We start from the raw sequence: 54869 nt of genomic DNA, 5'->3' as shown, positions 1-54869 counted from the left end.
AGTCGTTGCTGACCAGCATGTGCGCCCCGCAGATGGTTTCGTACAGCTGGTCGCCGGACAGGGCGGGAATCTGCTGGCCGGGGTCGAAGATGTAGCGCACGCCGCGTTCGCGGAACATGCGCGGCAGGCCCACCATGTCGTCCACGTTGCCGGGCGAGACGATGGCGATGTCCGCCGCCGCGTCCAGCGCGGGGAAGGGGTATTCGCACGGAAAGCGCATGGCCGCCGGGTTGAAGCCGGTGATCTGGTTGTCGCTCTGGTCGGTGGTGATGTAGGCCCCGGCGGTGAACTGGTCGTCCAGTTTGCGGACGCCGTCCTGCGGCAGGCCCAGCCTGTCCAGTTCCTCGGCGTAGCGGTCGAAGTCCTTGCCCACGCAGCACAGGACGTGCGGCTTCTCGCCAAGCAGGGCCAGGCTGTAGGCGATGTTGCCCGCCGTGCCGCCGCGCTTTTCCTCCAGCCGGTCGATGAGAAAGCACACGTTCAGGATGTGTATCTTTTCCGGCAGGATGTGGTCCGCGAACTTGCCGGGAAAGTTCATGATGCGGTCGTAGGCGAGGGAACCGGAAACGTAGATGGACATGCTAGGGCTCCTTGCGGGTTTCTTCGTCGATCCAGCCGAGAAAGGCGGCGCTGCCGCCGGTGATGGGCAGGGCCACCACGCAGGGCACCTCGTAGGGGTGCAGTTCCAGCACCGCCTGGGTCAGGGCGGGCACGAGGGCGTCGGCGGTCTTGGCGATGAACGCGGTTTCGGTGTCGGTCTGGATGTCGCCCGCCCAGCGGTAGATGGACCGGATGGACCCCAGCACGTTGACGCACGCGGCAAGGCCCCGTTCCACCAGGATGCGGCCGATGCGCTCGGCCTCTTCCGGGTTGGGAGCCGTCATGTACATGATGACCGCCATGGGAACCTCCTGCGGTGGTGGTGCGGTGTCCGCCGCCCATGTGCATAGCGGAGAAGCCACCGCACGGCAACGCGATGGTCATGGTCCCGCCGCCGGAATGTCGCGGAACGGCCGGGTGGCGCGCCCGGACAGGCGCGCGTCGGCGTTCTCCCCCGCATGGTTGCGGGGCGTGGCCCGGCATGGCATATACTGGCGGACGCGCGGTTGCCGGGCCGTTGTCTGGCCCTGGCCCATCTCCCTTTTCTCCCTTTTCCCTGTCCGGCAGCCGCGCGCACATCCCTTCACGGAGCCTTTCATGCAGACCGCCGACCGCGCGGCCAGGGTGCTCGAACTCCTGCGCCTGCGCTACCCCACCCGCGACACGCATCTGGTGGCCCGCAACGCCTGGGAACTGCTGGTGGCCACGGTGCTGGCCGCCCAGTGCACCGACGTGCGCGTGAACCAGGTGACCCCCGGCCTGTTCCGCCGCTGGCCCGGCCCGGCCGAGCTTGCCCGCGCCACGCAGGAAGAACTGGAAGAGGTCATCCGTTCCACCGGCTTCTACCACAACAAGGCCACCAACCTGCTGGGCGCGGCCCGCCGCGTGACCGAGGCGCACGGCGGCGAGGTGCCCCGCACCATGGCCGAACTGGTGCAACTGCCGGGCGTGGCCCGCAAGACCGCCAACGTGGTGCTGTGGGGGGCCTACGGCATCAACGAGGGCATCGCCGTGGACACCCACGTCAAGCGCATCTCCTTTCGCATGGGCTTTACCGAATCCACCGACCCGGTGCGGATCGAGCGCGACCTGATGGCCCTTTTCCCGCGCGATGCCTGGGGCGACGTGAACCACATGCTGGTGTGGTTCGGCCGCCACGTGTGCGACGCGCGCGCCCCGCGCTGCGGCGAATGCGAGATGATCGAGGTCTGCCCGCGCCACGGGGTGGGGGAAAAGCCCGGCGCTGCCGCCAGAGCCCCCGCCAAGGCCCCGTCCAAATCCCGCCGCGGCGGCAAGCCATGATCACCTCCACCTTCCGCCACCTGCCCGGCGTGGGCGCGGCCTTCGAGGAACGCCTGTGGCGCGGGGGCTGCCTGACCTGGGAGGACGCGGCCGCGCGCGGCGACATTCCCTGCCGCCGCCACGAGGCGGGCACCTTCGCCACCGGCATCGCCGATTCGCACGCGCGGCTCGCGGCGGGCGACGCCGCGTGGTTCGGCCGCCGCCTGGGCGCGGCGGACCAGTGGCGGCTGTTCGCCACGTTCCGCCACCAGGCGGCCTACGTGGACATCGAAACCACGGGCCTCGGCTGGCCGGAATCGCACATCACCACCATAGCCCTGTGGGACGGGCGGCAACTGCGCACCTACCGGCATGGCGACAACCTGGAAGCCTTCGCCGACGACATCCGCGACTACCGGCTGCTGGTGACCTTCAACGGGCGCGGCTTCGACGCGCCGTTCATCGAGCAGACCTTCCGCCAGAAGCTGGACATGGCCCACCTGGACCTGCGCTGGGTGCTCAAGCCGCTGGGCTACACCGGCGGGCTGAAACGGGTGGAGCGGGCCTTCGGACTGGATCGCGGCGGGCTGGCCGGGGTGGACGGCTACACCGCCGTGCTGCTGTGGCGCCACTGGCGGAACAGCGGCGACGAACGCGCCCTGGAAACCCTGCTGGCCTACAACGCCGAAGACGTGCTGACCCTGGAACCGCTGGCGGTGCATGCCTACAACGCCCACCTGGCCGGGCTGCCCGCCCTGCCGGAACACCCGCTGCCGCAGTGCGGCCGGGCCGACAACCCCTTCCGCGCCAGCGCCGAGGTGCTGCGCAAGGTGGGCGTGCGGGCGGCGTAGGCGTCTGCGTCCCCCGCCCCGCGCCCCGCGACGGCGGGTTTCATCCCGGCGCGTTCCGTTCCCTCCGCATTCTCCCCGCCCGTCCCCCCGCCGCGTGCCCGGCGGGAAGGGCCGTATTGTTGCGCCCGATGCGGAAAAACAATTGCCCGTGGCGCGCCGTGTGGCATACTGAAGCGCACGTCACGACCTTTCAGGGGGGCCGCATGAGCCAGACCAACATCCTGCTGGAATCGGGCACCAACGAGCTCGAAATCATCGAATTCTACATCGAGGAAACCCTGCCGGGGGGCAAGGTGTACCGGGGCTATTACGGCATGAACGTGGCCAAGGTGCTGGAGATCATCCGGCGGCCCACGGTCACCGGCGTGCCCAGCAAGCATCACCCGGCGGCGCTGGGCACCTTCAACCTGCGCGGCCGCGTGCTGCCCCTGGTGGACCTGGGCGGATGGCTGGGCAAGCAGGTGGTGGCCAGCGATACGCTGAAGGTCATCGTCTCCGAGTTCAGCGGCAGCACGGCGGAAGCCGTGGTGGCCGCGGCCTCGGTGCCCGAGCCGTGGCACGTGCTCATCGCCGACGACTCCTCGGCCATCCGCAACATGATCGGCAGCACCCTGGAGAAGGCGGGCTTTCACGTCACCCGCACCAGCAGCGGGCGCGAGGCGTGGGACGTGCTGTCCGGCTGGCGCAAGCGGTCCGAGGAGGAGCGCAGGCACATTTACGACTACGTGGACCTGGTGGTGTCGGACATTGAGATGCCCGAGATGGACGGCCACAACCTGACCCGGCGCATCAAGGAAGACCAGGTGTTGCAGAAGCTGCCGGTGGTGCTGTTCTCTTCGCTGATCACCGACGCCCTGCGCCACAAGGGCGCCGCCGTGGGCGCCGACGATCAGATATCCAAGCCCGACCTGCCCGGCCTTACCGGACGGGTGCGCGGCCTGATCGAACGGTTCCGCCAGCGGACGTCGGCCGCGTGAGCCCGCGCGCCGCCCACGGCGGCGTGGTCCGGGGGCGGCATCCCGCACCGGCGGCTAACGGAGTTCCCATCTTTTCACGACCATGGTAGTGTCGCCACCGTTCAATGGAGTGGCGCGCCCCCATGGCCGGGACTTGTCCGCCAAGCTGCGCCAGACAGGGCCAGACAGAGAAAACACCGGGGGACATCGGGGGCGCAGGGACGGGGTACAGGCAGAACGCCGGACCGCAGGCAGGCCGTTGGCGGCGGCGGACCGGCAAAGGGGGGAGACATCATGGAACGCAGGCGCCATGCGCGCGTCTTTCTGAAGGCTTACGGGTTGAACCAGTCCTGTCGCGTGCACATGGGCGGCATGGACCGCATCGCCCAACTCATCGACATCAGCCCCGGCGGCTCGCGCCTGCTGCTGGACGACGGCGGGCCCGTGCCCCCGCAGGGCATGCGCGGCGTGCTGCTGCGGGGCGAGAACTTCCGGCTGGCCTACCTGGTGGACGTGGCCTACACGGTGGCCTGGGTCAACGGCAGCGAATTCGGGGCCAGTTTCGACGTGGACCTGGACGCCTCGGTGTCGGGCCTGCAGGCGGATCTGGCCGATCTTGCGGGATAGCGGCCGATAGTGGCCGGGCTGGCCGGGCTGGCCGGGTCGGCCGGGTCTGCTGGAACAGGGCGCAACGTGAAAAGGGCGGGGAGCATGCTCCCCGCCCTTGCGTTTGTCCGTAGAATTCCGGGGCGGCCCGGCGTGCGCTACACCTTGGCGGCGGTGCGCAGGTCGGCCACGGCGTCGCACTGCTCCCAGGTGAACTCGGGCAGTTCGCGGCCGAAGTGGCCGTAGCAGGTGGTCTTGCTGTAGATGGGGCGGTTCAGGTCAAGGCGCTTGATGATGTGGTACGGGCGAAGGTCGAACACTTCGCGCACGGCGCGGGTCAGCACTGCGTCCGACAGTTCGCTGCTGCCCAGCGACGAGACCAGCACGGAAACCGGCTCGGCCACGCCGATGCAGTAGGCGATCTGCACTTCGCACTTGGGGGCCAGGCCCGCCTTGACCACGTTCTTGGCGATGTAGCGGCCCATGTACGCGCCCGAGCGGTCCACCTTGGAGGCGTCCTTGCCCGAGAACGCGCCGCCGCCGTGGTGGCCCGCGCCGCCGTAGGTGTCCTGGATGATCTTGCGGCCGGTCAGGCCGCAGTCGCCCATGGGGCCGCCGACGACGAAGCGCCCGGTGGTGTTGATGAAGATTTCGCAGGCGTCGGCCATGAGGCCCTCGGGAAGGGTCTTTTTGATCACTTCCTCGATGATGCCTTCGCGGATGGTGGCGTTGGACACGTTGTCGGCATGCTGCGACGAGACCACCACGTTGTTGATGTGCACGGGCTTGCCGTCCACGTATTCAAACGAAACCTGGGTCTTGCCGTCGGGCCGCAGGAAGTCGAGGACGCCGTCCTTGCGCACCTTGGTCAGGCGCTGCGAAAGCTGGTGCGCCCAGTAGATGGGGGCGGGCATCAGGGAGGGGGTTTCATCGCAGGCGAAGCCGAACATCATGCCCTGGTCGCCCGCGCCCTGGTCTTCGGGGTTGCCCCGGTCCACGCCCTGGGCGATGTCGCCCGACTGCTTGTCGATGGAGGAAATGACCGCGCAGGTCTTCCAGTCGAAGCCCATGTCCGAGTTGCAGTAGCCGATGTTGCGGATGGTCGAGCGCACCACCTCGGGCAGGTCGGCGAAGCCCTTGGTGCGGATTTCGCCCGCGATGAAGGCCATGCCGGTGGTCACCAGCGTTTCGCAGGCCACGCGGGACATGGGGTCCTGCGCCAGCAGCACGTCGAGCACGGCGTCGGAAATCTGGTCGGCGACCTTGTCGGGGTGGCCTTCGGTGACGGATTCGGACGTGAAGAAGTAGCGGCCTTTTCCGGGAATCATGCGGTCCTCCTGATGATGCGCGCGTGGCCCCGGCGTGTGGCCTGCGCCCCGGCATGCGGTGCGGGCGCGGCGGGCTCGGGCGCGTTTCGATGCGTGGGTTGCGGTTTCGGGTGCGGCGGCTCGGGAGCCAGGGCCAAGGGGCCAGGGGCTGTTTCCAAATTAGGATTTTCGTTCGTTGGCAAGGAAAACGAGCTTGCCATGAGGGAGTATACTCTTATCGTATTCGACCGATATGGCAGGCGAAGTTTGACCGCGTTGCGCACGATGCCCGTAAGGCTCGCAAACTCGCCTAACGGGCACGCTACGCGCCCTTCGGGTCGGATGCCAACGGGTGAAAAGACAATTTCGAGACAGCCCCTAGTCCCCGGCCAGCAGCATGTTGTCGATAAGCCGGGCCTTGCCCAGGCGGAAGGCCACCGCGCACAGGGCCGCGTCGGTGATGCGCGCCAGCGGCTCCAGGGTTTCCGGGTGCACGATGGACACGTAGTCCTCCTGCGCCAGGGGCAGGCTTTCCCGCCAGTAGCGGCGCATGGCCTCGGCCACGGCGGCGGCGTCGCGTTCGCCCCCCTGCACCAGCGCCCGCCCAAGGGCCAGGCCGTGGTGGATGTTGGGGGCCTGGGCGCGCTCCTCGGCCGAAAGGTAGACGTTGCGCGAACTCATGGCCAGGCCGTCGGCCTCGCGCACGATGGGGCGGCCCACCACCTCCACGGGCACGTTCAGGTCGCGCGCCATGCGGCGGATGATGGCCAGCTGCTGCCAGTCCTTCTGGCCGAACACGGCGGTGCGCGGCATGGCCAGCTGGAACAGCTTCATGACCACGGTGCACACCCCCCGGAAATGGGTGGGGCGCGAAACGCCGCACAGCGTGCCCGCCAGCGTGGGCACTTCTACCCAGGTGGCGTAGTCCGCCGGAAACATGTCCGCGGGCTGGGGGGTGAACAGCACGTCGGCGCCGTTGGCCTCGGCCACGGCGGCATCGCGTTCGAGGTCGCGCGGGTAGGCGGCCAGGTCTTCGCCGGGGCCGAACTGCGTGGGGTTCACGAACAGGCTGACCACCACCTTGTCCCCCGCCGAGCGGGCGTAGGACATCAGGCTTTCGTGCCCGGAATGGTAGTAGCCCATGGTGGGCACCAGCACGGTGTGCTGGCCGTCGGCCCGCCAGCGGAGGCAGGTCTGCTGCAACGTGCGGGGATCGGTGAGTATCTGCATATCAAGTTATCCGAATATTGTTGTGTAGGCGGGTATACACGCAGCCCGCCCTGATGTCCAGCGAAAACGGCGACCGATATGGATGGCACGAAGCGGGCATGGCGCAGCGACGGCGGCGCGGGCCGGAGCGGTGCCCGCCCGGCAGGTTTGTCCGTGTGGCGCCGGGAACAGCAAAACCCGTACCGGGATGTACCGACGGCCCGGCGCCTTGCGCATTCCGCGTTCCGGCCGCGCTTGACGGAGGCGGTGGCTGCGGGCAAGAGCAGGGTCGGGACGGCCCGCACGCCATGGCGTGGCCTTCACCATCATCGCATGCCGGGAGCCGTATGGACGCGCCGAATGCCGACGACACGCCCGAAACGCCGCCGGGGGAAGCGGACCGCCCCGCCGTGGCGCACGCCCCGCTCCCCCCGTTCCATCAGGGGCAGCTGGACGTGTTCTGCGCCGTGTACGCGGTGGTGAACGCCCTGCGCTCCGTCCACCCGGTGGGCATCGGGCAGGCGCGGCGGCTGTTCAACGAGGTGTTGCTGGACCTTGCCCGCGACGCGGACGGGTTGCGCGCCGTGCTGTACAACGCCACCGACCACGACGCGCTGGTGCGGGCCGTACTGGACCGCGCCGGACGCGACGTGGCCGACCTGCGGGTCGTGCGCCCCTTTGCCGGATCCCCGGCCCTGCGCGTGACCGGCCGGGTGGGACCCGACGCCTCGGGGGGGCACTGCCCGCCCGCGCGGAAAACCCACGGCCCGGACGCCGCCGCGCAGCCCACGCCCCGCGTGGTGTGGGAAACCCTGGCCGGATGGCTTGCGGGCGGCCCGGCGCGCGCGGCCGCGCTGCGCTTTCACCGCTACCTGCCGTTCCGGGGCGACCCGGTGGTCTCGCACTGGACGGCGGCCGGGCGGCTGCTGGGGGATACGCTGTTCCTGCACGACTCCAGCCGCGAGCCCAACGCCATCCACTCCATGGAGCGGGGCGGCTTCGTCACCGCCCCGGAGCACCTCTGCGACGACCGGCTGCTGCTGGTGGAACCCCGCTGCCTGTACCTGATGGAGGTTGAACGGTAGGGCCCCCTGCCGTTCCGTCGCCCGGCCATCCCGTCTTCCGTCCGGGTGACGGAAGACGCTAGCCCTTCCCCTATCCCTTCCGCTGTCCGTCCCCGTCCGCGTCCAGTTGGCGCAGTTCTTCGTCGGACATGGCAAAGCCGTGTTCCGGCCCGGGAAAGGCGCCGTTCTCCACCTCTTCCTTGTAGGCGGTCACGGCGGCCGTCACCTGTCCGGCCAGGTTGGCGTACCGTTTCACGAAGCGGGGCGCTATGCGGTCTTGCAGGCCCAGCATGTCGTGCAGCACCAGCACTTGCCCGTCGCAGTCCGGCCCGGCGCCGATGCCGATGGTGGGAATGGTCAGCGCGGCGGTGATGCGCGCGGCCACGGGCGAGGGCACGCATTCCAGCACCATCGAGAAACAGCCCGCCTGTTCCAGGGCCAGCGCGTCGTCCAGCAGGCGGCGGGCGGCGTCGGCGGTCTTGCCCTGCACCCGGAAGCCGCCCAGTTGCGCCACCCGCTGCGGGGTCAGGCCGATGTGCCCCATCACCGGAATGCCCGCGTCCACCAGGGCGCGGATCTGCGGCAGGTACGGCCCGGCGCCTTCCAGCTTCACGGCGCGCACGCCCCCTTCGCGGAACAGCCGCCCGGCGCTGCGCAGGGCGTCGGCCGGGCTCGTCTCGTAGGACAGGAAGGGCATGTCCGCCACCACCAGCGCGCGCGAAACGCTGCCGGTCACCGCGCGGCAGTGGTGCACCATTTCGTCCACGGTCACGGACAGGGTGTCGTCCCGGCCCAGCATGACCATGCCCAGCGAATCGCCCACCAGGATGATGTCGATGTCGCAGGCGTCCACCAGGGCGGCGGTGGGGGCGTCGTAGGCGGTGAGCATGGCGATGCGCCGCGCGCCCTTGGCGGCGCGCACGTCCAGCGTGCCGACCGGGCGGCGCGGCCGGGCCGGGGCGTCGGTGGTGGCGGGGCGTTCCGGTGACGGATGGACGCTCATGTGGGGCTCCTTGCTGTGCGGTGGGGACGGTGGCGCCGGGGGGTGCCCGGGGCGGTTCATCCGGTGAACGGGCGGCGCGGGTTGCGCCGGGCAGCCATCCTACATCCGCCACCGGGGCATGGCAAACCCGGAAACGGACCGGACGGGCGGGCAGGGGCGGCGGCCGCATCCTTCGGGATTCGCGCGGAAAATCTTCGCCGGTCCGGCCTGGCTGGCCGAGCGTAAAGAAAAGTGAAGGCCGCCCCCTATAGTTTCACATGGGCAGGCCGAAAAGAGGGGCATGAACGGCGGATGATCGCATGGATGCGATCGGCGTGGTGCCCCGCCCGGAACGGCGCAATATTCATGGAGGAATATTATGTCTCTCGTTATCAATCACAACTTGATGGCAATGAATGCCGCCCGCAACCTCAGCCAGTCGTACGGCAGCCTGTCCACGTCCGTACGCCGGCTGTCTTCGGGCCTTCGTGTCGGCACCGCCGCCGACGACGCAGCCGGCCTGGCCATTCGCGAACTGATGCGTTCGGACATCGCCGCCCTGAACCAGGGCGTGCGTAACGCCAACGACGCCATCTCGCTGATCCAGACCGCTGACGGCGCCCTCGGCGTCATCGATGAAAAGCTGATCCGCATGAAGGAACTGGCCGAACAGGCCGCCACCGGTACCTACACCTCGGACCAGCGTCTCATCATCGATTCGGAATACCAGGCCATGGCCTCGGAAATCACCCGAATCGCCAACTCGACGGACTTCAACGGCATTCACCTGCTCAACGGCAACCTGTCCGGCGCGACGCACGACGGCAGCACCCTGACGTCCACCGGGAAGCTGAAGGTCCACTTCGGCACCGCCAACGACTGCTCGGAAGACTACTACTACATCCGCATCGGCACCGCCACGGCGTCGGCCCTGGGTGTGGGCGCCTCCGCCGCCGACGGCGCGGGCAAGTCGATCTCCACGCAGTCGGCCGCGCAGGCCGCCCTGGAAGGCATCCAGAACGCCATCATCTCGAAGGACCAGATTCGCGCGAACCTTGGTGCGCTCCAGAACCGTCTGGAAAACACCATCAGCAACCTGCAGATCCAGGCCGAAAACCTGCAGGCCGCCGAATCGCGGATTTCGGACGTGGACGTTTCGAGCGAAATGACGGAATTCACCCGTCAGCAGATCCTTACCCAGGCTGCCGTCGCCATGCTCTCGCAGGCCAACTCCCTGCCGCGTATGGCCATGCAGCTGCTGGGCGGCTAAGGTAACACACCGTAAGGTGGAGGGGTTTTGCAGACACGCTCGACCGGGCCGCGCAAGCGGCCCGGTTTTTCGCGTTCGTCACCGTCCCGCTGTTTACAGCGGGGGCCGGACTGCGGCATCGTGGGCAGGTCCGCATGCTGCACATCCATCAGGAGCGGCCCATGATTCCGCGTTCCCCGCGTCCCCCGCATTCCCCGTCGTCGCAACGGCCACGCCTTTCGCTCCACGCGCGGCAGGGCAGGTCATCACGCCTGCCGGAGGCGCTCGCCGCCGTGTTCGTGGTGATGTTCGTCCTGCTGGGCATAGCCCCGTACGACCGCGCGGTGTGGTTTCTGGAATGCACGCCCGTGGTCGCCATCTTCCTGCTGCTGGCGGGCACGGCGCGCAAGTTCCGGTTCAGCGACGCCGCCTACCTGCTGATGGCGGTATGGCTGTTCTGGCATACCGTGGGCGGGCACTACACCTTCTCGCGGGTGCCCTTCGGCGCCATTACCGACACCTTCGGCTTTTCGCGCAACCATTTCGACAGGGTGGGGCATTTCAGCGTGGGATTCTACGCTTATGCGCTGGCGGAACTGCTCACGCGCCGCCGCCTGGCCGGGCCGGTGGTTTCCGCGCTGTTCGGGCTGTTCGCCATCATGGCCGTGGCCTGCGGGTGGGAAATCCTGGAATGGCTGGTGGCCGTGGCCGAAGGCGGCGATGCCGGGCATGCCTTCCTGGGCAGCCAGGGCGACGAGTGGGACGCCCAGAAGGACATGCTGGCGGACACCCTGGGGGCGGTCTGCGCGCTGGCGCTGTTCCGGCTGTACGGCAGGCGCTGGGGCAGCATGGACTCGGTGTAGGCCGGGGCAGGGCGCGCGCCGGGACCGTTTGGACAGCGCCGGGGAAATGCCGTATGCCGGACGGGCGCGCCGCGCGGCGCATCCGGTGGCCTGCCGCCGGGCGCTGGCGGCCGACGTCGTTTTTTCCGGAGCCTTGCCATGACCGCCTGCAATCCCCAGTTGAACCTTCAGGGGCGCGGCCGCCTGAAGCGCATCGTCGATTTCCTGAACGAGGCGGGCATGCTGCGCCTCACGCCGCGCACCGGCTACCAGTTTCTCGGCACTGGCAGCGAGAACGTGGCCGAGCACTCCTTCCGCACCGCCATTATCGGCTACGTGCTGGCCCGCATGGCCGGGGCCGATCCTTCCCGCACCGCCATGCTGTGCCTGTTCCACGATTTCCACGAGGCGCGCATCGGCGACTTCAACTACGTGAACCGCATCTACAACACCTCGAAGCCGCGCGATGCCGTGGTGCACGCCGCCGAGGGCACCGGCCTCGAAGTGGACATGCTGGAGTTCTGGGACGACCTGGAAGCCTCGCGGACGCCCGAGGCGCAACTGGCCCACGACGCGGACCAGCTGGACCTGATCCTGAACCTGAAGCGCGAGCTGGACCTGGGCAACAAGTACGCGGGCAAGTGGATGGAAAGCGCGCTGGAACGGCTGCACACCGAGGAAGGCCGCGAGCTTGCCCAAGCCATCGCCGAGACCGACCACACCGACTGGTGGTTTCTGGGGCCCGACCGGGGGTGGTGGGAGAGGAAGAGCGGGAAGGAATAGAAAGCTCCGCTGGTTGCGATGCAGCGTCTACGTATACACGCAAGCCTTGTTGAATGCATGTGGTATTGGTGTGCCTTTGTGGTGAGAATGTCGTGTGCCTTGTTGCATACGGCTTCTACGAAGACAGTCCTGTCCTTTTGACCACGCTCGATTTCGTTATGTCTCCGACGGGCAAGGGGCCATGAAACGATGGCCCCTTGCATCCCCGCGTTCCAGGGGCTCCGCCCCTTGGAACCCCGGGTTATCTTGCACCGCATTCCGTCGTCGCCAGTTTCCCTCCGGCGCAGAGCGCCTTCGGGTGATCTGGCGACGGGAATGCGATATGCGCGAATCTCTCGTCGTCTCTATCTTACTAGGGTGCTCTTAGCCCCGCCCCCGTTGCGACGCATGTGCCGCCGTCAAAGCCCGGCGTCACACGCTTCTACGCACATCACGTTTTCCGTGGACGGCATTTGGCTTCTTGCGACCGATTGGCGCCAAGTCCTTCAGGCAAAGTGTAACACACGCGCGGATTGCGCCCGCAGCCGGAGATCCCCGCCGGAGGCTTTGCGACGGCGGAAGCTCCGGCGTTGCGGGTGCACCGCAGACCTAGCAACGGTAAAGGCACCGGAGCTACGCCATGGCGTCGGGAGCCTTGTGCGCATACGCATTCAGCCGGGCAGATCGCCCGAGGCGCGCCAGCGCCGCAGGGAAGCTGCCCGGCGTAAAGAATGCGGCGCAGGAAGACTCGGGGGGGACCAGGGGGGCAGCGCCCCCCGGAGCGCGGGGATGCAAGGGGCCGCCGCTTAGCGGCCCCTTGCCCGCCGGAGGCATAACGAAATCGGGCGTGGTCAAAAGGGCGGGACTGTCTACGTAGAGGCCGGGTACAACCGCACGCTACCCATCCCCATCCACATCCCTTCACTCAGGATTCCTGAGCACCTCCAGCACCTCCACCCGCGACGCCTGCCACGCCGGGTACGCCCCGGCCACCAGCCCCAGCAGCACCGAGGCCACGCAGGCTCCCACGATCAGCAGCGGGTCGTACAGGTACGGAAAGTCTCCCACGGCATACACCACGGTAACGGTTCCCACGGCGGCCAGCACCCCGGCCGCGCCGCCCACCCCGGCCATCACCCCGGCTTCGGCCAGGAACTGGCGGATGATCACCGTGCGGCTGGCGCCCACGGCCCGGCGAATGCCGATCTCCAGCCTGCGGGCGCGGACCAGCAGGACCATGATGGACAGGATGCCCAGCGCGCCCACCGCGAACGAGATGGACGACGACAGCACCCCCAGCGTCCACACCAGGTCCAGCGCCTGATTGCGCAGGCGGGCCGAATCCTGCGCCGATATCACCGAAAAGTCGTCCTTGCGGCCCGGCCCCATGTGGTGGCGGCGGCGCAGGATGTCGGTGACGGCGGCCTTGGCGGCTTCCTCGTCCTTCTGGTCGTGCAGGTTCATGAACACGCCGCTGATCCAGTCCTGGTTGGAGAGGCGGCGCATGTACGTGGACAGCGGGGTGAAGACCATCTCGTCCAGGTTGGCCCCGGTCACGTCCTGCCCCTTTTCCGGCAGCACGCCCACCACCAGCACGTTGGCGCGAAAGAAGAACACCTGCTTGCCCACGGCCTCGGCCGAGTCGCCGAACAGGCGCTGCGCGATGGCGAAGCCCAGCACGCAGACCTTGGCCTGCGTCGCCTCCTCTTCCTCGTTGTAGTAGCGGCCGTGCTCGGTTTCCAGCATCCGCACCTGCGCGTAGGCCGGGGGCGAGGCCATGAGCTGGCTGCCCGTCTTCACCCGGCCATAGCGCACCGGCATGGACCCCCCGGCGTAAGGCACGCCGAGGCGTACCTGGGGCACGGTGCCCAGGATTTCGCGGGCGTCCTCCAGGCTGAAGGTGGTGGTCATGCCGGTGACGCGGGTGGCCCCTTCGCGCCGGAAGCTGGCCTGTCCGGACAGGGCCTGCAACAGGTTGGGGCCAAGGCGTTGCGTCTCGATATCGGCCTTCTTGACCATGGCTTTCGAGATGTGCAGCACGGCGGTGAGCGCCAGCGCGCCAAGAAAGACCCCCAGCATGGCCAGCACCGTGCGCATGCGGTGCGCGGCCAGCGAACGCAGGGCGATGCGCAGGCGCTGCATCACTCACCCCCGCGCAGGGCCTGGATGGGGTCCAGCGCGGCGGCCTGCCGCGCCGGGCGCAGCCCGAACACCAGCCCCACCGCCGTGGCGGCGGCCAGGGCCAGCAGGAACACCTTCACCGACAGGACCATCTCGATGAGCCCGAGACGCTCCAGCGCCTGGCCCATCAGCGCGCCCAGCACCACGCCGCCCACGGCCCCGCACAGGGTCAACGCCAGGGATTCCATGAGAAATTGCAGCAGGATGGCCCGGCCCGACGCGCCCAGGGCCTTCTTGAGCCCGATCTCCACCCGCCGCTCGGTGACCGAAAGCAGGAACAGGTTGGCCAGCACGAAGCCGCCCACCACCATGGCGGCGGCCGCCGTCACCCCCAGGAAGAGCACCAGCCCGCCCTTGATTACGGCCAGGAATTTCAGCACTTCGCGCGCGGTGAGCACGGTGAAGTCGTCGGGGTCTTCCGGGGCCAGGCGGTGCAGGTGGCGCAGCAGGCTGCGCAGGTCTTCCACGTGGGCGTCCATGCCCGCCGTGTCCTCGAACTTCACGCGCAGGGCGCGGAAGTAGCGGCGGTCCATGTTGAAGCGCTGGGTCAGCGTGGTGAGGGGGATGACCACGCGGTCGTCCACGTTGCCGCCGCCGCCGGACATGCCCCGGTACTGCATCAGCCCCACCACGGTGAACGGCACGCCGGACATCAGGAAGGTGCGGCCCACGGGGCTTTCGTCGCCGAACAGCTCGCGGGCGGGCTTGTCGCCCATCAGGGCCACGCGCGCGCCGCGCTGCACGTCCTCGGCCGTCAGGTCGCGGCCTTCCACCAGCGGCCAGTTCCAGGCCTTGGCGTAGTTCTCGGTGGTGCCCGCCACCAGCGAGACGTCGTAGTTGTTGGCCTCGTGCTTCAGGCGCACGTTGCCCCTGGAGCGCATGGGCAGCACGATGTACGCGCCCGGCAGCGACTGGCGGATGCGCGCCGCGTCCTCCCAGGTCAGGGTGAGGGTGCGCGCGCCCACGGCGCGGTTGACGATGTTGCCGCCGAACACCAGCACCGCGTCCGGCCCGAACATGTCGGCGATTTCGTCGGCCTTCCTGGACGCGCCGTCCACGGCGGCCACGATGACCGTCAGCGAGGCGATGCCCAGCGACACGGCGGCGATGACGAAGAAGCTGCGCAGCCGGTAGGCCAACAGCGCGGAAAGGCCCAGCGCGGCGGCGCGCCAAGCTTCGCGCAGCAGCCCGGATAGGCCGGACAGGCCGGACAGGCCGGAGAAACCGGACAGGCCCCGCCCGCCGAAGCGGCCAGGTGCCGGGCCGGATGCAGGGCCAGTCGCCGGGGCCGCCGGGGTGGTCATGCGGGCGCTCCGGCGGCGGCGCCGCTGCCGTGCAGGCCGTCGCTTTCGATGATCCCGTCGCGGATGACGATGCGCCGCCGCGCGCGGGCGGCGGTTTCCGTGTCGTGGGTCACCACCACCACGGTCTTGCCGGTGCGGTTGATGTCCGCCAACAGGTCCAGGATGTCGGCGCTGGTGGTGGAGTCAAGCTGGCCGGTGGGTTCGTCGGCCAGGATCAGCGCGGGGTCGTTCAGCAGGGCGCGGGCCAGGGCCACGCGCTGCTGCTGCCCGCCGGACAGGCGCGCGGGTACGAAGTCCATGCGGTCGCCCAGGCCCACGCGGTGCAGCAGTTCTTCCGCCCGCTTGCGCTGGGCGCGCAGGTTCTTGTGGCTGTACAGGCCGGGCAGCAGCACGTTGTCCAGCGCGGTGGCGTAGGGGATGAGGTAGAAGTTCTGGAACACGAAGCCGGTCAGCTGGTTGCGCGCCTCGGACCGGGCGTCGTCGTCCAGGTGCGACACGTCGTGCCCGTCCAGCACGTAGCGGCCCGCAGTGGGGCTGTCCAGCAGGCCGAGGATGTGCAGCAGCGTGGACTTGCCGGAACCGGACGCACCCTGGATGGCCACGAACTCGCCGCGCGCGATGGAAAAGCTGACGCCGCGCAGCACGTCCACGGTCAGGTCGCCCTGCCGGAAACTGCGGGTGATGCCGGAAAGCTCGACCAGTGCGCCGGGCGTTCCGGGCGCTGTGGACGACCCGGCCACGCCGGGCGCGCCAACGGGGGGAGGGGTGGGTGCGGTGGTCATCGCCAGCGCCCGCCTACCGCCCCGGCCGTCCGGAACCGGGCCCGCCGCCGCCTGGCCCACCGGGGCCACCGGGACCACCGGACGCCTGCTCGGGCCGCGAACCGCCGCGCGAAGCGGGCAGCACCACCCTGGTGCCCACCACGTCGCCCTCGGCCAGCCCTTCCAGCACTTCGCTGGTCTCGGCGCCTGTCAGGCCGATGTGCGGGCGCACCCTGCGGATGTTCCCGCCGTCCTGCACGAACACCACCTGTTCGCCGCCCACCCACTTCAGGGCTTCGTTGGGCACGGCCAGCACGCCGTCCTTCTGCTGCACCACGATGCGACACTGGGTGGTCATTTCCGGCCGCAGGTCGGTGGAGGTCTGCGGGGTAAGGCGCACCAGCGCCCGGTAGTACACGATGTTGTCGCGGATTTCCGGCTGCGGGTAGATCTGGTTCACCGTGCCGCTGAAGGTGCGGCCCGGCAGCGAATCCACGCGGAATTCCACGGACATGCCGGGGGTCACCTGGCCCACGTCGGTCTCGTCCACGTAGATCCACATTTCCAGCCGGGTGGGGTCCAGCACGGTGATCAGGTTGGCCACCTGGAAGCCCGCCACCACGGTTTCGCCGCCCTGCGCCGTGACCTCGCTGACCACGCCGTCCAGCGGGGCGCGGATCACGGAATAGGACAGGCGGACGTTGGTGGCGTCCAGGGCGGATTGCGCCTCCTGCACGGCCTCGCGGGCGCTCTTGATGGCAAGGGTGGATTCACGTTGCAGCCGGTCCAGGGTGGCCTTGCGCGCGGCCAGGATGTTGCCGGTGGTTTCCGCCTGCTGTTTGGCCTCGTCCAGGGTGTTGCGGGCGTCCAGGTCCTGGTCCACCAGGGTGCGGCGGCGTTTCAGGTTCAGGGCGGCATAGTCGTAGTCGGCCTGCGCGGCGGCCACCTGGGCCTCGGCCTCGCGGATTTGCAGGGGGTACGACGCTTCCACCTTGTCCAGGTCCGCCCTGGTCCTGCGCAGGGTGGCCTCGGCCTGGTCCTGCTGGGCGCGCTGCTCGCGGTCGTCGATTTCGGCGATGATCTGCCCGGCCTTCACCGCGTCGCCCACCTTGACGTGCATGGTGCGGATGATGCCGGTGAACCGGGTGCCGGTCTTCACGATGGCGCCCACCTCGGGCTTGATGATGCCCGTGGCGTCCAGCACCTTGCGCACGGTGGCACGGGCCACCGTGGCGGTCTGGGTGATTTCGGTGCGGCCTTCGCGCCGCGACAGGAGGTAGGCCGCGGCCAGGGCCACGGCCAGGGCGACGGCGAGGCCGATGATGATCTTCTTGCGCATGGGGTTCCCGTATCCGTGTCGTCTGGGCGGTCCGTGCAGTGGGAAGGGCGTGCGGGGCCGGGGGAAAGGTGACGCCGGGCCGCCGGGCAATGCCGGGACTATAAGTATTCGCGCGGCGGAGGGGAAGGGCATGCGGCGGATGGAACGGCAACGTCCGTTCCGTCCGGTGACGCGTGCCGGGGCCGCGTGCCGGGGCTGCCGTGGCCCTTTTGCCGCGCTAGTCGTCCTGCTGGTCGCCGGGCGCGAGCGCGGCGAGCCCGTCCGGTCCGTCGGCCAGGCGCAGGCCGAAGCCCGCCCACAGCGCCGCCAGCAGTTCCGCGCCGGGTTCCATGTCGGGCGAACCGGCCACGTGGCGGTTGCGGAAGAAGGCGTGCAGGTCGCGCGCGGCGGTGGGCAGGTCCGCCCGGTGCAGCAGTTCCGCGCCGGGGGCGGCCAGGGCGGGAAAGTGGTCCAGGGTGGCCCAGGCATGGGTCAGGGCCAGGGAAATGCGCATCACCAGCGGGCGCACCGCGCGCAGGTAGGTGGCGGTGTCGCCGGTGCGGGCGTGGTCGTCGGCCAGCATGCGCAGCCAGGTGCGCACGTCGGCCGAGGTGGCGTGGCCGAGGTCGGCGGCGAATGCATGCAGCAGGGCGGTGCGGGCGCGTTCGGAAAGCTCCTGCCGCAGCACCTTGCGCAGCAGCCCGTCGCGGAAGTCCCACGCCTTGCGCGCGGCGTCGTATTCGCCGAACAGGCGCGAGACGGCGGTGAGCAGCACGGCGTGGCGGTCCTGACGGGGTGCGCCCTGCGCGCCGCGCAGGGGCACGGGCAGCCGTCCCTTGTTCACCAGCCGGGTAAGTTCGCGCCAGTACAGGGCGTAGCGCATGTGGGCGTCGTGCTCCGGCCCGTAGATGCCGGGGTGGAAGAGCAGCACCCAGCCGCGCTCCGCGGGGATGGCCGCCGTCATCACGGACGGGGCCGTGGGGACGGCAGGGGTCTTGCGGGATCGGGCGGCATGCCGGGCCGCATGGCGGTGCGGGGCCAGCGCGGCCAGCGTGGCGTCGAAGTCGGCGGGCACCACGATGCGCTCGATGCGCACCACGTCGGCCAGCCCGTGCGCCGCACCCGCGATGACGCCCAGTTCCTCGCGCGCGGCCTGGGGACCGGTCCCGCCCTCGGGGCCGCGCAGGGTTTCCGGCAGGGCCGCTTCCACATCCACCGAAATGCGCATGGCGTGCTCCTTGCGTCGCCGCGCCCCCGCGGAATGCGGGGACGCGCCCCACGATGTAGAGGATGCGCAGGGCCGGGTCAACCATCCGGCCGGGGTGTTGACACCGCCGCAAGCCGATTTAGCTATTTCCCGGAAAGGGTGCGGCGGCATCCCGGATTCATCCGCATGCCGCTGCACGGTGGCAATGGCGAATCATGAACGTGCCGGACCAGAGGAGGTACCATCATGGTGATCGACTTCAGCACATTGTACGACATGCCGAAAAGTTTCGAGAGGATGTTCGACGAGATGTCGCGTTTGCATTCGTTCAGCTCGCGGCGCACTGCATACCCGTTGCTGAACGTGCACGAGAACGACGACGGCTACACCGTGGACGTCAGCGTTCCCGGCGTGGCTCCCGGAGACGTGGAACTGACCCTTACCGACCGCAACCTGATCATCAAGGGCGAACGCAAGGCCGCCGAGGGCAGGTACTTCAGGCAGGAACGCCTTTCCGGCTCGTTCCAGCGCATCCTGAGCCTGAACGTGCCCGTGGACCGCGACCGCGTTTCCGCCCGCAGCGAGAACGGCATCCTGCGGGTGACCCTGCCCAAGGCCGAAGCCGTGAAGCCGCGCAAGATCGCCATCGAATCGCAGGCAGGAGGTGTGCAGTGATGACCGACATCGCCGAACGCAACGCCGACCTGGCCCACGCCGAGACCACCGGGGCCGAACGCTCTCCGTCGGTGCGCGAGGGCCGCGCCGCGCGCATCGAGCGGGTATCCCCGGCCACGGACATCATCGAGCAGGCCGACGGCTTCCACATCCTGATGGACCTGCCCGGCGTGCCTCCGGACGGGCTGACCATCGACCTCGAGGAGAACGAGGTCACCGTCACCGGACGCAGCAGCTACGCCCCGGCGGGCAACGACCGGCGCATGCACGCCGAGTTCGACGCCGTGGAGTTCGTGCGTACCTTCACCCTGTCGGACATGGTGGACAGGGAGCGCATCCGCGCCGTGCTCAAGGACGGGGTGCTGAACCTGTTCCTGCCCAAGGCCGAGGCGGCCAAGCCCAGGCGCATCGAAATCTCACAGGGGTAACGCCAAATTGTCTTTTTGTCCGTTGGCTTCGTCAAACTTCGCCTGCCATGGCTTTGCTGTCTTCATCCGTAAGACTCGCAAGCTCGTCTAACGGCTGAGGCTCGGTCGAATACAACAAGAGTATGCGTTGCGGTCGCCAGCCGTAAGGCTCGCAAGCTCGCCTAACGGCTGCCGCGCTCTGCGGTCCTCATCCGTAAGACTCGCGCTGCGCGCTCGCCTAACGGCTGAGGCACTCCCTCATGGCAGGCTCGTTTTCCTCGCCAACGAACAAAAATCCTGCTTTGGCACTCTCGGTCAAAGGCGAGTTTGCCCGTGACGGCAACCCGCCGTCGCAATGGAAAAGGCCCCCGGCAATGCCGGGGGCCTTTTGCCGCGCATGTGCAATGATGGGGCCGCCTTACCGGAACCAGCCGCGCCTGTGGAAAAACCACATCATGCCCCCGGCCACCGCCAGCATGGCCGCCAGCGCCGTGTAGTAGCCGTAGTCCCAGTCCAGTTCCGGCATGTGGCGGAAGTTCATGCCGTAGACGCCCGCGATGACCGTGAGCGGCATGCACACCGCCGTGAGCACCGTGAGCACCCGGATGCGGTGGTCGGTGCGGCGTTGCAGCACCAGCAGGCAGAGCTGGTACAGGTCGCGCAGGCGCATTTCCAGCCGGCCCTGGCTGCGGGCCAGGTGGTTCTGGTTGTCCATGATGTCGCGCAGGCCCTCGCGCTGGCTGGTCAGGGGCAGGGCGGTGGCCTGAAGCGTCTGGAGCGTGGCCAGGCAGTAGAACTGGTCCTCGAACTGGATGGACAGCCGGGTGATGGCGCGCTTCAGCGGCAGTATGTCGTCCGGGTTGACCGCGTCGGGGGTGTCGTCCAGCATTTCGGCCAGCTGCTCCACGCGCGAGCGCGCCTCCATGTAAAAATGTACGTTGGCGTCGATGCACGCATCCAGCAGGAAGATGAGCAGGGCCTGCACGCTGGCCTGCAACGGCGCGTTGCCCGAGCGGATCATCTGCACCAGCCGGTCCAGCAGGGGGATGTCCTCGTCGTGCAGGGTGATCATGCGGCCGGGCAGGCAGAGCACCGTCAGGTAGCGGCCGTGCTGGGCGTCCCAGCCGTGGCGGGTGGGCAGGTGCACCATGATGCCCGAGGGGAACACGCTGACCTCGGGGTAGCGGCGCGGGGAAAGGCAGGCTTCGGTCACGTCGTCGGGCAGGTCGTAGGGGGCGAGGAAGCGGCCCAGGTCGTCGCGCGAGGGGGTTGCGACGTCCTGCCAGATGACGGCGGGCCTTGCAGGCTCGGCACCGCCTGGCCAGATGACGGCGGGTCCCGCAGGCTCGGCCTCGCCTGGCCGGATAACGGCGGGATTTGGGGGCTCGGCACCGCCGGTCCCGTCCGTCGTGGCCGCGCCGGACGCTCGCGGGCAGGCTCCGTCCGGCGCGGAGGGCGTTTCCGTGCCGGGCGGCACGGGGGCGATGGTGCAGTCCGGCGCCAGGTGCAGGGTGCGCACGCGCAGGCTACCCATGCGGATGGCGGTTTCGGGGTCGGTCATGAAGGGTGCGGTCATGGAATGTACGCTCCGGAAGATGCGCACCGGGTGGATGCGTTCATGGGAGCGTGTGTAGCATCATTCACGGCGTTGCGTAAGGGCGTGGCGCGCGGCGCGGGGAACGGCCGTCCGGTCCGGGCGCGTGCGGCGGCTTTTGGGCTTGCCTTCGCCGCCCCGCAGGGGTAAGGAAGCCGTTCCGCGACACCTCGCCCGGCCACAGGCGCCAGCCTGTGGTTTTTTTTGCGGCGGGGGGCGCTCCGCCACGGCCATGCCGCCGGGCTTCCATGATCCCCGACAGTTGCGTCCACGGGCCGATGCCCGCCACGCCCGGACCGAGCGTCCGGGGGCAGCGCGTCGTCCATGTCCCGGATGTCGTTGACGGACACGTCGCGGAATGCAGGCCGCGACAGGGGCGGGAAGAACGGCGAGGCCGCGCGGGTGCGCCGTTGCGGCGGGTACACGGATGCGGGCATGCTCCCCGCCGGAGGCCGCGTCCCCTTGCCGGGGGGCGGACGGCGGGCGCGGGGTGGATTCATTCTTTTCCGGGTCGGCGCGCGCGCCCGGCGGCACATGCCGTCGGCGGGCCTGCGCCGCCCGTCAAGCGAAGGGTGTGTTGATGCGCAGTACAGGACTTGCCGCCGGGACGATCATCGAAGCCAAGTGCACGCGATGCAACGACATTACCGGCCACGTCATCGTGGCCATGGTCGGCGGTGAAGTGGTGAAGGTCGAATGCCGGGCCTGTGGCTCGGTGCACAAATACCGTCCCCAGAAAAAGGACGCCCCGCGCAGGGCCGCGCCCTCGGTGCGCAAGGTGCGCGCGGGCTCCACCCGCGCCGAGGCCGTGGACGTTTCCTCCTCGCGTTCCGAGGCCGCCCGCAAGGCCGCCGCCACCCGCGCCCAGCAGCGCGCCGCGCGCGACGCCGAGGCCACCGAGGTGGCCTGGAAGGTGGCCATGACCCGCAACGCGGCCGCCGCCAACCGCACCTACAGCATGAACGAAAGCTACGAAGAGGGCGAGATCATCGACCACCCGGTGTTCGGCCCCGGCGAGGTGCGCGCCGTGGTGCGTCCCGACAAGGTCGAGGTGCTCTTTCAGGATGGCCTGAAGGTATTGCGCTGTGTTTGCTAGGTAGTTGCGCGGCGGGCATCCATGCCTGCCACGCCACGGACAACAAAAAACCCGGACCAAGGTCCGGGTTTTTTGTTGTGCCGTGCGCGAGTGCGTGCCGGTTCAGCGCCCTCCGGGCGCAAGCCACGAGCGGATGTCGCGGAACGCCGTGCGCGCCGTGAAGTCCAGGGTCAGCGGGGTCACCGAGACCACCCGGTCCACGCTCAGGGCGTACACGTCGGTTTCCGGCGATTCGCCGGGTGCGGGCCCCTTGGTCACGGTGACCTCGCCCAGCCTGCTGTGCAGCGAAGGTTCGGCCAGGCGCGATTCGTAGTACATGCCCGGCGAAAGGCGGGTCAGCCGCCACGGGGTGTCCGGGGTGGCCCCGGCGGGCACGTCTATCTTCAGCACGTGCACGTCGCCGGGCAGGCCGCGCTCCAGCACCATGCCCGCGAACAGCGAAAGGAAGTGCATGGCCGCGCTCCAGTCCTGCTCGGTGTAGGCGTGGTGCGATTCGATGCCCGTCTCCATGGACACCGCCAGCGCGGGAATGCCCCGGCAGGCCCCCTCCAGCGCGGCCCCCACGGTGCCGGAACTGGTGATGCTGGCCCCCAGGTTTTCGCCGTAGTTGATGCCCGACACCAGCAGGGCCGGGGCGTAGCCGGGCATCACCTTCAGCCCGTGGCCCACGGTGGCCGCCGGTGAGGCGTCGCAGGCCCAGGCCCGCAGCGGCGCGCCCGCCACGGTCAGTTCCACCTGTTGCAGAGTGGCGTTGCGGTCGCCGGTCTGGGCGCGGCCCATGGCCGTCTGCTGGCGCAGCGGGGCGAACACGTCCACCGCGCCCAGGGCGTGCAGCGCCTCGGCCGCGGCCAGCAGGCCGGGCGAGCGTACCCCGTCGTCGTTGGTCAGCAGGATGCGTGGTGCGGTCATGTGCGTGTCTCTCTGCGCGCGGCTGACGCCGCAGCACGGTCAGCGTGTTTCCGGGGCGTCCGCCTCGCGGGATGCGCTGGCGGCCCCGGCGGCGATGAATTCCACGGCGCGGTCCTCGGCAACGGGGCGCGAGAAATGGTAGCCCTGTACCGCGTGGCAGCCCAGTTCGGCCACGATGGCGAACTGCTCCGCCGTCTCCACCCCCTCGGCCACCACGTGCAGGCCAAGGCTGCGGCCCAGGGTGACCACGGTGCGCACGATCTCGCGGTTTTCCGCATCCCCGGCCACGGCGGAAACGAACGAGCGGTCCACCTTCAGGGTGTCCACCGGGAAGCGTTGCAGGTAGGCCAGGGACGAATAGCCGGTGCCGAAGTCGTCGATGCCGATGCCCACCCCCAGCCTGCGCAAGGCTTCCAGGCGTTGCAGGGCCCCGTCCGGGTCCTCCATGATGGCCGTTTCGGTGATTTCCAGCTTCAGGGCGTCGGGAGGCAGGCCGGTTTCGGACAGGATGCGGGCCACCCGGCCGGTGAGGTTGGGCTGCGACGCCTGCCGCGCCGAAAGGTTCACCGAGACGTACAGGCCGCGCGCGCCGGGCAGGGTGGCCCGCCAGCGGGCCAGGGTGGCCGCCGCCTGCTCCAGCACCCACTGGCCGATGCGCAGGATGAGCCCCGTCTCTTCGGCCATGGGGATGAACCGGGCGGGCGGCACCGCGCCCTCGGTGGGGTGGAGCCAGCGCACCAGCGCTTCGAACCCCAGCAGGGTGGAGCCGTCCACGGCGAACACCGGCTGGTATTCCAGATACAGCTGCCTGCGGCGCATGGCCATGGAAAGGTCGCCCTCCAGGGTCATCATTTCCATGGTGTGGCGGTGCATGGACTGGTTGAACACCCGGAACCGCCCCTTGCCCTGGGCTTTGGCCTGGTACATGGCGATGTCCGCGTCGCGCAGCAGGCCGTCGGCCGCGTCGTACCCCTGGGTGCGCAGCACGATGCCGATGCTGGCCGAGGTGCGCACCACCTTGGCCCCCATGCGCACCGGACGTTCCAGCGCGGCCAGCAGGCGGCGGGTGATCTGCACGATGCGCCGGGGCGAGTCCACGTCCTCCAGCAGCAGGGCGAACTCGTCGCCGCCCAGGCGGGCCACGGTGTCGCCCGCGCGCACCACCGGGCGCATGCGCCGGGCCACCTCCACCAGCAGGTTGTCGCCCGTGGTGTGGCCGTGGCTGTCGTTGATGAACTTGAACCGGTCCAGGTCCAGCATCAGCACCGCGAACCGATAGTCGGCGTTGCGGCGGCGGCGCTGGACGGCCCGGTCGATGCGGTCCAGCAGCAGGGCGCGGTTGGGCAGGCCGGTGAGCGGGTCGTGCAGGGCGAGGTGGGTCAGCATTTCCTCGCCCTGCTTGCGCTCGATGGCCACGGCCACCTGTTCGGCCACGGGCACCATCAGTTCCGCGTCGCGGGCCGAGAAGAATTCCGAATCCTCGTAGTGCTGCACCACCATGGCCCCGATGACCTTGCCGCGCGAGCGCAGCGGGGTGCCCAGCCAGGCCGCCGGACGCGCGCCGAACACCGGGCGCGCCTCGATGTCGCCGCTGTGCAGGTGCAGTTGCCTGCCGGTGCGGATGACCTCCAGCGTGGGGCTTTTCGACGTGGGGTCGGAAATGTGCTCCACGGGGCTGTAGCGGGCGTCGCGCTCGTCGGCGAAGTAGGCGAAGTCCAGCCTGTCCCCCGGCTCGTCCACCAGCGCGATGAAGAAGTTGGGGGCCTGCACGTGGCGGCGCAGGGCGGCGTGGATGGACTGGAACAGTTCGTCCAGGTCGCGCGTTTCGTTGATGGCGTTGGCGATGTGGAACAGGATGCCCGCGATGGCCTCGCCCTGCTTGCGGTCGGTGATGTCGGCCAGGGCCCCGGCCACCCGGTTCAGGCGGCCGCCGGGGCCGCGCCGGGCCGCGCCGCGCGCCAGCACCCAGCGCCACGTGCCGTCGGTGTGGCGGATGCGGAATTCGTGCTCGAAGCGTTCGGCGTCCTCGCCGGTGACGCGGCGCACCTCGGACAGCACGCCCAGCCTGTCCTCCGGGTGCAGGATGGCCGCGATGTCCATGGGCGACATCCTTTCGTCGGGGGCGCGGCCCATGATTTCGAGGCAGCGCGGCGAATGGTACAGGGTGCTGGTGGCCAGTTCCCATTCCCAGATGCCGTCGTTGGTGGCGGAAATGGCCATGTCGTAGCGCTGGCGGCTCTTTTCCAGTTCCAGCACCTGGTTGCGCCGCTCGGTGATGTCGCGGATGGTCTGGATGACCCCGTCCAGGCGCCCTTCGCCGTCGCGCAGGGCGGATGCCACGGTCCACACGTGGGCGCCCCGGCCGCCGTACAGCGTGGGCACGTAGGCCTCGGCGGCCAGTTTGTCGCCGTGCCCGCCGAACTGGGTGTAGTGGCTGGGCAGGGGCGTGTCCGGACTGAAGAACCGGTCGCCCAGCAGGGGAATGCGTTCGCCGTAGAAGGGCAGGGCGTATTCGAAGTTGCCGCGTCCCAGCATGTCGCCTGCGGAATGGCCGGTCATTTCCTCCATGGCGCGGTTCCAGGCGATGACCCGGCGGTTCGCGTCCAGCACCAGGGCGGCGTCGGGCAGGAAGTCGATGATGTCGCGCAGCCTGCGCCATGCCTCGGAAAGCTGGTCCTGCATCACCTTCTGCTCGGTGATGTCCAGCACGAAGCCGTCGATGAATTCCGGACCGGCCGTGCTGCCCGCCCCGCCGGAGTCCGGGCCGCTCACCAGCCGCGCGCTGACCAGCCCCCAGTACAGCGAGCCGTCGCGGCGCTTCAGGCGCAGTTCCATGCGGTCCACGCGGCCGGTGGTCCGCAGCGCCCCCACGAAGCGCCGGCGGTCGTCCGGGTTGGCGTACATCTGGTTGGGGATGTCGGTGACCAGGGCCAGCATTTCATCGGTGGAGGCGCAGCCCCAGATGCGCGCGAACTCCGGGTTGACGTTTTCGTAGCGTCCGTCCGGCGTCACGCGGAAGATGCCCACCGGCGCGCTGGTGAAGATGGCGTGGTACTGCTCGCGGGCGTGATCCAGATCGCCTGCGTGACCGGGGAGACCCGCCGGGCGCGGCGATGCCGGCGGGCCGGACGGCAGGGCCTGCCGCCCGTCGCGGGCCTCGGCCTGAGCGGCGCTTCCGGCCCTGCCGCGCCGCAGGAGCAGCCCGGCCAGCAGGCCGAGCGCAAGCCCGGCGGCAAGGCCGAGCAGCAGCGGGGCTGCGGTCCAGACCGGGGCCCCGGCGGCGATGCCTTCACCGGCGGCCAGCGCGGGGCGGGCCGTGGCGGCGGCCAGCAACGGCGGGGCAAGCAGGAATGGCGCGGACGCGAAAACCGGCAGGCGGAGCGGGCGGAACGGGTTCCGCGGGCGGTGGATGCGGCGGGGGCGGTCGGCGGTATGGTGGCGCGCGGCGGGTACATGGTCCGGCGGAAGAATGCGGGAACGGCGGCGCGGGCAGGGGGCGGACGCACGCGAGGGCGCGTGCGGTGATGCCTCCTGCGGCCATGACGCCTTGCGGCGGGTGGTCATCTGAGGCCCTTCGGGAAACGGCGTTGGATGAAAAAAGGATAGAGGATTCCGTTCCGTTTGAAAAGCGGCCCGAAGGGCATGTGCCTGATGTAATGGAGCATTGGTCTTGGGGCATGTCCCGGTTCGCCCCGTTTTTGCCCGGCGGGGGCGGTGGACCGGGTGCTTTCGGCTCGGAGCGCGCACGCAGGGGGGCATCACCCTTGATGTTTCCTGTTGACGGATGGCCCCGCATGGGGCAAGGGCAGAAACTGGGGCCGCGCAGCAGGACATCGGTCCTGTCCCGATGAAACGGCGCGGGAGTGTTCCATTCTTAGTGAGAGGTTTTCCGCATGGCCAAGTCTATCTATGTCGGCAATCTGCCATGGGCCGCCACCGAGGACGAAGTGCGCAGCCTGTTCAGCGCCTACGGCACGGTGCTTTCCGTCAAGCTCGTCACCGACCGTGAAACCGGGCGCGCCCGCGGCTTCGGCTTTGTCGAAATGGATGACGCCGCGGCGGCGGCGGCCATCGAAGCCCTGGACAACACCCCGTTCGGCGGGCGCAACCTGCGCGTCAACGAGGCACAGCCCAAGGCGCCCCGTCCGCCCAGATACTGACCGCAGCCCGCACCCCGCATTCCGCGCCGCCCCGGGACAGCAGGTTCCGGGGCGGCGTTCTGCATGGCTTCGTGCCCCATGCGGAACAGACCTTGCGCGGGCCATGTTGCATCCCTCGCCCGCACGCTGTATATTCAGATAGGAAATCACGCCGTCATTCCCGGCGGCGCGACAAAACGATTCCTTCCCAAGACAAGGAGAACGAGATGCGTCAACTCAAGGCCCTCGTGGCGCTGCTGATCGTCGGGCTTGCCCTTTCCGGCTGCGCCCAGACCTATGGCGGCGGCACCTACAAGGGTGGGCAGACCCGCATGTCGCACACCGTGCAGGAAGGCGTCGTCACGCAGGTGAACGATGCCGTGATCGAGGACAGCCCCAGTGGTATCGGCGCGCTGGGCGGTGCCGTGGTGGGCGGCGTGCTCGGCAACATGATCGGCGGCGGCAAGGGCCGCGTGCTGACCACGCTTGGCGGCGCCGTGGCCGGTGGGGCCGCGGGCTACGCCGGTGAACAGGCCATCAAGACCAAGAGAGCCATCGAAATCACCGTCAAGCTCGATAACGGGCAGATGATGTCCGTGGTGCAGGAGCCGGACGAAACCTTCATGGTGGGCGACCGGGTGCGCGTCCTGACGGGCAACGACGGGTCGGCCCGCGTGCGTCACTAGTACGCTGTACACCACAGGACAAATGCGTATACTGGACCCGTCCCGGCCTTTCGGGGCGGGTCTTCCCTCTTCTTCGGGACGTGTCGCCGGGTGGTGCCCGCCGCGCACGTCGCACGACGCCACCACACCGCGCCGGCGGCGCGCCGGCCTTCACGAACGCGACGGAGGATACCGATGCTTGATCCCAGGGAATGCATCCTGTACAGCGGCGGCGCCGCGGGTACCGAGGCCTGTTTCGGCACGACGGCCGAGGCGTATGGCCTGCAGGAGGTCAACTACAGCTTCGAGGGCCATCAGGTGGAACGCATGCGCGGGGTGCGCGTGCTGACCAGCGAGGAACTGGCCCTGAAGGACGTGAGCCTGACCTACGTTTCGCGGCTGATGAGCCGCCAGTACACCCGCGCCCCCCTGTTCCGGAAGGTGTTGCAGTCCATCTGCTGGCAGGTCAGCAGCGGCCACGAGGTGTTCGTGGTGGGCGAAGTGATGGAGGACGGGACGGTCAAGGGCGGCACCGGCTGGGGCGCCGAGTTCGCCAAGATCTGCAACAAGCCCCTGTTCGTGTTCGACCAAGTGAAGAACGGCTGGTTCCGCTGGGAACAGGACGCCTGGCTGCCCGAGGCGGCCCCGCGCATTTCCCACCGCCACTTCACCGCCACCGGCACCCGGTTCCTCGAGGACAACGGCAAGGCCGCCATCGAGGCCCTGTTCGCCAGATCCTTCAGCCGGTAGACAACGACTCAGCGCAGTTTCGGGGGCCGTCGGCGACGGCCCCCTTCGTTTTTGGACCATCCGTTCCGGACCATCCGCCGCGCGGACGCGGCGTTTCATTCCCACCGCATTCCCCACTGGACGAGGCTCGCACCCCCGCCCACGCATACGGAGCCGTCATGCCGCCGCAACCGGAGCAACGCACCACGCACGCGGGCCTTTGGGGGGCCCTTGGCGCGTTCGGCCTGTGGGGCCTTCTGCCCCTGTACTGGAAGCTCGTGCAGCAGGTGCCCCCTTTCGAAATCCTGTGCCACCGCATCGTCTGGTCGGCGGTGTTCCTGCTGCCCCTGGTGCTGCTGGGCGGCCGCATGGCCGAGGTGCGCGCCGCCGTGGCCTCGCGCCGCAACCTGCTGACCATCGCGGGCAGCAGCCTGCTCATCGGCGGCAACTGGTTTCTGTACATCTGGGCCGTGAATTCGGACATGGTGCTGGAAACCAGCCTGGGCTACTACATGACCCCGCTGGTCAACGCGCTGCTGGGCGCGCTGGTGCTGGGCGAGCGGCCCAGCCGCGTGCAGCTCGCGGCCATCGCCATTGCGGCCGCCGGGGTGCTCTCCATGCTGGTCTCGTACGGCAGGCTGCCGTGGGTGGCGCTGGTGCTGGCCGTGTCCTTCTCGTTCTACGGCCTGCTGCGCAAGCTGGTGCGGGTGGAACCCATCCCCGGCCTGTTCCTGGAGACCATGCTGCTGGTGCCCATGGCGGCCGGGTATCTGGCCTGGGTGGCCTGGCAGGGGGGCGGCGCGCTGGGCCGCCAGGGCCTGTCCACCGGCCTCTTGCTGGTGGGCGCGGGCATCGCCACCTCCACGCCGCTGCTGTGCTTCGCCTTCGCGGCGCGGCGGTTGCGCCTGACCACGCTGGGGGTCATGCAGTACATCGCGCCCAGCCTGGCCTTTCTGCTGGGGGCCTTCGTGTTCCGCGAGCCGGTGACCTCCGCCCACATGCTGACCTTCGCCTGCATCTGGACGGCGCTGGCTCTGTACACGGCGGACGGCCTTCGTGCCGCCAGGAGCGCCTATCGTCATGCCGTCCGGTGACAGCCGCCGGGTTTTGGAGTAGCCTGAAAAGAGTGGTCGTGCGGCCGTGACCCGTGTGTGGCTTGTGCGCAACCCCCTGCAACGTGGTGACGCCATCGGGCGCGTTTCCGCCGCGGGGGTGCGCCGCGCATGGGACGTGGCGCGCACGGGCGGGAAACCATCATACCCGGAGGCTGCACATGACGAGAAAGATGCTGTCGCTGCTGTCGATGATCACGGTGCTGCTGCTGCCCTGCCTGGGCGACGCCGCGCCCAGGGAGTTCCGTCTGCTGACCTGGAAGGGGTACGCCCCGGCGGAACTGGTGGAGAAGTTCGAGAAGGAGACCGGCTACAAGGTGCAGGTGACCTACTCGAACAACGAGGAAATGATCGCCAAGCTGCGCGCCACGCGCGGTGGCGGCTTCGACCTCGCCCAGCCGAGCCAGGACCGCATCTCCTCCGTGCAGGAAAGCTTCGGCCTGTACCAGCCCATCGATTTCGGCCGCATCGAGGCGGCCCGGTTCATTCCCTCCATGCTCGACGCGGTGAAGAAGAACACCCTGGTCAAGGGCAAGTCCTACGCCGTGCCGTTCTGCTGGGGCACCGACGGCCTTATCGTGAACCGCAAGTTCGCGCCGGAGGCCAAGAGCTTTTCTGACCTGCTCGATTCCAGATACGCCGGGCGCGCCAGCTACCGCCTGAAGCGCCCCACCCTCATCGCGCAGGCTTTCGGCATGGGCGTGGACCCCTTTGCCCTGTACGCCGATGAAGCCGCCTACCAGAAGCTGCTGGACCAGGTGGAAGGCAAGCTCATCGCCGCCAAGGGCGTGGTGAAGAACTACTGGACCAACGGCGACGCGCTGCTGGAATCCATGCGTTCGGGCGAAGTGCATATCGCCCAGGCCTGGGACAACGGTGGCTTCAAGCTGCACGCCGAAAATCCCGACATCGACTTCGTGGCGCCCGTCACCGGCGCGCTGGGCTGGATCGACACCTTCGCCATCCCCGCCAAGGCCGACAACGTGGACGCCGCGTACAAGTGGATCAACTTCATGATGCGGCCCGAAAACGCGGCCGTGTTCACCAACGCCGAAGACACCCCCACCGCAGCCGTGGGCGTGGGCGAACGCCTGAAGCCCACCTTCCGCGCCGACTTCGAACGCTGCTACCCGCAGCAGGTCATCGACAACATCAAGTGGTACCCGCCCGTGCCCGCCAGGCTCGAAGCCATGGAAGGCAAGGCGCTGGACCGGGTGAAGGCCGCCCAGTAGCATGACGCCGGGGCGTCGCGCCCGCCGGTGAAGGCGGGACGGCGCCCCGGCTTGCGTGGAACCGTTTTATCCGGAACAGGACGCGGCGGGCATGCAGCGCCCGGCGCGGCGGGAGTGCATGACCAGATGCCCACAGCCATTTCCCCGAGCGTTGCCCCCGATGTTTCCCCGGCCATTTCGGTGGACCTTTCCGTCACCAGCCTCGTCAAGCGCTTCGAACGGTTCACGGCGGTCGACGACGTGTCGTTCGAGGTGGAGCAGGGCAAATTCTTTTCCATCCTCGGTCCCTCGGGCTGCGGCAAGACCACCCTGCTGCGCATGATCGCGGGCTTCGAAGCGCCGGATTCCGGGGTCATCGCCATTCGCGGGCGCGACATGGCGGGCATCGCCCCCAACCGCCGCCCGGTGAACCTGATCTTTCAGCACCTTGCGCTGTTCCCCATGATGTCCGTGGCCGAGAACGTCGCCTTCGGCCTGAAGCGCCGGGGCATGGCCGGGGGCGAGATAGCCCGCAGGGTGCGGGACGTGCTGGAGCGCGTGGGCCTGCCCGGCTACGGCGGCAAGATGCCCGCCCAGCTTTCCGGCGGGCAGAAGCAGCGCGTGGCCATCGCCCGCTGCCTGGTGCTGGAGCCCGCCGTGCTGCTGCTGGACGAACCCCTGGGCGCGCTGGACCTGAAGCTGCGCGAGCAGATGAAGGTGGAACTGAAGACCCTCCAGGCCGAGGTGGGCACCACCTTCGTGTACATCACCCACGACCAGTCCGAAGCGCTGGTCATGTCCGACCACGTGGCGGTCATGAACGCCGGGCGCTTCGAGCAGGTGGACACCCCGCGCAACCTGTACCGCCGCCCGGCCTCGGCCTTCGTGGCCGGGTTCGTGGGCGAGACCAACGTGTGGACGGGCACGCTGGAAGAGGTCACCGGCGACGCGGGCCTGGTGCGCACCGACGAGGGCGCTGTCTTCCGCGCCCGCGTGGCCGCCGGACTTGCCAGGGGCGCGCGGGTGGACATGTTCATCCGGCCCGAGGCCGTGCTGATCGACCCCGACGGCGCATCCTGCGTGGGGCCGGACAACGGCGACGATGCCGGCGACGCCCCCCTGCCGCCGCGCGGGGCCTGTGCCGACCTTGGGAACAGGGCACAGGTACAGGTGCAGGCCATCCTGTTCGACGGCGCGGCCAGCCGCCTGCTGGCCCATCCGGAAGGTTCGCGCCGCGAGGTCACGGTGGCCCTGCCCCAGAACCGGCTGTACGACCACATCAAGCCCGGCGACCGCATCTCCGTGGGCTGGGACGACCGCGCGGGCATCTGCTTCGCGGCCGGGAGCGGGCGATGAGCGCCGCCGCCATGCCGTCCGCGCCCGTGAAATCCGGGCCGGGCATGCGCCTGACCCTGGCGCTGTTCCTGACCCCGGTGGCGCTGTGGCTTGGGCTGCTCATCGTGCTGCCGCACATCGACTTGCTGATCATGTCCTTCCGCATGGACCCGGCCTTCGGCGACGAGGGCTGGAGCCTTGAAAACTACCACCAGTTTTTTTCGGAACCCATCTACTGGCTCACCTTCGTGCGCACGGCCGGGTATTCGGTGCTGGTCACCCTGCTGACCTTCCTTGTGTCCATGCCCGTGGCCTTCTACGTGACCAAGGTGGTGGAGCGGGGCGCCTCGCGCTTTCTGCTGACCATGCTGCTGCTGCCGTTCTGGGTGAGCGAGTTGGTGCGGGTGTACGGCTGGATGATCCTGCTGCGCGAAAGCGGCGTGCTGAACCACTGGCTGACGGCGCTCGGCATCACCGCCGCGCCCGTGGAAATGCTGTACAACGACGCGGCCATGATCATGGGCCTCGTGTATACGTCCATGCTGTTCATGGTGGTGCCGCTGGTCTCCGTTCTGGAAAGCCTGGACGACAGCCTCATCGAGGCCGCCTGCGACCTTGGCGCGGGCCCGTGGACCATCATGCGCACCATCGTGGTGCCGCACTGCATGCCGGGCATCATGTCCGGGTCCATCGTGGTGTTCATGCTCACCCTCGGCAACTACCTGACGCCCAACCTGATGGGCGGCAAGAACTCGTTGTGGTTCACCGAGCAGATCTACAACCAGTTCATCGCCAGCTTCAACTGGAACCAGGGCGCGGCCTTCGGCTTTCTGCTGCTGGCGCTGTCGTCGTGCATCATCTGGCTGGGGCTGAAGCTGACCGGCCAGAAACTGAGCAGGGTGGTGCAATGATCCGTTCGCTGCCGCGCTCGCGCGGCTACACCATGGGCTACGGCCTGTACGTCGCGCTGTACTTCGTCTTTCTGTTCGCGCCGCTGGCGGTCACCTGCGTGCTGGCCTTCAACGATTCGCAGTTTCCCTCGCTGCCGTGGAAGGGCTTTACGCTGGACTGGTTCCTGGCCGACCTGCCCGCGCGCACCGGCATCTTCCACGACCGGGGCAACCTGTCGTCCATCCTCACCAGCGCCCGGACCGCCGTCCTCGTGTCCGCGCTGGCCACCCTGGTGGGCACCTGCGCGGCCTTCCTGTTCGAGCAGGAGGAGTTTCCGCTGAAGGGCGCGCTGTACTTCCTGATGCTGGCCCCGCTGGTGATCCCCGGCGTCATCCTGGGCATTTCCATCCTCATCGCGGCCACCACCGCAGGCACCTTCATGGAGGACGCGCTGGGCATCGACGTGGGCATCCTGCGGCCCGGCTTCTGGCTGGTGGTGCTGGGGCAGTTCTCGTTCATCACCACCTTCGTCACCCTTGTGGTGTCCGCCCGGCTCAAGAAGTTCGACCGCACCCTTGAAGAGGCCGCGCTGAACCTTGGGGCCACGCGGCTGGAGGTGATCCGGTACATCACCCTGCCGTTTCTGCGCACGGCCATCATCGGCGCGGGCGCCGTGGCCTTCCTGATGTCGTTCGAGAACTTCAACACCACCCTGTTCCTGGTGGGCTCGGAACCCACCCTGCCCATCAACCTGTACCTTCAGGTGCGCGACGGCTCCACCCCGGTCATCAACGCCATCTCGTTCCTGCTCATCGTGGGCACCTCGCTGGTGGCGTGCGTGAATCTGTATGCCGGGCGGAAGACCGAAGCCGGTTAGCGCGCCTTGCCTTTTTGCCTTGCGGCGGCCCGACCCGAAGGGCGCGCAGCGTGGCCGTTAGGCGAGCTTGCGAGTCTTACGGCCATCGAGAGCAACGCTGTCAGGCATCGCTTTTTGCTCCGGTCACGGACGGAAGAGTCCGCTCCCTGCGCAAAAAGCTCGCCTTCCTTGCCGGAAGGCAAAAAACCTGCGGCGCGTGGGCGGGGTGGGCATGCTTTCCTGTATTTTTATCCATCTGTGAAAACGCCTTGCTTCCTTATAATCCCGCAGCGGTCCTCCGCTGCGGGGGGCTGTGCGGTCACGATGCGAGGAATTACGGATTTTGCCCGCCGGACAAGGCGGCGCGGCGTTTTTGCGCGGAGCGTACTGTTGTACGTGAGCAGCAAAAATGCCGCGCCAACGCCGCCCGGCGGCAAAAGGCGGATTCTGTCAGCAGGGTGGGCGCGGAAGTGTGCCCGTCCCGCACAATATGGCAACCTTGCTCCAGGAGGTCGGCATGTCCGGTGCAACCATGCCTCGGGAAGGATATTTCGCCCCGCGTGAAGGGCGGGTGCTGTGCATCGCCCATCGCGGCGCGCGCTCCGTGGCGCCCGAAAACACCATCCTCGCCGCCCAGCGCGGGCTGGAAGAGGGCGCGGACCTGTGGGAACTGGACGTGCAACTCACCGCCGACGGGCATCTGGTGGTGGTGCACGACGACACCCTGGAGCGCACCACCGACGTGGCCTCCCGCCCGGAATACGCTGGCCGCGCCCCATGGCGGGCCTGCGACTTCACCCTGGACGAGGTGCGCGGGCTGGACGCGGGCGGCTGGTACCAGGCCGCCGACCCGTTCGGACAGGTGGCCTCGGGCGGCGTGACGGCCGACGACCTGGCTCTGTTCCCCGGCCTGCGCATCCCCACGCTGGATGAGGCCCTGGCCTTCACGGCGGACCACGGCTGGCGCGTCAACGTGGAGATCAAGGACATGGCCGCCAATGGTCCCGGCTATCCGGGCGACGAGGCGGTGACCCGCGCCGTGCTGGAGCGCATCCGCGCGCATGGCCTGACGGAGCGGACGCTGTTGTCCTCGTTCCGGCACGGGTGCCTGCGCCACGCGGCCGCCATGGAACCCGCACTGGCTCTTGCCGCGCTGGTGGAGGACGTGCGCCCGGACGACCCGGTGACCCTGTGCCGCGACCTTGGCGTGGTGGCCTACCACCCCGGCGACGACATCGTCACGGAAGCGGACGTGGCGGCCCTGCGGGCCATGGGCGTTGCCGTCAACGTGTGGACCGTGAACGAAGAGGCGGACATGCGCCGCTTCCTCGACTGGGGCGTGGACGGGCTGATCACCGACTTTCCGCTACTGTGCTGGGGGGTGCTGCGGGAAAGGGGGCAAGGCGCGTAACCGCCGCCCCCGGCCTCACGCGTCCGGCCGCATGTCCGGGCATATGTCCGAATAGTTGACCCGGCGCGCCACAAGGCGTAGGCCGTGCGCTCGGGCATCCGTATCCGCCGTGGTGGCGGTGCATGGCGCCCGCCCCGCAACCCGCGCCGGACCTTGTCCGGCCAGCTTCCGCCCTGCGGAGGAACCGCATGCCCGCCCTCGGGACCGGCGAACTCGCCGCCCTGTCCACCGCCGCCCTCTGGGCGGTGTCGTGCCAGATCCACGCCATCCTTTCCCGGCGTCTCGGCCCCCATACCCTGATCCTGCTGCGCCTGCCCATCTGCATCGTGATGTTCGGCGCGTGGTGGGGCGCATCCGTGCTGTTCTTCGGCGGCGGGGTGATGGTCCCCGGCGCGCCCGGCTCAGTTGGCACGGGCGGCCCCAGTCTGCTGGCCCTGGGCGCGCTGGCCCTTTCCGGGGTGGTCGGCGTGGCCCTGTGCGACCTGCTGTTCTATTCCGGCGTGGTGCTGGTGGGCGCGCGGGTGGCCCTGCTGGTGCAGTCGCTGTCCACGGTGATCACCGCCGTGCTCGGCTACCTGCTGCTGGGCGAGGCCATCGGCCCCATGGGCATCGCGGGCATCCTCATCGCCACGGCCGGGGTGGCCTGGGTGGTGGGTGACAGCGGCACGGTGCCCGAAGGCGCGGTGCCCCTGTCACGCGCGGTGCGCCTGCGCGGGGTGGGGCTGGCCTTCGCCTCGGCGCTGGCGCTTTCCAGCGGCATGGTGCTGTCCAAGCAGGGGCTGTCCGAGGGGGTGGACCCGCTGTTCGCGGCGCTGCTGCGCATGGTGGTGGCCATGGGCGTGTTCTGGCCCACAGCCATGCTGACCGGCCGGCTGCGCCCGGCGCTGGGCGTGGTGCGCGGCGACCGCCACAACTTTCGCCTGCTGCTGGCGGCCTCGCTCATCGGCCCGGTGGTGGGGGTGTGGCTGTCGCTGGTGGCCATCGGCGCCACCCAGACCGGCATCGCCGCCACCCTCATCGGGCTGGAGCCCATCTTCATCATTCCCGTGGCCGCCATGGTGGAGCGGCGCTGGCCCACGCCCCGCGCCATTGCCGGGGCGGGCATCGCCTTCGCGGGCACGGCGTTGCTGTGCCTGCGAAACGTGCTGTGATTGCCCAAATTGGCCTTTTGTCCGTTGGCATCGTCAAACCACGCCAGCCATGTCGGTCGAATACGATAAGAGTATACTCCCTCATGGCTGGCGCGTTTTCCTCGCCAACGAACAAAATTCCTAATTTGGGCAGTTGCCCGTAATACGATGCGGAGATTCTAAAAGCGCCCGGAGTTGCTCCGGGCGCTTTCGTTTTTTTGGCTGAAACCTGGCGGCTACACCTCGCCCACGGCCATGTCCAGATCGTCGCCGGTTGCGCCGGTTGCAGCAGGCGCGCCGCGCCCGGTCCCCACGGTCCCGTGATTCGCCTCGAAGGCGTGGCCCCATTTGCACATCTCGGACAGCACCGGCAGCACGCTGCGGCCAAGTTCGGTCAGCGAATATTCCACGCGGGGCGGCACCTGCGGGTACACCTCGCGGTGCAGCACGCCGTCCGATTCCAGTTCGCGCAGTTGCTGGGTGAGCATCTTCTGGGTGATGTTGGGCATGATGCGCCGCAACTCGCTGAAGCGCAGCGTGCCGTCCTGCCCGAGCCGCCACAGGATGATGGGCTTCCACTTGCCGCCGATGACCTGAAGGGTCAGTTCCAGCGCGCAGTAGTATTCCTTGCCCGCGCAGTGCTTGAGGGTGCATGCCGTGACCATCTGGTACCTCCGCGCGAAACATAGTAGCATCTGCGGTATCTTTCAAGACCCTACGGTATGGTGCAGGATACTATACCACAAAATGGTGCGTACTTGATGGAAATACCCAAGCGGGTATTTTGACCCGTACCGGTTCGCCATGGGCGGGCCACCCCGCAACGCCGCAAAGTCCGGTTTCCGCCTTGCCAGACAGCGCCCGCACGGCGCAGGAGGTTTGTCTCATGGACGTCTTTTCCGCCATCCACGGCCGCCGCTCCATCCGCAAGTATACCGAGGCTCCCGTTGCCGAGGCCGACGTGCGCGACATCCTGGCCGCCGCCATGGCCGCGCCCAGCGCGGGCAACGCCCAGCCGTGGCGCTTCGTGGTCGTGGACGACCGCAAGCTGCTGGAGGCCGTCCCCGCGTTCAGCCAGTATGCCGCCATGGCCGCCAGGGCGCCGCTGGGCATTCTGGTGTGCGCCGACCTGACGGCCGAAAAGTATCCCGGCTACTGGGTGCAGGATTGCTCCGCCGCCGTGCAGAACATCCTGCTGGCCGTGCACGGCAAGGGGCTGGGCGCGGTGTGGACCGGCGTGCACCCCATGAAGGACCGCGAGGACGGCTTCCGCCGCCTGCTGGGCCTGCCGGAGAACATCGTGCCGCTGGGCTTCATCGTCATCGGCCATCCGGCGCAGGAACTGGCCCCGCAGGACCGCTACGACGACGCCAAGATTCACTGGAACGGGTGGTAGCATGCCCATCATCAGCGTTGTGGCCAACCCCATGACCACGGACGACAAGCGCGAACTGGTGCGCGAGCTTACCGCCACGGCGGCGCGCGTCATGAAGCTGCCGCCCGAGACCATCACCGTGCTCATCGACTGCCGCCAGCCCGAGGACATCGGCGTGGCCGGGGTGCTGCTGGCCGACCGGAAGAAATGACAGGCGGCGGCCCGCGTCGCCCGCCCGTCCCCAGCCCCCCTCAACATTTCCGCGCGTCCTCCCTTTTGCGGGGCAGGGCGGCGCATCACGGAGACACCATGAGCGCATCCATCTTCGCACCCGTGCGCATCGGCAACCTGGAATCGCCCAACCGCTTCGTCCGCTCAGCCACCTGGGAAGGGCTGGCCACCGACGACGGTCTTGCCACCCCGGCCCTGGCCGAGGTGCTGGGCGAACTGGCCAAAGGCGGCGTGGGCGTGGTCATTCCCGGCCATGCCTACGTGGAAAAGCGCGGGCAGGCGGGGCCGCGCCAGCTCGGCATTCACGACGACGCGTGCATTCCCGGCTTGCGCATGCTGGCCGACGCCGTGCACGCGGGCGGCGGGCGCATCGTGGCCCAACTGGCGCACGCGGGCGGCCTGGCCCACACCCCGGCCACGGGCCAGCCCGGCATCACCGCCACCCCCTTCGAGCGGGACGGCTTTCTGCCCATGCGCGAAATGACCGAGACCGACCTCGACGAGGTGGTGGCCGCCCTGGCCGCCGCCGCGCGCCGCGCCGTGCAGGCGGGCTTCGACGGGGTGCAGGTGCACGGGGCGCACGGCTACCTGCTCGGCCAGTTCCTGTCGCCCGCGCGCAACAGGCGCGCCGACCGGTTCGGCGGCAGCCTGGAAAACCGCATGCGCCCCCTGCTGATGGCGGTGCGCGCCGTGCGCGAGGCCGTGGGGCCGGACTTTCCGGTGTGGGCGAAGCTGAACTGTTCCGACTTCATGGACGGTGGCTTCGAACTGGACGACATGTTGGAAACGGCCCGCCATGCCGTATCCGCCGGGGTGGACGCCGTGGAGATGTCCGGCGGCACGGCCATGAACCCGCCGAACCGCATGCCCGCCCGGGTGACGCGCATCCGCACGCCACAGGACGAGGCCTGGTACCGGGATGCCGCGCGCCGCTTCAAGGCGGAAGTGGGCGCGCCGCTGATCCTGGTGGGCGGCATCCGCACCCCGCAGGTGGCGCAGCAGTTGGTGGACGAGGGCACGGCCGACATGCTCTCCATGTGCCGCCCGCTGATCCGCGAACCCGGCCTGGTGCGTCGCTGGGCCGACGGCGACGACGCCCGCGCCGCGTGCATCTCGTGCAACAAGTGTTACGGCCCGCTACGCGAGAACCGGGGCTTCTACTGTCCCGTGGCGCGCGGCGAGGCGGCCGGGGAATAGCGCCGGACACTTGGGCCTTGAGCGAGGCGGCGAAACCGCGTACCCGTCGTGAACCGGGTGCAACCCGCAATTCCACCAGGAGCCGCGCATGAAGATTCTCGCCATCGACAAGGTTCGCGAAGACGCCACCCCCGACGTCATCCGCGCCAACTTCCTGAAGGAAGTGGCCCATACCATCAAGCTGTACCTCGCCGACGTGGTCCGCGAGGTGTACTTCCGGCAGGACCGTTCCGGCACCGTCATGGTGCTGGAAGCCCCCTCGCTGGAGGAGGCGCAGTCGCTGATCGGCACGCTGCCCTTGGTCAAGCAGGGGCAGATCGAGTTCGAACTGATTCCCCTCGGCCCGTACGTGCCGCTGGGCCTGCTCATCGAAGAGGCCGACGGCCCGGCGGAAGAGACCGCCGCAGGCCCCGCGCAATAGCCCGGATACGGGCCGCGCGCCCCGCATGCCGTTCCGCCTTCCCTGGCCGGAGCGGAACGCGGCGCGCGCGGTCCAGCCCCCGGATGCGGCGCGGGCCATGCAACCAACCCATCATGTCCCCACCCAACCGGAGGTTCTTTCCATGCATGTCGCAGTCTTCAACGGCAGCCCCCGCAAGAACGGCAACACGTCCATCCTGCTCGGCATTGTCCGCCGTGAACTTGAGGCCGCAGGCGTCACCACCGAGGAATTTCGCGTGGGCGGCAAGGCCGTGCGCGGCTGCATCGCCTGCATGAAGTGTTTCGAGAAGCAGGACGGCCAGTGCATCCAGACCGGCGACCCCATGAACGAATGGATCGCCGCCATGCACAAGGCCGACGGCGTCATCCTGGGCTCGCCCACCTATTTCGCCAACGTCTCCACGGAAATGAAGGCCCTCATCGACCGCGCGGGCATGGTCTCCATCGCCAACGGCGGCGCGCTGCGCATGAAGGTGGGCGCGCCTGTGGTGGCCGTGCGGCGCGGCGGCGCGCAGCAGGTGTACAACGGGCTGATGGCCTTCTTCGGCATCGCCGAGATGGTGGTGCCGTGCTCCAGCTACTGGAACGTGGGCATCGGCCTGGCCCCCGGCGACGTCAACGGCGACGAGGAGGGCATCCGCACCATGGTCAACCTGGGCCGCAACATGGCCCACGTGCTGAAGTGTCTGAAGAGCGGGCCGGAGGCCCCGGCGCCGCTGAAGGGCGGCGAGGTCTAGGAAGGAGACGGCTGGCGGCGCGGGCGGGCTTTCCGTCCCGTCCGCGCCGTGGTACGTGACATGAAGGGGGACGGCACGCCGGATGCGGGGGGACGGGAAGCAGGCGCATGAGTGACGGCACGCGGGATGTTCCGGTCGGTTTTCCGGCTGGCTTGCAGCGCCAGGCGGACGCGGGCGGCTACGGCCTGCTGGCCCCCGACGAGGCGTGGCGGCGCGTCCAGGCTGGCTCGCTGAGCGTGGTGGACGTGCGCGATGCGCCGCACTTCGAGGCCGGGCACGTGCCCGGCGCGCTGTGCTTTCCCCTGCCGCCCACCTGGGTGGCCCGCCTCTTGCGGCGCTGGTGGCTGCACAAGGTGCTGTGCGCCGCACGATGCCCCGCCGTGGCCTTCGTGTGCGGCGGGGCCACGTCCTCGCGCAGCGATTCCGCGGCCCGCGCCGCCGTGGTGCAGGGGTTTGCCGTGGCCTACCGCATCGCGGGCGGCATGGATGCCTGGCACGCCGCCGGGCTGCCCGTGGAGTTCGGCCCCTGCGGGCCGTGCGCTCCGCCGGGGAGCGGTGCCGTCATGGGCCGGCCCGGGCGGGACGCCGCCCCCCGCACCGACTGTTCCGGCGGCGGCTGACGGCTGCGCTGACGGTGGCGCGGCGCGCCACCAGTGACGATGCATTTCGCGTCCGCCAGTCGCGCGAAACTCTCCTACAGATAATGCGGCGGCGGCCCGGTATCCTCGCCGCCGTCGTCCTCCATCACTTTGGCGAGCGCGCGCAATCGGTCGCGCGCCGCCTCCAGCAGCCGTTCCGTCTCGTCCAGTTGGGCCTGCTGGAGCACCAGCGCGTCGTTCAGTTCGCGCAGGGCCTGTTCCTGAAAATAGACGGTCTCTTCCAGCCGGGCCAGCCGGTCTTCCAGTTCCTTGGTCATATGCAGTCCGTGATGTGGCGGCGGGTGGTCCGGCGCGGGGGGCCGGAGCCATGCCGGGCTGTTCCGTGCCGCGTCGGTCATTATCGGGCCGGGGTATCGGCCAGGCGCAGCACCGTTTCGTATTCCTGCGGGCTTACCGGCTGCACCGACAGGCGGCTGCCCTTGCGCAAGAGTTCCATGCCCGCCAGTTCCGGCAGGGTGCGCAGCAGCGCCAGCGGCACCGGCCGGGCGAAGGCGCGCACCAGCCGCACGTCCACCATGAACCAGCGGGGCTTGTCCGGCGTGGATGCCGGGTCGTAGTGGCAGTCTTCCGGATCCCACGCGGTGTGGTCGGGGTAGGCCTCGCGCACGATTTCCACCACCCCCGCCACCGAGGGGTTGGTGACGCTGTGGTAGAACAGTCCCAGGTCGCCCGTCCGCATGTCGCGCATGAAGTTGCGGGCCTGGTAGTTGCGCACGCCGTCCCAACTGGTGGTGGCACCGGGCAGGGCGGCCAGGTGGTCGATGGAGAAGCAGCCGGGCTCGGTCTTGAACAGCCAGTGGCGGGGCATGGCGCCTCCTTGCGGGGATGTGTGGTCCATGCGCCGGACGATACCCGCGCCGCGCGCCGCCGTAAAGCCCATGGGGCCGCGCGGCGCACTTGGCGGCGGCTGCGTTTTGGCGTAGGTGGTCGCTATGGGCGGAAAATCCGCCGGAGGTTCCATGAAGGAGCGCAGGCCACCCCACCGCAAGGTGCTTCCCTTCCGCCGCACCCGCCGTGGCGCAGGAACCGGCGGCGATGCGCCGTCCGGCCCGTCTGGTCAGTCCGGCCCGTCTGGCCTGTCTGGTCAGTCTGGCCTGGCTGGCTTGGCTGGCCTGTCCGGGAGCTTCGTGTCGCCGGATGGTCCGCCCGGTCTCGCCGGTCCCGCCAGTCCCGCCGGTCCCACTGATCCGGCAGACTCCGCCGCCGGAACCTCCGGGGGCCACCCGCCGGAACTGGTGGTGGTGCCAAGCCGGGGCGGGCGCGGCCGCGCGCCCCGTTCCCTGGGGGCCGTGGCGCCGCCCGGACATTCCTTCCGGTGCATGGATGGTCTTGCGGACCTTGGCGGTTCCATCGGCCCAGTCGGCCCCGCCGGCCCAGTCGGAATGTCCCGCCGCCCCGGCGCTCAGCCCACCCTGCGCCGCCTGCCGTTGCTCAAGCGCATCCTGCGCCGCTTCGCCGACGCCGCCGCCCGGCGCATCGGCACCCTGTGCGGGGTGGGCTGCGTGATCACCCCCGACGAGACGCGGCTGTGCGACATGGCCGGTTGCGCCGGACTGCTGGCGCGGCCCGCCATGCACCGCTTCGGCGTGGTGCCGCTGGAGGGTACGGCCGCGCTGCTGTTCGACCATTCCCTGCGCGAGGCCGTCACCTGGCTGGGGCTGGGCGTGGACCCGCGCGGCATGGCTGGGTCATGGCCGGGGTCGTGGTCCGGCGGAGACTCCATGCCGCCCCCGCTGGGGTCCGGCGGCCGCAACGGCTGGCTGCCCGGCCACGCCGAGGCCGGGCTGTGCGCGCACCTTGGCCGCCAGTTGCAATTGGACCTGGAATGGGCCTTCCTGCCCTATTTCGAAATCGAGACCTCCGGCTGCGACGCGCCCCCCGGCGAACCGGGCGGCCAGCCCGCCCACGCCCGCGAGGCCCTGCGCCCCGACTGGACGGCCCTGGGCGAACCGCTGGTGGCCACCCCCTTCGAGGTGGCCCTGCACTGGCCGTCGCCCGCTGCCGTGCCCGCCCCGGCCCAGCCGTCCATTCCCCAGGAACTGGCGCTCCCGCCTTCCGGCCAATTCGGCCAGCCCGGCGCGCCCTCCACGTCCTCCGGAGCGTGGAACGGCCGCCTGATGCTGGTGCTGCCCCTGGCCATGCTCCTGCCCCTGGCCGATCTGCTGGCCGACGACACCGTGCTGCTGGCCCCGGAGCAGACCGAATCCGCGGAATCGGCCCACGACAGGTTGCAGGTGCTGTCCGATGCCGACCTGGCCGCGCGCCTGGCGGAGGGGCACCCCCAGACGGCGGCGGTGGTGGTGGCCCGGCTGGCCCCGCAGCGGCGCGACGGGGTGCTGGCCCTGCTGGGGCGGGAACTGGGCGCCGAGGTGCGGCGGCGCATGGCCCGGCGGCGGTTGTTCCGGGAGGTGTTGTCGCCGGAGCAGCGCTTCGTGGTGCGCACCCTGGCCCTGGGCGAGGTGCACGCCGCGCAGACCCTGGCGGCCATGCGGCCCGAGGCGGCGGCCCGTTTCGTGCGGGTCATGCGCGGGCTGGGGCGGGGGCTGGGGTCGCTGTACGCGGAACAGGTGGAGGCCGTGCTGCGCGAAGACGGCGCGGGGCTGGCCGGTGCGGAGGATTTGGTGCTGGAAGGCGAGGCCCAGGTGCGCCGCCTGCTCATGCGGGCGCTGGGGCCGGACGACATGCGCGCGGTGCGGGCCTGCCTGGACGCGGAGGCGTATCGCGCCCCGGACGCTTCCCCGGTATCTCCGGTGCCGGGCGGCCCAGGCGGCCCAGGTGGCCCAGGTGGCCCAGACGGGGCGGACGCCGGAAACGGAGATTTCGCGGAGGGTGGCCCCGCCGACGGGCAGGCGACGCACGACGCCGAACCGTTCGCCCCGCTGCTGGGAGTGCCCGCCGTGGCGCTGGCCCGGCTGCTGACGGCGGAAGGACTGGCCGTCACGGTGGCGGTGCTGCGCCACCTGGCCGTGCGCGACGCGCGGCGGGCCGCGGCGGTGCTGGGCGCGCTGCCCACGGCGTGGGCTGGCCCGGTGGTGGCGGGCCTTTCGCCGGAGGTGGGGGAACACGGCGGCTGGACGGCGGGGCAGGCGGGACAGGCGGGACAGGCGGAACAGGCGGAACTGGCGGAACTGGCGGGGCTGGGTGGCCGCCGCCAATCGCGCCCGGCCCACACTGTCCGGTCCGGCTCGCTGGAAGCGCTGCTGGTGGCGGAAAACGCCCTGTGCCGCGCCCTGCCGGAGGAACACGCCTGCCGGGTGCTGGCCTTGCCCGTGGCCAGGGAGGAGGAAGGCCGCGATGCCCCGCCCGCCACGGCGCTGGCCGCATTGTTGCGCCATGGCGGCGATGCGGTGCGCGAGGCCGCGTTGCAGGCCCTGCGCCGCCGCCGCTCGGGTGATGGGGGCGATGGGGGCGATGGCCCCCGCGCCCGTGACGGAACCCGGCCCGGTGGCGCGGGCTCTCCCGTACGGCCTGCTCCTGAAGACGGCCCGCCGTTCCCTTCCGATGACGATGTAAGTTGATGACGCGAACTGTCGGCGTCAGCGGCCCCTGCCGCCGCCGGACTTGCTCCCGCGCCTGCGGCCGCCGTCATTTCTCCGCTCCCGCCCTTCCCGCTGCTCCCGCCGTTCCTGCCGTTCCCGCTGCTCCTGCCCTCCGCCCGGCCTGCCCCCCGCGCCCGGCGGCAGGCCGAAGTCGGGGATCAGGATGCGGTGCTGGCGCAGCCGCGCGGCATCGGTGCGGGCCACGGGCACGGGATTGCCCTCGGGGTCGATGCCCGCGAAGAACATGGCCGTGGCCACGGTGCCGGGGGTGGGGATGAAGCACTGCACCTGCCGGGGCGACCAGCCGCGCGCGGCCAGCCAGCGGGCCAGGGCGCGCATGTCGTCGTCGGTGCAGCCGGGAAACGCGCTGAGCAGGTAGGGCACCACGTACTGTTCCTTGCCCGCCGCCGCCGAATGGTCCGCGAAGGCGGTCAGGAACCGCTCGAACACGGCCAGGCCCGGCTTGCGCATCAGGTCCAGCACGCCGTCGCAGACGTGTTCCGGGGCCACCTTCAACTGGCCGCCGGTGAATTCCATGGTGTAGGCGCGCAGGGCCGTATCGTCGCGCAGGGCCAGGTCGAAGCGCACCCCGCTGGCCACGCGCACGTGGCGCACGCCGGGGGTGGCGCGCACCGCGCGCAGCAGTTCCACGGCCTCGGTCTGGTCCACGGCGAAGCCGGGGCACACGCGCGGGTGCATGCAGCTTGCGCGGCGGCAGCGGGCCGGGTCCAGGGTGCAGCGGGCGTTCCACATGTTGGCGCTGGGGCCGCCCACGTCGCTGACCGAGCCGTTGAAGCGCTCCATGTCGTTCAGGCGGCGCGCTTCGTCCAGCACCGAACCACGGCTGCGCGAGGCGATGCGCCGCCCCTGGTGCAGGGCCAGCGAACAGAACGAGCAGCCGCCCCCGCACCCCCGGTGGGTGGTGATGCTGGTGCGGATCATTTCCTCGGCGGGCACCGGCTCGCGGTGGGACGGGTGCGCCCGCCGGGCGAAGGGCAGCGCGTACAGCGCGTCCATCTCTTGCGGCGACAGCGGCGGCGCGGGCGGGGCCAGCAGCACGGCCCGCGAACCGGCAGTGTCGTCCACGGGCTGGATGGCCCGGGCGTCGCCCCGGTGCACGTGGCGCTCCAGCAGCAGGGTGGCGCGCATCAGCAGGCGCGGGTCCGCCGTGATGGCGGCGTGCGAGGGCAGGCGCATGAGCGGGGCGTCGTCCCCGTCATCCCCGTCATCCTCCGGGCCGCCATCCGCCGCCGGGTCCGCATCCCACTCGGCAGCGCGGCCCATGCGCGCCGTGCCGGGGATGGCGTCGAAAATGTCCGCAAGCGGGGGCAGCAGGGCGGCGTCGTACGCCTCGGCCCCCACGGCCTCCACGGCCGCGTCCAGCGCGCAGGCCGCGTCCAGCAGGGCGCGTTCGCCCATGCCCCACACCAGCAGGTCGGCCTTGGCGTCCATGAGGATGGGCCGCCGCAGCGCATCGGTCCAGAAATCGTAGTGGCTGATGCGCCGTAGCGACGCCTCTATGCCGCCCAGCACCACGGGCAGGCCGGGAAAGGCCTGGCGCGCCAGGTTGGCGTAGACGATGGCCGCCCGGTTGGGGCGCGCCCCTGCGCGGCCGCCGGGGGTGAAGGCGTCGTCGTGGCGCTTTTTGCGGAAGGCGGTGTAGTGGACCAGCATGGAATCCAGCGCGCCCGCCGAAATGCCGGTGAACAGGCGGGGCCTGCCCATGCGGGCCACATCGTCCGGCACGTCCCAGCGGGGCTGGGCCACGATGCCGGTGCGAAAGCCGTGCGCCACCAGCCAGCGGCCCAGCAGGGCCACGGCGAAGGTGGGGTGGTCCACGTAGGCGTCGCCGGAGACGAGCAGCACGTCCAGCCGGTCCCAGCCGAGGTCGCGCATCTCGCGTGGGGTGGTGGGCAGAAAGGCGGGCTGGGGCAGGGGCGTGCGCCCGCGCTCCGGGAGATAGGCGGGCCCGTGCGGCGCGTGACGCGGGGCATGGCGGGGCGTGTCGCCTGGCCGGGCGCGGCGGCCGTGATGGCTGGAATGTCGCATGCGCGGACTATAGTGGCGGGCAGGGGGGCAGGCAAGGAGAAGAGCCGGATTCCGGGCGCGCCCCGTGGTCCCGTGGCGGTTGCCTTCGCCCTCGGTTTCGCGCACTATGCCGGTGCCCCCCGATGCCGGGGGACCCCGTGAGGACACCATGCGGAAGGATGATGCCGACGGGGCCGCGCAGCCCTGTCCCCGTACCCCGGATACTGCTTCGGACCATGCTCCCTCCACCGGTCGCGGCCATGCGGCGCCACGTGCCGCCGACGGCGCGCGCAGCGCCGCCCGCATGCCCGGTGACGAAGGGCAGGATATCCTGCGCCGGTTGGAGGAGGAAAACCGCCGCCTGCGCGAGGCCTTGGGGCTGCGCCCCGGCGACCCGGCGCCGTCCGGTCCGTCCGGCCTGTCTGGTCCATCCGGCCTGCCGGGCTCGTCTGGCCTGTCTGGCCCGTCCGGTCTGTCGGGCTCGTCTGGCCCGTCGGGTGCATCCGGCCTTTGGGCGGGCAGCCCCTTTCCCCGGCACGACGTGGCCGACCCCTGCGTGGAAATGGCCGCCCCGGCCGTGGACGGCCTGGTCTGCGCCTACGTGTCGGACATCGACACGCACGAGATTCTCCACGTCAACGCCGCCCTGCGCCGCCTGGTGGGCGACTGCGAGGGCCGCCCCTGCCACGAGGCGCTACAGGGCCGCGACGCCCCCTGCCCCTTCTGCAACAACGCCCGCCTGCGCGCCGAGCCGGAAAAGGCCCACGTCTGGGAGTTCCGCAACCCGGCCCTGAACCGCTGGTTCCGCTGCATCGACCGGCTGGTGCCGCTGGGCGGCGGCCGTCTGGCCCGCTACGAGCTGGCCGTGGACATCACTGACATGAAGGAGACGGAAGAGGCCATGCGCCGCTTCCGCGCCGCCCTGGACGCCACGGCCGAGGCCATTTTCCTCATCGATCCGGTGACCGGGCTGCACGTGGACGTCAACCGGGGGGCCTGCGCCCTGCTGGGGCTTTCGCGCGAACAGCTGCTGGCCATGGGCCCCTGCGACATCAATCCTACCCTGACCCGCGACCGGTGCCTGGAAATCTCGCGCACCGTGCTCGGCGGCACGCCGCTGCTGGACCAGGAGACGCGCTACTGCCGGGGCGACGGCACCCTGGTGCCGGTGGAACTCAGCACCAGCGCGTGGCATTCCCCGCGCGGGGACCTTATCGTGGCGGTGGCGCGCGACATCTCGGAACGGGTGCGCGCCCGCAACGAGATGCAGATGCGCCTGCTGTACGACCGGGTGCTGTCCACCTGCGCGCGCGACCTGCTGTCGCGCCCCTGCACCGACGAAACCCTGCACGGCGTGCTGGAAAGCCTGCGCGAGGCGGCCGGGGCCTGCCGGGCGTACATCTTCGAGAACCACGAGGACGCGCAGGGCGGCCTGTGCTGTTCGCAGCGCTACGAGCGGTGCGCGCCGGGCGTCGCGCTTCAACTGGACAATCCCCTGCTGCAAGGGGTGCCCTACGACACCGTGGTGCCCCGCTGGCAACAGGAGCTGGGCGCGGGCCGGGTCATCCGGGGGCCGGTGGCCACCTTCCCCGAGTCGGAACGGATGGTGCTGGAAGCGCAGGGCGTGCTTTCGCTGCTGGTGCTGCCCATCGTGGCGCAGGGGCGGTGGTACGGGTTCATCGGCTTCGACGACACCCGCAGGCCCAGGGTGTGGGAATCGGTGGACTTCAAGTTCCTGCAGACGGCGGGCGAGATCATCGGCGCCGCGCTGGAGCGGCGCAGGACGGAACTGGCCCTGTCCGAATCGGCGCGCGGGCTGGAGGAGGCCAGCCGGGCCAAGAGCGAATTCCTGGCCAACATGAGCCACGAAATCCGCACGCCGCTCAACGCCATCATCGGCCTGACCGAACTTTCGCTGCAGGAACGCCTGCCCGGCGACGTGGCGGAAAACCTGCGCGCCTCGCTGGTTTCGGCGGAAGCGCTGCTGGGCATCGTCAACGACCTGCTGGACCTTTCGCGGGTGGAGGCGGGCAAGCTGCGCCTGGAGTGCATCGATTTCGCCCCGGCCCGGCTGGTGCGCGGGGTGATGCGCGTCATGGGCCACACGGCCGAGCGCAAGGGGCTGGTCCTGACCCTGCACATCGACCGCGATGTGCCCCGCCGCCTGCGCGGCGACCCTGGGCGGCTGCGCCAGGTGCTGGTGAACTTCATCAGCAACGCCATCAAGTTCACCGACGAGGGCGGGGTGCACGTCATGGTCTGCCGGTCCGAGCCGCCGGATGGCGCCGCCGCCGCCGGTTCCGGCGGCGACACGCAGTGGCTGTGCTTTTCGGTGCGCGACACGGGCATCGGCATTTCGGAGGACAAGCACGAACTGATTTTCGAGAATTTCCGCCAGGCCGACGCCTCCACGGCGCGGCGCTACGGCGGTTCCGGCCTGGGGCTGGCCATCTGCCGCAAGTTCACGGACATGATGGGCGGGCGCATCGTGCTGGACAGCACGCCGGGGCAGGGCAGCACCTTCCGCGTGCTGCTGCCCTTCGGCATCTGCGAGGCCGGGGCGCACGTCCCGGCGGTGACGGGCGGCGGCCGGCCGGATGCGGAGCCCGCAGGCCCGTGTCACGTAGCCGAGGACCGTCCTGCGGATGGCTGGCGCGGCGCGGCGCCGGGCGCTCCCCGGTTCGCGCCGCCCCGGCTGGTGCCCGCCGAACCGTTGCGGGTGCTGCTGGTGGAATCGGACGACGTGAACCGCCACGCCGTCAGCCGCGTGCTGACGCGCGGCGGGCATCACCCGGTCACGGCCGTCACCGGGCGCGAGGCGCTGGAAACGGCGCGCACCCAGCGCTTCGACCTGGTGCTCACCGACGCGCACCCGCGCGACATGGACGGCGCTCAGGTACTGCGCGAACTGCGCCGCCTGGCCGATGCGGCTACCCCTTCCGATGTGCCGGTGCTGCTCATGACCGGCGACCCGGCCGGGGTGGACCAGGCCGAGCTGGACGCGGCGGGCGGGGTGTCCGTGGCCTTGAAGCCGGTGCGCCTGAAAACGTTGCTGGCCGCCGTGGAAGGCATGGTGGGCGGTGCGGGAGAGGACACGTTGCGCCGCTCGTCGCCCGCGCCGGTGGACGAGTTCCCGGTGTTCAACGCCGCCGCGCTGCTGGTGGGCGGCGACGAGGCATCGCTGCGCTTCCTGCGTCAGTCGGGGACGCTGCGCGAAAGCCTGTGGTCGGCCATGGACCGGGGCAGCCGCGTGGAACTCATCGCCCTGTCTCACCTGCTGCGCCTGGAGGCCGAGGCCATCGGCGCGGAACGGGTGCGCCAGATGGCCGAGCGGCTGGAATTGCGCACCCGCGCCGCGGGCGCGGAAGAGACGCGCCCGGTGTTCATGCTGCTGATGGACGCCCTGAACCAACTGGAGCACGAACTGCGCAAGATGCAGCGCGGCGCCCAGCCGCCCGGCGTGGGGCCGGGCGCAGGATCGGGTGAAGGACCGGGCGGGGGAGAAAGGCGGTAGTCCGGCCGTCGCCCCCGGCGAGGGCATGCCCTGTGGGCTACGCGTCCGCGCGGTTTTCCACGCGCGTGAAAATGAACGGGCCGGTGATCCACCGGCCCGTGTCGCGTTTTCGGGGGCGTGCCGCCGCGCCGTGGGCGTGGGAGCGGCTACTTGGAGGGGGGCTGGATCAGCGGGGTGGAACCCATGCCGCCCATGCCCTTGGGCATGTCCTTGGGCATTTCCGCGCCCTGCATGTCCTTGGGGCCCATGCCGCCGCCCATGCCCATGCCGCCCTGGCCGTGGTGGGCGCGGAAGGCGTCCCATTCCTCGTGGGTGAGGGCGCCGCTGCCGTCGGTGTCGATGGCGTCGAAGGCGGGCTTCTTCATCTGCGGGAACGCGGCGGAGAATTCCTCCCAGGTCACGCTGGCGTTGCCGTCCTTGTCCATGGCGGAGAACTTCTCGTCGGCCTGGGCCGTGGCGGCGCACAGCAGCAGCACGGCGGCCGGGATGATGCGTTTCATGATGCCTCCTGCGGGCTTCGGGTTGCGGTCGCGGGCGCGCGTGCCATGCGGCGTGTGCGTGCTCCGTACCGCCATGTATAGGCCCGTGGCGGTGTTGGTCAACAGCGGATGCGTGGGGATGCGCGGGGATGCGCGAGGAAGGTGGCGGACGCGAAAAGGGCGCATGACCGAAATCATGCGCCCTGTGCGTTCTGGCTCCCCGGGACGGACTTGAACCGCCAACCTAGTGATTAACAGTCACCCGCTCTGCCGATTGAGCCACCGGGGAACGTGGCCGTCGTTGCGGCGAAGAAGGTGTGTATGGTGAAGCGGCTTCTTTGTCAAGCGCGTGGGGCAGGTTTCCGCGCGGAGCCCTTCCGTCACGCGGCGGGGCCGCGCTCCGGCCGCATGGCGGTGCCGGGCGGGGCGGAGGTGTCGGATCGGACGGCCGGGGCCGCAGGCGCGGTGCGCAGCACCAGCCAGCCGCACACCCCGGCCACCAGCGATGCGGAAAGAATGCCCACCTTGGCGTAGTCCAGGGTGCGCGGGTCGGCATAGGCCAGTTGGGCCACGAACAGGGCCATGGTGAAGCCGATGCCCGCCAGCAGGGCGATGCCGTACACGTGCCGCCAGGTCATGTCCCTGGGCAGCCGGGCCAGGCCCAGCTTCACCGGCAGCCACACGGCGGCCAGCACCCCCAGCTGCTTGCCGAGGAAAAGCCCGGCGGCCACGCCCAAGGTCACCGGGTTGCCGAGGCCGCCCAGCAGGTCCGCGCTGACGGCCACCCCGGCGTTGGCCAGGGCGAACACCGGCATGATGCCCCAGGCCACCCACGGGGCCAGGGCGTGCTCCAGCCTGCGCAGCGGCGCGGCGGCGTGGCGGGCGGCCGTTTCCATGGCCTCCACCGCGGCGTGGCGGTGGCCGTCGGCCAGCAGGTGTCCGTCCGCCGCCCCGTTTTCCACGGTGACCAGCAGACGCCGCCCGGCGCGCACGAGGTCGCCGGGAGTGGCCCTGGCGCGGGCGGGAATGCAGAAGGCCAGCAGCACGCCCGCCACCGTGGCGTGCACGCCCGACTTCAGGAAGGCCACCCAGGTGACCGCGCCCGCCAGCACGTAGAACAGGGTGCGCACCACGCCCAGGGCGTTGCCCAGCGCGGCCACGGCCAGCCCGGCGAAGCCGATGCCCAGCGCCGCCAGCGAGATGTCCGCCGTGTAGAACAGGGCGATGGCCAGTACCGCGCCGATGTCGTCGGCGATGGCCAGGGCGGTCAGGAATACCTTGACCGAAAGGGGCACCCGGTCCCCGGCCAGCGAAAGCACGCCGAGGGCGAAGGCGATGTCGGTGGCCATGGGCACGGCCCAGCCTTCCGCGATGCCCGAAGGGTGGCCCAGGTTGAAGGCCAGGTAGATCAGCGCCGGGGCCGCCATGCCCCCGGCGGCGGCCAGCACGGGCGGCAGCGCCTGCGCGGGCGTGGCCAGTTCTCCGGCCAGCATTTCGCGTTTTATCTCAAGGCCCACCAGAAAGAAGAAGATGGCCATCAGGCCGTCGTTCACCCAGAGGATCAGCGGCTTGCGCAGTTCGAAGCCTTCCGGACCCACGGCGAAGGGGTGCTGCCAGAAGGTCTGCCAGGCGGGGGCCAGGGATGAATTGGCCGCGCACAGCGCAAGCACGGTGCAGGCAAGCAGCAGGATGCCGCTGGCGGCCTCCACGCGCATGAAGGACAGGAAGGGATCGAGCAGGCGGTCGGCAGGGGTCGCGGGTCGTGCGTAGGAGGATCGCAGGTCGCGACCGGTGTCGTGCGTCATGTGGACTCCTGATCATGATTTCGAGATGCAACTCTCGAAAATATGCATCCACTGCGGGCAGTCAAGAAGACCGGCTGTCTGTTTCCATGAATATCGCAGTCCACGAAGCTGCACCCGGCGCGCATTCCCGCGGCGTGACGGACGGGGCGCGATGCCTCCATGGCGGCCGGGGCGGCGCGGCGGCGCCGCCGGGGGCTTCCCTGATGCCTCCCGGTTCGGCTATGATGCAGGCGTGGGAAACTCTTCCGCATGGAGGTTCCGCCATGAAGAAGGATCATCTTGGACTGGCGAACGAGTATTCCGCGCTTCTCCGGGCCGACGAGGCCAACGACCGGCAGCCCGGCGCCTTTGGCTGGCCGCGCGACGCCGCCGCCCTGCCGGACGGGGGGGAACCGGCAGGTTCCGCCGGTCCCCCAGATCTGGCAGATATGACAGACCGGGCCACGCCGGGCGAAGGCGCGGCCATCCCCCGCGTGGTCCCCTCGCACGAGGACGAGCGCGCGGGCGGGGTGGGGCCGGAAGATCTTTCGCTGTGGGGCGCGGGGCCGCGCATCGTGGTGCCCGCCCTGCTGGTGCAGTTGGGCGGGGCGGGGCTTACCCTGACCCTGCCGGGCGCGTTCGGCATGGAGATGCTGCCCCATTGGGGCTGGGCGCTTATCGGTGTGTGCGCCCTGCTGCTGGGCGTCCTGACCGTGCGCCACGCCTGGGGCACGCTGAAGCCGGGGCGCATGGACGGCCGCCTGGTTACCGGCGGCCTGTACGCGGTCAGCCGCAACCCCATCTACGCCGGGTGGATTCTGGGCATCCTGCCGGGCATCGCCCTGTGCTTCGCCTCGTGGCCCATGCTGGCCGGGCCGGTGGTGGCGTGGGCGCTGTTCCGCGAGACCGTGGTGGTGGAGGAATCGTTCCTGGCCGCCCGCTTCGGCGAGGAATGGGACCGCTACGCCATGCGGGTGAACCGGCTGTGGCCCACCCCGTTCCGCATGCGCGACTAGGCCGCCCCGTTGCCGGGGCGGCCGGTCGATGTCCTGTCTTGACTTGGTTTGGCTTGGCCTGCCCGGCCTGCCCGGTTTGTTAACCCGGCAGCCCGTTCCCCGTGCCCATGCGCTTGCGGATGAATACCTTGGCAAGCTCCATGGACGCGAACACCAGCACGGCGAACCCGGTGATGATGCCCAGCATGCGCCCGTCGGGCATGTGGATGCCGAAGGCGTCGCGCACCGGCGCGAACTGCATCAGCAGCACGATGAGCACCACTTCCCACACGATGGCCAGCAGCAACCAGCCGTGCGGCGGGGCCTGCATGATGCTGAAGCGCATGGACCGGAAGTTCAGCGCGATGATCATTTCAATGACGATGAACAGGAAGAACATCTCGGTGCGCGCCGTGCCGATGTCCGACAGGTCGTACAGGAACAGGCCGAAGAACAGCGGTATCTCGATGCACACGGCCAGCAGCACGAATGTGGTCACGTCGCGGGTGAACACGCTTTCACGCGGGTCGCGCGGGGGGCGTTCCATGATGTCCGGGTCCGGCGGGGCCACGCCCAGGGCCAGCGCGGGCAGGCCGTCGGTGGCCAGGTTGATGTACAGGATGGCGGCGGGCAGCAGGGGCAGGTAGTCCGGCCCCAGCAGCAGCACCATGCCGCCGATGACGGCCACCTCGGTGATGTTGCAGCGCAGCAGGAAGGTAAGGTACTTCTTGATGTTGTCGTAGATCCAGCGGCCAAGCTCGATGGCCTTGACGATGGACGCGAAGTTGTCGTCGGTCAGCACCATGTCGGCGGCCTCGCGCGCCACCTCGGTGCCCGCGATGCCCATGGCCACCCCGATGTCGGCCTGCTTCAGGGCCGGGGCGTCGTTCACCCCGTCGCCGGTCATGGCCACCACGTCGCCGCGCGCCTTCCACGCCTTGACGATGCGCAGCTTGTCCATGGGCGAGACGCGGGCGTACACGCTGACCTTGTCCACCATGCCCGCGAAGGTGTCGTCGTCCAGCGCCGCCAGCCCGTCGCCGGTCAGCACCACGTCGCCCTCCCGGTGGATGCCGATCTCGTGGGCCACGGCCTCGGCCGTCAGGCGGTGGTCGCCGGTGATCATCACCGGGCGGATGCCCACCCTGCGGCAGGTGGCCACGGCGTCCTTGGCCTCGTCGCGGGGCGGGTCCATCATGCCCGCAAGGCCCAGCAGCACGTGGCCGCTTTCGGCGTCCTCCTCCGTGAGC

50 protein-coding genes and 1 tRNA gene (2 of these 51 running past the window's edge) are annotated in these 54869 nt (G+C 69.8%); 30 read left to right on the top strand and 21 right to left on the bottom strand.

Annotated elements, in window-relative coordinates; translation table 11 throughout:
* Both ACR4XJ_RS00720 and cutA read right to left on the bottom strand, forming a co-directional pair.
* Positions 1–580, bottom strand: partial view of a carbohydrate kinase family protein gene (locus ACR4XJ_RS00720; RefSeq protein ID WP_434753406.1) — the 5' portion only. Its footprint begins 347 nt before the window's first position; only the first 580 of its 927 coding nucleotides appear in the window; the start codon lies at positions 578–580; its stop codon lies off the left edge, out of view.
* Between the two features lies 1 nt (position 581).
* Positions 582–902, bottom strand: a complete 321-nt coding sequence (cutA, locus tag ACR4XJ_RS00715) for a divalent-cation tolerance protein CutA (RefSeq protein WP_434753405.1) — start codon at positions 900–902, stop codon at positions 582–584.
* A 295-nt stretch (positions 903–1197) separates the two neighbouring features.
* On the opposite strand from cutA, the gene nth reads away from it, so the two are divergent.
* From nth to ACR4XJ_RS00695, 4 genes are all read left to right on the top strand, one after another.
* The gene (nth, locus tag ACR4XJ_RS00710) at positions 1198–1902 is read left to right on the top strand and encodes an endonuclease III (protein ID WP_434753404.1); all 705 of its coding nucleotides are present in this window, start codon (positions 1198–1200) and stop codon (positions 1900–1902) included.
* Positions 1899–2732 carry a ribonuclease H-like domain-containing protein gene (locus tag ACR4XJ_RS00705; protein ID WP_434753403.1) on the top strand — a complete coding sequence of 278 codons (834 nt, stop codon included), beginning with the start codon at positions 1899–1901 and terminating at the stop codon, positions 2730–2732. Before nth ends, ACR4XJ_RS00705 begins: the two co-directional genes overlap by 4 nt.
* A 203-nt stretch (positions 2733–2935) precedes the next feature.
* A complete protein-coding gene (locus tag ACR4XJ_RS00700) occupies positions 2936–3709 on the top strand; it encodes a chemotaxis protein (RefSeq protein ID WP_434753402.1) in 774 nt (257 codons plus the stop codon).
* A 273-nt stretch (positions 3710–3982) separates the two neighbouring features.
* Positions 3983–4315: a PilZ domain-containing protein gene (locus tag ACR4XJ_RS00695; RefSeq protein WP_434753401.1), complete on the top strand. Its 333-nt coding sequence runs from the start codon at positions 3983–3985 to the stop codon at positions 4313–4315.
* Positions 4316–4452: 137 nt separating this feature from the next.
* Here ACR4XJ_RS00695 and metK read toward each other — a convergent pair whose 3' ends face one another.
* The gene (gene metK / locus ACR4XJ_RS00690) at positions 4453–5622 is read right to left on the bottom strand and encodes a methionine adenosyltransferase (protein WP_434753400.1); all 1170 of its coding nucleotides are present in this window, start codon (positions 5620–5622) and stop codon (positions 4453–4455) included.
* Between the two features lie 357 nt (positions 5623–5979).
* The gene (gene panC, locus ACR4XJ_RS00685; RefSeq protein WP_434753399.1) at positions 5980–6831 is read right to left on the bottom strand and encodes a pantoate--beta-alanine ligase; all 852 of its coding nucleotides are present in this window, start codon (positions 6829–6831) and stop codon (positions 5980–5982) included.
* A gap of 326 nt (positions 6832–7157) precedes the next feature.
* On the opposite strand from panC, the gene ACR4XJ_RS00680 reads away from it, so the two are divergent.
* Positions 7158–7895, top strand: coding sequence for a hypothetical protein (locus ACR4XJ_RS00680; RefSeq protein WP_434753398.1), 738 nt, complete (start codon positions 7158–7160; stop codon positions 7893–7895).
* A gap of 70 nt (positions 7896–7965) precedes the next feature.
* Here the strand turns inward: ACR4XJ_RS00680 and panB are convergent, their stop codons facing one another.
* Complete coding sequence (gene panB, locus ACR4XJ_RS00675) at positions 7966–8877, bottom strand: 3-methyl-2-oxobutanoate hydroxymethyltransferase (protein ID WP_434753397.1); 912 nt, start codon at positions 8875–8877, stop codon at positions 7966–7968.
* Positions 8878–9235: 358 nt separating this feature from the next.
* On the opposite strand from panB, the gene ACR4XJ_RS00670 reads away from it, so the two are divergent.
* From ACR4XJ_RS00670 to ACR4XJ_RS00660, 3 genes are all read left to right on the top strand, one after another.
* Positions 9236–10126 carry a flagellin gene (locus ACR4XJ_RS00670; RefSeq protein ID WP_434753396.1) on the top strand — a complete coding sequence of 297 codons (891 nt, stop codon included), beginning with the start codon at positions 9236–9238 and terminating at the stop codon, positions 10124–10126.
* Positions 10127–10410: 284 nt separating this feature from the next.
* Positions 10411–10968, top strand: coding sequence for a DUF2238 domain-containing protein (locus ACR4XJ_RS00665; protein ID WP_434753839.1), 558 nt, complete (start codon positions 10411–10413; stop codon positions 10966–10968).
* A 138-nt stretch (positions 10969–11106) separates the two neighbouring features.
* Positions 11107–11730: an HD domain-containing protein gene (locus ACR4XJ_RS00660; protein ID WP_434753395.1), complete on the top strand. Its 624-nt coding sequence runs from the start codon at positions 11107–11109 to the stop codon at positions 11728–11730.
* A 900-nt stretch (positions 11731–12630) separates the two neighbouring features.
* Here ACR4XJ_RS00660 and ACR4XJ_RS00655 read toward each other — a convergent pair.
* The 5 genes from ACR4XJ_RS00655 to ACR4XJ_RS00635 form a co-directional block, all read right to left on the bottom strand.
* On the bottom strand, positions 12631–13851 hold the full coding sequence (locus ACR4XJ_RS00655; protein WP_434753394.1) for an ABC transporter permease: 1221 nt from the start codon (positions 13849–13851) through the stop codon (positions 12631–12633).
* On the bottom strand, positions 13851–15194 hold the full coding sequence (locus ACR4XJ_RS00650) for an ABC transporter permease (protein ID WP_434753393.1): 1344 nt from the start codon (positions 15192–15194) through the stop codon (positions 13851–13853). The genes ACR4XJ_RS00655 and ACR4XJ_RS00650 overlap by 1 nt, the downstream gene beginning before the upstream one ends.
* A complete protein-coding gene (locus tag ACR4XJ_RS00645; RefSeq protein WP_434753392.1) occupies positions 15191–15976 on the bottom strand; it encodes an ABC transporter ATP-binding protein in 786 nt (261 codons plus the stop codon). Before ACR4XJ_RS00645 ends, ACR4XJ_RS00650 begins: the two co-directional genes overlap by 4 nt.
* Positions 15977–15989: 13 nt before the next feature.
* A complete protein-coding gene (locus ACR4XJ_RS00640) occupies positions 15990–17294 on the bottom strand; it encodes an efflux RND transporter periplasmic adaptor subunit (RefSeq protein WP_434753391.1) in 1305 nt (434 codons plus the stop codon).
* 217 nt (positions 17295–17511) lie between these two features.
* Positions 17512–18501 carry a hypothetical protein gene (locus ACR4XJ_RS00635; protein ID WP_434753390.1) on the bottom strand — a complete coding sequence of 330 codons (990 nt, stop codon included), beginning with the start codon at positions 18499–18501 and terminating at the stop codon, positions 17512–17514.
* 225 nt (positions 18502–18726) lie between these two features.
* On the opposite strand from ACR4XJ_RS00635, the gene ACR4XJ_RS00630 reads away from it, so the two are divergent.
* Complete coding sequence (locus ACR4XJ_RS00630) at positions 18727–19155, top strand: Hsp20/alpha crystallin family protein (RefSeq protein WP_434753389.1); 429 nt, start codon at positions 18727–18729, stop codon at positions 19153–19155.
* The gene (locus ACR4XJ_RS00625) at positions 19155–19583 is read left to right on the top strand and encodes an Hsp20/alpha crystallin family protein (RefSeq protein WP_434753388.1); all 429 of its coding nucleotides are present in this window, start codon (positions 19155–19157) and stop codon (positions 19581–19583) included. The genes ACR4XJ_RS00630 and ACR4XJ_RS00625 overlap by 1 nt, the downstream gene beginning before the upstream one ends.
* A gap of 397 nt (positions 19584–19980) precedes the next feature.
* Here the strand turns inward: ACR4XJ_RS00625 and ACR4XJ_RS00620 are convergent, their stop codons facing one another.
* Positions 19981–21138 carry a magnesium transporter CorA family protein gene (locus ACR4XJ_RS00620; RefSeq protein WP_434753387.1) on the bottom strand — a complete coding sequence of 386 codons (1158 nt, stop codon included), beginning with the start codon at positions 21136–21138 and terminating at the stop codon, positions 19981–19983.
* Positions 21139–21736: 598 nt separating this feature from the next.
* On the opposite strand from ACR4XJ_RS00620, the gene ACR4XJ_RS00615 reads away from it, so the two are divergent.
* Positions 21737–22252 (top strand): hypothetical protein, encoded by a 516-nt coding sequence (locus ACR4XJ_RS00615; protein ID WP_434753386.1) that lies wholly within the window; start codon positions 21737–21739, stop codon positions 22250–22252.
* Positions 22253–22354: 102 nt separating this feature from the next.
* Here the strand turns inward: ACR4XJ_RS00615 and surE are convergent, their stop codons facing one another.
* Entirely contained in the window at positions 22355–23161 is an 807-nt protein-coding gene (gene surE, locus ACR4XJ_RS00610) for a 5'/3'-nucleotidase SurE (RefSeq protein WP_434753385.1), read from the bottom strand.
* Between the two features lie 39 nt (positions 23162–23200).
* Positions 23201–26725 carry an EAL domain-containing protein gene (locus ACR4XJ_RS00605; RefSeq protein ID WP_434753384.1) on the bottom strand — a complete coding sequence of 1175 codons (3525 nt, stop codon included), beginning with the start codon at positions 26723–26725 and terminating at the stop codon, positions 23201–23203.
* 329 nt (positions 26726–27054) lie between these two features.
* On the opposite strand from ACR4XJ_RS00605, the gene ACR4XJ_RS00600 reads away from it, so the two are divergent.
* The 10 genes from ACR4XJ_RS00600 to ACR4XJ_RS00555 all read left to right on the top strand — a co-directional run bounded on the left by ACR4XJ_RS00600 (position 27055) and on the right by ACR4XJ_RS00555 (position 36661).
* Complete coding sequence (locus ACR4XJ_RS00600; RefSeq protein ID WP_434753383.1) at positions 27055–27321, top strand: RNA recognition motif domain-containing protein; 267 nt, start codon at positions 27055–27057, stop codon at positions 27319–27321.
* Positions 27322–27527: 206 nt separating this feature from the next.
* Positions 27528–27986: a glycine zipper 2TM domain-containing protein gene (locus ACR4XJ_RS00595; RefSeq protein WP_434753382.1), complete on the top strand. Its 459-nt coding sequence runs from the start codon at positions 27528–27530 to the stop codon at positions 27984–27986.
* Positions 27987–28160: 174 nt separating this feature from the next.
* The gene (locus ACR4XJ_RS00590; RefSeq protein ID WP_434753381.1) at positions 28161–28715 is read left to right on the top strand and encodes a hypothetical protein; all 555 of its coding nucleotides are present in this window, start codon (positions 28161–28163) and stop codon (positions 28713–28715) included.
* A 158-nt stretch (positions 28716–28873) separates the two neighbouring features.
* The gene (rarD, locus tag ACR4XJ_RS00585; RefSeq protein WP_434753380.1) at positions 28874–29788 is read left to right on the top strand and encodes an EamA family transporter RarD; all 915 of its coding nucleotides are present in this window, start codon (positions 28874–28876) and stop codon (positions 29786–29788) included.
* A 179-nt stretch (positions 29789–29967) separates the two neighbouring features.
* Positions 29968–31038, top strand: a complete 1071-nt coding sequence (locus ACR4XJ_RS00580) for an extracellular solute-binding protein (RefSeq protein ID WP_434753379.1) — start codon at positions 29968–29970, stop codon at positions 31036–31038.
* A gap of 126 nt (positions 31039–31164) precedes the next feature.
* A complete protein-coding gene (locus tag ACR4XJ_RS00575; RefSeq protein WP_434753378.1) occupies positions 31165–32373 on the top strand; it encodes an ABC transporter ATP-binding protein in 1209 nt (402 codons plus the stop codon).
* Positions 32370–33263: an ABC transporter permease gene (locus tag ACR4XJ_RS00570; RefSeq protein ID WP_434753377.1), complete on the top strand. Its 894-nt coding sequence runs from the start codon at positions 32370–32372 to the stop codon at positions 33261–33263. Before ACR4XJ_RS00575 ends, ACR4XJ_RS00570 begins: the two co-directional genes overlap by 4 nt.
* Complete coding sequence (locus ACR4XJ_RS00565) at positions 33260–34120, top strand: ABC transporter permease (protein ID WP_434753376.1); 861 nt, start codon at positions 33260–33262, stop codon at positions 34118–34120. Before ACR4XJ_RS00570 ends, ACR4XJ_RS00565 begins: the two co-directional genes overlap by 4 nt.
* A 496-nt stretch (positions 34121–34616) precedes the next feature.
* A complete protein-coding gene (locus ACR4XJ_RS00560; protein WP_434753375.1) occupies positions 34617–35510 on the top strand; it encodes a glycerophosphodiester phosphodiesterase in 894 nt (297 codons plus the stop codon).
* 188 nt (positions 35511–35698) lie between these two features.
* Positions 35699–36661: a DMT family transporter gene (locus ACR4XJ_RS00555; protein WP_434753374.1), complete on the top strand. Its 963-nt coding sequence runs from the start codon at positions 35699–35701 to the stop codon at positions 36659–36661.
* 215 nt (positions 36662–36876) lie between these two features.
* Here ACR4XJ_RS00555 and ACR4XJ_RS00550 read toward each other — a convergent pair whose 3' ends face one another.
* Positions 36877–37305, bottom strand: a complete 429-nt coding sequence (locus tag ACR4XJ_RS00550; protein ID WP_434753373.1) for a winged helix-turn-helix transcriptional regulator — start codon at positions 37303–37305, stop codon at positions 36877–36879.
* Positions 37306–37526: 221 nt separating this feature from the next.
* Between ACR4XJ_RS00550 and ACR4XJ_RS00545 the strand changes: the two genes are divergently transcribed.
* From ACR4XJ_RS00545 to ACR4XJ_RS00520, 6 genes are all read left to right on the top strand, one after another.
* Positions 37527–38036, top strand: a complete 510-nt coding sequence (locus ACR4XJ_RS00545) for a nitroreductase family protein (protein WP_434753372.1) — start codon at positions 37527–37529, stop codon at positions 38034–38036.
* Position 38037: 1 nt separating this feature from the next.
* Positions 38038–38226, top strand: coding sequence for a 4-oxalocrotonate tautomerase DmpI (dmpI, locus tag ACR4XJ_RS00540; protein ID WP_434753371.1), 189 nt, complete (start codon positions 38038–38040; stop codon positions 38224–38226).
* A gap of 98 nt (positions 38227–38324) precedes the next feature.
* A complete protein-coding gene (locus ACR4XJ_RS00535) occupies positions 38325–39443 on the top strand; it encodes an NADH:flavin oxidoreductase (RefSeq protein ID WP_434753370.1) in 1119 nt (372 codons plus the stop codon).
* An 88-nt stretch (positions 39444–39531) separates the two neighbouring features.
* Positions 39532–39864: a hypothetical protein gene (locus tag ACR4XJ_RS00530; RefSeq protein WP_434753369.1), complete on the top strand. Its 333-nt coding sequence runs from the start codon at positions 39532–39534 to the stop codon at positions 39862–39864.
* Between the two features lie 142 nt (positions 39865–40006).
* The gene (locus ACR4XJ_RS00525; protein ID WP_434753368.1) at positions 40007–40621 is read left to right on the top strand and encodes a flavodoxin family protein; all 615 of its coding nucleotides are present in this window, start codon (positions 40007–40009) and stop codon (positions 40619–40621) included.
* A 107-nt stretch (positions 40622–40728) separates the two neighbouring features.
* Positions 40729–41241: a rhodanese-like domain-containing protein gene (locus ACR4XJ_RS00520; RefSeq protein WP_434753367.1), complete on the top strand. Its 513-nt coding sequence runs from the start codon at positions 40729–40731 to the stop codon at positions 41239–41241.
* A gap of 74 nt (positions 41242–41315) precedes the next feature.
* Here the strand turns inward: ACR4XJ_RS00520 and ACR4XJ_RS00515 are convergent, their stop codons facing one another.
* Together ACR4XJ_RS00515 and ACR4XJ_RS00510 are read right to left on the bottom strand one after the other, a co-directional pair.
* Entirely contained in the window at positions 41316–41537 is a 222-nt protein-coding gene (locus tag ACR4XJ_RS00515; protein ID WP_434753366.1) for a SlyX family protein, read from the bottom strand.
* An 80-nt stretch (positions 41538–41617) separates the two neighbouring features.
* Complete coding sequence (locus ACR4XJ_RS00510; protein ID WP_434753365.1) at positions 41618–42088, bottom strand: EVE domain-containing protein; 471 nt, start codon at positions 42086–42088, stop codon at positions 41618–41620.
* A 151-nt stretch (positions 42089–42239) separates the two neighbouring features.
* Between ACR4XJ_RS00510 and ACR4XJ_RS00505 the strand changes: the two genes are divergently transcribed.
* Positions 42240–44798 (top strand): hypothetical protein, encoded by a 2559-nt coding sequence (locus ACR4XJ_RS00505; protein WP_434753364.1) that lies wholly within the window; start codon positions 42240–42242, stop codon positions 44796–44798.
* 18 nt (positions 44799–44816) lie between these two features.
* Here the strand turns inward: ACR4XJ_RS00505 and ACR4XJ_RS00500 are convergent, their stop codons facing one another.
* Positions 44817–46868: a YgiQ family radical SAM protein gene (locus ACR4XJ_RS00500; protein WP_434753363.1), complete on the bottom strand. Its 2052-nt coding sequence runs from the start codon at positions 46866–46868 to the stop codon at positions 44817–44819.
* Positions 46869–47151: 283 nt separating this feature from the next.
* Here ACR4XJ_RS00500 and ACR4XJ_RS00495 point away from each other — a divergent pair, with 283 nt between their 5' ends.
* A complete protein-coding gene (locus ACR4XJ_RS00495) occupies positions 47152–50361 on the top strand; it encodes an ATP-binding protein (protein WP_434753362.1) in 3210 nt (1069 codons plus the stop codon).
* A gap of 146 nt (positions 50362–50507) precedes the next feature.
* Here the strand turns inward: ACR4XJ_RS00495 and ACR4XJ_RS00490 are convergent, their stop codons facing one another.
* The 3 genes from ACR4XJ_RS00490 to nhaA all read right to left on the bottom strand — a co-directional run bounded on the left by ACR4XJ_RS00490 (position 50508) and on the right by nhaA (position 52645).
* Positions 50508–50861 carry a calcium-binding protein gene (locus tag ACR4XJ_RS00490; protein WP_434753361.1) on the bottom strand — a complete coding sequence of 118 codons (354 nt, stop codon included), beginning with the start codon at positions 50859–50861 and terminating at the stop codon, positions 50508–50510.
* A 192-nt stretch (positions 50862–51053) separates the two neighbouring features.
* A tRNA-Asn gene (locus ACR4XJ_RS00485) sits at positions 51054–51129 on the bottom strand.
* Positions 51130–51220: 91 nt separating this feature from the next.
* On the bottom strand, positions 51221–52645 hold the full coding sequence (nhaA, locus tag ACR4XJ_RS00480; RefSeq protein WP_434753360.1) for a Na+/H+ antiporter NhaA: 1425 nt from the start codon (positions 52643–52645) through the stop codon (positions 51221–51223).
* Between the two features lie 263 nt (positions 52646–52908).
* On the opposite strand from nhaA, the gene ACR4XJ_RS00475 reads away from it, so the two are divergent.
* Positions 52909–53640: a methyltransferase family protein gene (locus ACR4XJ_RS00475; protein ID WP_434753359.1), complete on the top strand. Its 732-nt coding sequence runs from the start codon at positions 52909–52911 to the stop codon at positions 53638–53640.
* Between the two features lie 79 nt (positions 53641–53719).
* On the opposite strand, the gene ACR4XJ_RS00470 is transcribed toward ACR4XJ_RS00475, so the two are convergent.
* A protein-coding gene (locus ACR4XJ_RS00470) for a cation-translocating P-type ATPase (RefSeq protein WP_434753358.1) crosses the window boundary here: on the bottom strand, positions 53720–54869 show its final stretch. 1748 nt of this gene lie beyond the right edge of the window; 1150 of the gene's 2898 nt are visible here — the last part of the coding sequence; its start codon lies off the right edge, out of view; its stop codon occupies positions 53720–53722.

Origin of the sequence: Nitratidesulfovibrio sp. D1 (genome assembly GCF_051133415.1) — a bacterium.
In the GTDB taxonomy this organism is placed as follows: Bacteria; Desulfobacterota; Desulfovibrionia; order Desulfovibrionales; family Desulfovibrionaceae; genus Cupidesulfovibrio.
The sequence above is the reverse complement of the archived record's forward strand: the minus strand, read 5'-3'. Positions and strand labels throughout refer to the sequence as shown.

Bases quoted from the DNA above. Each gene is read 5' to 3' on its own strand.
- cutA (WP_434753405.1), bottom strand. From the start codon at position 902: ATGGCGGTCATCATGTACATGACGGCTCCCAACCCGGAAGAGGCCGAG.
- nth (WP_434753404.1), top strand. From the start codon at position 1,198: ATGCAGACCGCCGACCGCGCGGCCAGGGTGCTCGAACTCCTGCGCCTG.
- ACR4XJ_RS00705 (WP_434753403.1), top strand. From the start codon at position 1,899: ATGATCACCTCCACCTTCCGCCACCTGCCCGGCGTGGGCGCGGCCTTC.
- ACR4XJ_RS00700 (WP_434753402.1), top strand. From the start codon at position 2,936: ATGAGCCAGACCAACATCCTGCTGGAATCGGGCACCAACGAGCTCGAA.
- ACR4XJ_RS00695 (WP_434753401.1), top strand. From the start codon at position 3,983: ATGGAACGCAGGCGCCATGCGCGCGTCTTTCTGAAGGCTTACGGGTTG.
- metK (WP_434753400.1), bottom strand. From the start codon at position 5,622: ATGATTCCCGGAAAAGGCCGCTACTTCTTCACGTCCGAATCCGTCACC.
- panC (WP_434753399.1), bottom strand. From the start codon at position 6,831: ATGCAGATACTCACCGATCCCCGCACGTTGCAGCAGACCTGCCTCCGC.
- ACR4XJ_RS00680 (WP_434753398.1), top strand. From the start codon at position 7,158: ATGGACGCGCCGAATGCCGACGACACGCCCGAAACGCCGCCGGGGGAA.
- panB (WP_434753397.1), bottom strand. From the start codon at position 8,877: ATGAGCGTCCATCCGTCACCGGAACGCCCCGCCACCACCGACGCCCCG.
- ACR4XJ_RS00670 (WP_434753396.1), top strand. From the start codon at position 9,236: ATGTCTCTCGTTATCAATCACAACTTGATGGCAATGAATGCCGCCCGC.
- ACR4XJ_RS00665 (WP_434753839.1), top strand. From the start codon at position 10,411: ATGTTCGTCCTGCTGGGCATAGCCCCGTACGACCGCGCGGTGTGGTTT.
- ACR4XJ_RS00660 (WP_434753395.1), top strand. From the start codon at position 11,107: ATGACCGCCTGCAATCCCCAGTTGAACCTTCAGGGGCGCGGCCGCCTG.
- ACR4XJ_RS00655 (WP_434753394.1), bottom strand. From the start codon at position 13,851: ATGCAGCGCCTGCGCATCGCCCTGCGTTCGCTGGCCGCGCACCGCATG.
- ACR4XJ_RS00650 (WP_434753393.1), bottom strand. From the start codon at position 15,194: ATGACCACCCCGGCGGCCCCGGCGACTGGCCCTGCATCCGGCCCGGCA.
- ACR4XJ_RS00645 (WP_434753392.1), bottom strand. From the start codon at position 15,976: ATGACCACCGCACCCACCCCTCCCCCCGTTGGCGCGCCCGGCGTGGCC.
- ACR4XJ_RS00640 (WP_434753391.1), bottom strand. From the start codon at position 17,294: ATGCGCAAGAAGATCATCATCGGCCTCGCCGTCGCCCTGGCCGTGGCC.
- ACR4XJ_RS00635 (WP_434753390.1), bottom strand. From the start codon at position 18,501: ATGCGCATTTCGGTGGATGTGGAAGCGGCCCTGCCGGAAACCCTGCGC.
- ACR4XJ_RS00630 (WP_434753389.1), top strand. From the start codon at position 18,727: ATGGTGATCGACTTCAGCACATTGTACGACATGCCGAAAAGTTTCGAG.
- ACR4XJ_RS00625 (WP_434753388.1), top strand. From the start codon at position 19,155: ATGACCGACATCGCCGAACGCAACGCCGACCTGGCCCACGCCGAGACC.
- ACR4XJ_RS00620 (WP_434753387.1), bottom strand. From the start codon at position 21,138: ATGACCGCACCCTTCATGACCGACCCCGAAACCGCCATCCGCATGGGT.
- ACR4XJ_RS00615 (WP_434753386.1), top strand. From the start codon at position 21,737: ATGCGCAGTACAGGACTTGCCGCCGGGACGATCATCGAAGCCAAGTGC.
- surE (WP_434753385.1), bottom strand. From the start codon at position 23,161: ATGACCGCACCACGCATCCTGCTGACCAACGACGACGGGGTACGCTCG.
- ACR4XJ_RS00605 (WP_434753384.1), bottom strand. From the start codon at position 26,725: ATGACCACCCGCCGCAAGGCGTCATGGCCGCAGGAGGCATCACCGCAC.
- ACR4XJ_RS00600 (WP_434753383.1), top strand. From the start codon at position 27,055: ATGGCCAAGTCTATCTATGTCGGCAATCTGCCATGGGCCGCCACCGAG.
- ACR4XJ_RS00595 (WP_434753382.1), top strand. From the start codon at position 27,528: ATGCGTCAACTCAAGGCCCTCGTGGCGCTGCTGATCGTCGGGCTTGCC.
- ACR4XJ_RS00590 (WP_434753381.1), top strand. From the start codon at position 28,161: ATGCTTGATCCCAGGGAATGCATCCTGTACAGCGGCGGCGCCGCGGGT.
- rarD (WP_434753380.1), top strand. From the start codon at position 28,874: ATGCCGCCGCAACCGGAGCAACGCACCACGCACGCGGGCCTTTGGGGG.
- ACR4XJ_RS00580 (WP_434753379.1), top strand. From the start codon at position 29,968: ATGACGAGAAAGATGCTGTCGCTGCTGTCGATGATCACGGTGCTGCTG.
- ACR4XJ_RS00575 (WP_434753378.1), top strand. From the start codon at position 31,165: ATGCCCACAGCCATTTCCCCGAGCGTTGCCCCCGATGTTTCCCCGGCC.
- ACR4XJ_RS00570 (WP_434753377.1), top strand. From the start codon at position 32,370: ATGAGCGCCGCCGCCATGCCGTCCGCGCCCGTGAAATCCGGGCCGGGC.
- ACR4XJ_RS00565 (WP_434753376.1), top strand. From the start codon at position 33,260: ATGATCCGTTCGCTGCCGCGCTCGCGCGGCTACACCATGGGCTACGGC.
- ACR4XJ_RS00560 (WP_434753375.1), top strand. From the start codon at position 34,617: ATGTCCGGTGCAACCATGCCTCGGGAAGGATATTTCGCCCCGCGTGAA.
- ACR4XJ_RS00555 (WP_434753374.1), top strand. From the start codon at position 35,699: ATGCCCGCCCTCGGGACCGGCGAACTCGCCGCCCTGTCCACCGCCGCC.
- ACR4XJ_RS00550 (WP_434753373.1), bottom strand. From the start codon at position 37,305: ATGGTCACGGCATGCACCCTCAAGCACTGCGCGGGCAAGGAATACTAC.
- ACR4XJ_RS00545 (WP_434753372.1), top strand. From the start codon at position 37,527: ATGGACGTCTTTTCCGCCATCCACGGCCGCCGCTCCATCCGCAAGTAT.
- dmpI (WP_434753371.1), top strand. From the start codon at position 38,038: ATGCCCATCATCAGCGTTGTGGCCAACCCCATGACCACGGACGACAAG.
- ACR4XJ_RS00535 (WP_434753370.1), top strand. From the start codon at position 38,325: ATGAGCGCATCCATCTTCGCACCCGTGCGCATCGGCAACCTGGAATCG.
- ACR4XJ_RS00530 (WP_434753369.1), top strand. From the start codon at position 39,532: ATGAAGATTCTCGCCATCGACAAGGTTCGCGAAGACGCCACCCCCGAC.
- ACR4XJ_RS00525 (WP_434753368.1), top strand. From the start codon at position 40,007: ATGCATGTCGCAGTCTTCAACGGCAGCCCCCGCAAGAACGGCAACACG.
- ACR4XJ_RS00520 (WP_434753367.1), top strand. From the start codon at position 40,729: ATGAGTGACGGCACGCGGGATGTTCCGGTCGGTTTTCCGGCTGGCTTG.
- ACR4XJ_RS00515 (WP_434753366.1), bottom strand. From the start codon at position 41,537: ATGACCAAGGAACTGGAAGACCGGCTGGCCCGGCTGGAAGAGACCGTC.
- ACR4XJ_RS00510 (WP_434753365.1), bottom strand. From the start codon at position 42,088: ATGCCCCGCCACTGGCTGTTCAAGACCGAGCCCGGCTGCTTCTCCATC.
- ACR4XJ_RS00505 (WP_434753364.1), top strand. From the start codon at position 42,240: ATGAAGGAGCGCAGGCCACCCCACCGCAAGGTGCTTCCCTTCCGCCGC.
- ACR4XJ_RS00500 (WP_434753363.1), bottom strand. From the start codon at position 46,868: ATGCGACATTCCAGCCATCACGGCCGCCGCGCCCGGCCAGGCGACACG.
- ACR4XJ_RS00495 (WP_434753362.1), top strand. From the start codon at position 47,152: ATGCCCGGTGACGAAGGGCAGGATATCCTGCGCCGGTTGGAGGAGGAA.
- ACR4XJ_RS00490 (WP_434753361.1), bottom strand. From the start codon at position 50,861: ATGAAACGCATCATCCCGGCCGCCGTGCTGCTGCTGTGCGCCGCCACG.
- nhaA (WP_434753360.1), bottom strand. From the start codon at position 52,645: ATGACGCACGACACCGGTCGCGACCTGCGATCCTCCTACGCACGACCC.
- ACR4XJ_RS00475 (WP_434753359.1), top strand. From the start codon at position 52,909: ATGAAGAAGGATCATCTTGGACTGGCGAACGAGTATTCCGCGCTTCTC.